This is a genomic window from Bradyrhizobium sp. LeoB3, from assembly GCF_055456055.1.
In genome coordinates, this window is sequence record NZ_JBVBEF010000037.1 from 1 (window position 1) to 57,671 (window position 57,671).

The window sequence follows — 57,671 nt, forward strand, 5'->3', positions numbered from 1 at the left end:
CCAGCATTCACCTCTGAAGAATGCGCGAACTATCTCGAAAATTCAGGTTATCGAACCTAATGCCATCACGCTTTAGCAACTGATACGTTTGGGTGAGGGGTCTCTCTCGACGCACGCCGACGTTCGCGGAGGCAGCCCCTCATCCGGCGCTTCGCGCCACCTTCTCCCACAAGGGGAGAAGGGAAGCGCGAGACGTCGATGCGGTTCGGAAGCTCGCAATGACGGCGTGCGAGACCTTTACCGGATCGGAGGCGCGTATTGGATGCCGCCGGCGTTCCAGAGCTGGTTGAGGCCACGCGGGATCTTCAGCTTCGACTCGCTGCCGACATTGCGGTCGTAGATCTCGCCGTAATTGCCGACGTGGCGGATGATGCGGGCGGCCCAGTCCTTGGTCAGGCCGAGGTCCTCGCCATAGGAGCCTTCGGTGCCGACCAGCCGCATCACCTCGGGCTTCTTCGATTTCAGCGCCTCATCGATGTTCTTCGACGTGATGCCGAGCTCCTCGGCGTTGATCATCGCATACAGCGTCCATTTCACGATCATCATCCAGTCGTCGTCGCGCAGCCGCACCACGGGCGCGAGCGGCTCCTTGGAGATGATGTCGGGCAGGATGATGTGATCGTTCGGCTTGGAGAGGTTGAGCCTGAGCGCATAGAGCTGCGAGGCATCGGCCGTGATGGTGTCGCACTGCCCGCTGTCATAGGCTTTGACGACATCCTCGAGCTTTCCGAACTTCATCTCCGTAAATTTCATATTGTTGAGACGGAAATAGTCGGCGAGGTTGAGCTGCGTCGTGGTCTCCCCCTGCACGCAGACCTTGCTGCCGTTCAAGTCGAGTGCGGAGTCGATGTTGCGCGAGCGCGGCAGCATGAAGCCTTCGCCGTCATAATAGGCGACGGCGGGGAAATAGAGGTCGTAATTGGTCTCGCGCGACATGCTCCAGGTCGAGTTGCGCGAGAGGATGTCCACCTTCCGGCTCTGCAACTCCTTGAAGCGTTCGCTGGCATCGAGCGGGATGAATTTCGCCTTGGACGGATCGTCGAAGATCGCGGCCGCCACCGCGCGGCAGAAATCGACGTCAAAGCCGGTCCAATTGCCCTTCTCGTCGGGGATCGAGAAGCCCGGCAGGCCCTTGTTGACGCCACACAGCACCTCGCCGCGGCGGACGGTGCGCTTCAAAGTCTTGGTGTCGTATCGCTCATAGGTGATGGCCGCGACTGCAACCAGGGCCGCGACCGCGAGCCCGATCAGCAGGCCGCCTCGAAATGTGCGCTTCATTATTTATTTCTCACCAGGTGTAGGTGTCAGGAAGGGAAAAGCGGGCGGGCGGTTACAGTTCGGGCTTCTGCCGGACGATGACCTTGGTGCCGACCGGGACGCGATCATAGAGATCGGCGACGTCGGCGTTGACCAGCCGGAAGCAGCCGGAGGAGATCGCGGTGCCGATGGTGTTGGGCTGGTTGGTGCCGTGGATGCGGTAGACGGTGGTGCCGAGATACATCGCGCGCGCGCCGAGCGGGTTGCCGGGGCCGCCGGCCATGAAGCGCGGCAGGTAGGGTTGGCGTGCGATCATTTCCGGCGGCGGCGTCCAGTCCGGCCATTCCGCTTTACGGGTAATGTTCAGGAGACCCTGCCACTGGAAGCCTTCGCGGCCGACGCCGATACCGTAACGGATCGCGCGGCCGTTGCCCTGAATCAGGTAGAGATGGCGTTCCTTGGTCGAAATGATGATCGTGCCGGGCGCCTCGTTGGTGCGGTAATAAACCACCTGCTTGCGCCATTCCGGATCGAGCTCGACATTATCGTCGGGGACGAGACCCGGCTGATCGCCGACATCGTTGCTTTGGGCCTGGCTCTGTGAGACCGAAAGCATCAGGCCGCCTGCCGCAATGACCATCCAGATCAGGTGACGAAATTTCGTCATACAAAGCTCTCCTGTGGCGCGCGGCCAAATTCACTAGTGCTCCACCCAAATCAGGAACCATCAAATCTCAGTGGCAGCTTGATGGCAAGTTTGAGGCAGAGGAGATCACTGCCTGGAATACCTGCGATTCCCGTCATAGCCTTGTGGCGGAGCTGTCTTATCGCGGTGCGATCCAGAGGCGCAGACCGAACGAAATCAACGCCACGGTGCCGACACCGCCGAGCCAAAGCGCCGCGAACCACATCAGGCGCTTCGCGAGCGGGCGTTGGTCCTCCTGGCGCGACATCAGTGATACCCGCTGCCGGGCCGCACCTTGCCGCGAAACACCCAATACGCCCAACCCGTGTAGGCGAGGATCAGCGGAATCAGGATCGCGACGCCAACCAGCATGAAGATCTGGCTGTTGGCAGGCGAGGCCGCTTCCCAGATCGTGATGCTCTGCGGCACGATATAGGGATACATGCTGATGCCGAGGCCGGCATAGGACAGCAAGAACAACGCCAGCGTCAGGAAGAACGGCTGGTAGTCATATTTGTTCGCAAGGCTGCGCAATAGCAGCGCGGTGACGGCCGCCACCGCGAGCGGCACCGGCGCGGTCAGGATGATGTTCGGCCAGGTGAACCAGCGCTGGGTATATTGCACGCTGAGGAACGGGGTTGCGAGGCTGACGGCGACGATCGCACCGAGCATCGCGAACAGTAACACCCAACTCAATTGATAGGCCTTGTCGCGCAGCGCGCCCTCGGTCTTCATCACCAGCCAGGTCGCGCCCAACAGCGCGTAACCCACCAACACCGATATGCCGGTCAGCACGCTGAACGGCGTCAGCCAGTCCCACCAGCCGCCGGCATATTGGCGGGCCTCGACATGCACACCCTGCAGGATGGCGCCGAGCGCAACGCCCTGGGCCAGCGCCGCGACCAGTGACCCGCCGAAAAAGGCGCTGTCCCAGCGGTTGCGTTCCCTTTGCGTGCGCCAGCGGAATTCGAAGGCGACCCCGCGGAAGATCAAGCCGACCAGCATCGCGATAACGGGCGTATAGAGCGCCGGCATCAGCACGGCATAGGCGAGCGGAAACGCCGCCATCAGCCCGCCGCCGCCGAGCACCAGCCAGGTCTCGTTGCCGTCCCAGACCGGCGCCACGCTGTTCATGATGACGTCGCGATCCGCCTTGTTCGGGAACAGCGGAAACAGGATGCCAAGGCCGAGATCGAAGCCGTCCATGACGATGTAGACGAACACCGCGAAGGCGATGATGAAGGCCCAGACCGTGGCAAGGTCGACCGTGACACTCATGACGCGAGCTCTGTTGCCGCGGCGGCGGCCGGGGTGATGCCGGCGGCGCGGGCGGGAACGTCACGCGGCGGTCCCGCTTCGCCGGGATGCGGCGGCGCCGCCATCAGCCGCAGCAAATAGATCACGCCCGCCGTGAACACCGCGAAATAGACGATGACGAAAGCGAGCAGCGAGGAGCCGACCGCAGGCGCAGCGAGCGGAGAAGCGGAGTCGGCCGTCCGCAGCAGGCCATAGACCGTGAATGGCTGCCGCCCTGTCTCGGTGGTGATCCAGCCCGCCAGCACCGCGATGAAGCCCGCCGGCCCCATCAGCATTGCGAAGCCGTGCAGAAAGCGCGAGGAATAGAGCTGACCGCGCCAGCGCATCCACGCGCTGAGCAGGCCGAGCCCCATCATCAGGAAGCCGAGCCCGACCATGATGCGGAACGACCAGAAGGTGATCGGTACCGGCGGCCAGTTTTCGCGCGGCACGGTGTCGAGCCCGTCCATCGGCGCGGTCGGTGAATGCTTCAGGATCACCGATCCGAGCTTGGGGATTTCGACGGCGAAATCGACCCGGCCGGCCGTCTGGTTGGGCCATCCGAACAGGATCAGCGGCGCTCCGTCCTTGTGGCTCTGGTAGTGGCCTTCCATCGCCATGATCTTCACAGGCTGATGCTCCAGCGTGTTCAGCCCGTGCTGGTCCCCGGCCAGGATCTGGATTGGCGCCACGAAAGTCGCCATCCACATCGCCATCGAGAACATCACGCGTGGGCCGGCGAGATGCTGGTCACGCAGCAGATGATAGGCGCCGACCGCGCCGACCACGAGCGCGGTGGTCAGATAGGCCGCGAGCACCATGTGCACGAGGCGATAGGGAAAGGACGGATTGAAGACCACCTTGAGCCAGTCGGCGGCCACGAACTGGCCGCTCGCATTGATGGCGTAGCCGGTCGGCGTCTGCATCCAGGAATTGGACGAGAGGATCCAGAATGCCGAGATCAGCGTGCCGATCGCGACCATCAAGGTTGCGAGAAAGTGCAGCCTGGGACCGACGCGGTTCAATCCGAACAGCATCACGCCGAGGAAGCCTGCTTCAAGGAAAAACGCGGTCAGCACCTCATAGGCCATCAGCGGTCCGATGACGGGCCCGGTCTTGTCGGAGAAGGCCGACCAGTTGGTGCCGAACTGGTAGGACATCACGATGCCCGACACCACGCCCATGCCGAATGCGACCGCGAAGATCTTCAGCCAGTAGTGAAACAGATTGATGAAGACCTCGCGCCCGGTCCAGAGCCAGAGCGCTTCGAGCACCGCAAGGTAGCTGGCGAGCCCGATCGAGAAAGCCGGGAATATGATGTGAAACGACATCGTGAAAGCAAACTGCGCCCGGGCGAGCGCAACCGCATCCCAGCCTTCGAACATGACACGCTACCCATCGTGAATTACGACGTGAGGTTATCACGCGTCCGATCGTAGTGAAAACATGTCAATATGACCAAGGCAGAGGGAGCGACCCGGCGCGGACCTTGGCGCGCCGGGTTTGACGATAGTACTTTGGTTGTCGCAGAAGCGCTCAACTGTTGGCGTTGAGCAGCCGGGCGACGGTGCGGTCAATCTGCTCGTACTGTCCCTCGCCGTCGTGATGGAATACGATATGTCCATTCTGGTCGATGATGTACTGCGCGGGCCAATACTGGTTGCGGTAGGCATTCCAGGTCTGCGACTCATTGTCCTGCGCCACCGGATAGGTGATGCCGTGCCGTTTCAGCGCGGCCTGGACGTTGGACGCTGAGCGTTCGAACGGAAATTCCGGCGTATGGACGCCAATCACGACGAGACCTCGATTCCTGTACTTGGCGTCGAGCGCAACGACGTGGGGCAGCGTGTTGACGCAGTTCACGCAGCCATAGGTCCAGAAGTCGACCAGCACGACTTTGCCGCGCAGGTCAGCGATGTCGAGCGGCTGCGAATTGAACCATTTGGTGATGCCGGCAAAATTTGGCGCGCTCTGTTGCGCCGCCGTGACCCTCGCCGCGGGCTCCTGCGCACGAGCGATATGGGGAGCGGTGATGCCGGTCAGGCAAACGGTGCCGATCAGCGCGGATATAAGTGAACGCAGGATCATGGTGATTTCCTTTGAGGTCAAAGGCCGATCTGGCCGTTGGGATAGAAGCTGGTCAGCCACGCCACGATCAGCGTGTCGTATTGGAAGTAGGAGAGGGCCGCGAACGCGATGATGACGACGCCAAAGCCCTGCTGCAGTCGCGGCGCGATCCGCGCAATGCTGCGGATGCGGGTCGTGACGGCCTGACCGCCGTAGGCGATGGCGAGCATCGGAAGCGCCGCCCCGACGGCGTAGACGACAAGCTGCAAGCTGGCCCAGCCGGTATCTTTCGACGTCGCGACTATGGTCAGGATCGAGCCCAACACGGGCCCGGCGCAGGGCGTCCATACCAGCCCGAGTGTCGTGCCGAGCACGAAGCCGCCGATCAGGCTTTGCGATGGTGTTGCATTGCCCGGCGAACCGCCCGCGGTGAGCCCGGAAATCCGGATCGCCAGCCATTCGAATGGCGCGGGCCAGATCATCAATAGCCCGAAGCCGAGCAACAGGATCGCGGCGCCGGTTCGCAGCACGTTGGGATCGAAATCGAAGGCGCGGGTGATCGCGCTCAGCAGCAACGCCACCATCGAGAACGACATCACAAAGCCGAGCGCGATCATCGCCGGCCGCGCCTTGCTGGTCTGGCCTATCGATGCCCCAAGCAGGATCGGCAGCATCGGCAGGGTGCAAGGCGCCGCGACGGTGACGACACCTGCGAGCAGCGCCAGAACAAGATTCAACATCACGATCGTCCGTCGCAGTCCGGCCACGCCCAATGCCTGAGCCGGTAGTGTGATGTTGTTCGCGAAGACAAGATCAGACGTTACGTCTGCCTTATTCGGATGTGGTCACGTCTGTGTGAGGCTTCCACGGTGATTGCACGAGCCACAAAGGCAGAGCGACCCGGCTGGGGGGCATCCCGGCCGGGTCGTTGGAGGTCGTCTTGGGAGGTTAGAACTTGAAGATGTAAGAACTCGCTATCTGATCTCGCAGACTTCCGCGGCGCTCTTGGTGCTGCAATCGATAACCTGCTCGCGCACTGGCGTTGCACCGGCATCGCGCTGCGCGCGCGGGGCGACATTCTGGCTCGACAGCGTTGCAAGCGTAGCCACCGCGCCGAGCGGGATGATGAAGAAGCGGAAGGATGGCTTCAGCATGTCTTTCTCCTGTTCGGCGTTGGCGTTGCGTTCGATGGTTAACGTATACAGGCTGAGCTTTTCCAGGTGATGTCGTCGATTGTTTCAATTGTTTCGTGGCCGCCTTCTGGCTCCGAAGACGATCCGTACAATTTCCGGCCTTCCTTACGACCTTCCGGATCGCTCCTTCACGCCGCGAGGCTTTCCACGCCGGCGCACCTCAGCAATTCGGCGAGCTGCTTGCGGGCATAGAACATGCGGGTCTTCACCGTGCTCTGGGGAATGCCGATGATCGCACCGGCCTCTTCCACTGACTTCTCGTGATAATAGACGAGGTTGATGATCTCGCGATGCGCCGGCGACAGCTTCGCGACGCAGGCGCGCAGGATCTCGCTGGTCGAGGCGCGATCGAGCGCGGCTTCCGGTGTATCGGCGTCGTCGACGATCTCGAGCACTTCTTCCTGCTCGATATCCTCGTGCCGGCGCTGGCGCAGCGCGGTCAACGCCTTGAAGCGGGCGATCGACAACAGCCAGGTGGAAACCTGCGAGCGGCCTTCGAACTGGTCGGCGGTGCGCCAGACGTCCAGGAACACCTGGCTCACGAGATCTTCCGCCACCGTGGTGTCGCGGACCATGCGCAGGACAAAACGGTAGACCCGGACGTTGTGGCGGGAATAGAGCACATGCATGGCTGTCCGGTCGCCTATGGCGATCTTGCCGAGCAGCATTTCGTCGGATGTCTGGCGTGCCGCGGCGATATGATCGTTGGCTGCAGCGTTGATGGCGACGACGTTCGACATGACAGGCTCCCAGTTCGCCTTGGCGGCTTTCGTTGGGAGAATTGTTAATGAGCCACGGTTTCGGGATGTCTGCGCGAAAAGCGGAAAATGGTTTCATCCGTAGGAGAATTGTTTCGTCGGAGCGCGGGCGACGAAACATTCGAGGCAAAAATGCTAGTAATTTCAATGCGAGGAAAATTGCAGGGAGGTTGCGGGCAGGGTGAAACCAGGCGGCCTCCTGATACGTTCTCCCGCCCCCAGCATTGGGCGGGCGGCGAAGATCAGGCCTTTTCGCCGCTCGGTGAGAACAGATAGCCGCCGCCGCGGATGGTGCGGATGACTGCGGGCTTGGTCGGATCGATTTCGATCTTGCGGCGGATGCGCATGATCCGGAGGTCGACGGCGCGGTCGAAGGCCTCGGCGTCGCGCGCATTGGCCAGTTCGAGCAGCCGCTCGCGCGACAGCACCCGTTTCGGATTGGCCGCGAACACCTTCAGCAGCCCGAATTCGGATGCCGTCAGCGGATGCTCGTTGCCCTCGTCGTCGCGCAGCGCCTGCGCCTGCAGGTCGAGCCATTTGGTACCGAAGCGGACCAATTGTTCCTTTTCGGTCTTGGCGGCCGCAGCTTCAGGCGCGGCCGCTTTGGCCGGCGTGCTCCGCCGCAGGACCGAGCGGATCCGCGCCATCAATTCGCGCAGCTCGCAGGGTTTTGCCACGTAATCGTCGGCCCCGAGCTCAAGCCCGACCACGCGGTCGATCGGGCTCGCGGTCGCCGTCAGCATGATGACCGGCACATTCATCCGGCTCTTGAGATCGCGGATGATCGACAGCCCGTCTTCCTCGGGCATGTTGAGATCGAGCACCACGAGGTCGGGATGGTTGGTCTCGATCACGCTGCGCAGGCTCTTTCCGCCGTCGCACAGCGTCACGCCAAAGCCGTGCATCTTGAGATAATCACCGACCATTTCGCGGGCCGGTGCCTCGTCATCGACAATGATGATGTGCGGGCTCTGGGTCATGATGTCTCTGCTGTAGCAGGCAATGTAACCGTAAAGATCGAGCCTTGTCCGGGCCCGGGGCTCTGTGCCGTTACATGGCCGCCATGCATGTCGATGATGCGCTTGACGATCGAAAGTCCTAACCCGGTCGAACTCTCCCCTGCTGTCGGCTTGGCTGACAGCCGCTGGAACCTGCCGAACAGGCGACCCAAATCCTCCGGCGAGAGGCCGGCGCCCTCGTCGGCGATCCGGATCACCGTGTTGTCGCCCTCATGGGTGACGATCACCGTGATCTTGCCGCCGATTGGTGAGTATTTGATGGCATTGCTGACCAGATTGTCGATTGCCTCGCGAATGCGGTCGGCATCGCACATGGTCACGAAATTCGGCGGTGCGGAGACCGAGATGCTCTGCTGCTTGTTGACTGCCAGTGGCAGGTTCGCTTCGGCGACCTCGTTGATAAGAGCCGCGACATCGACCGGTTCGCGGCGGATGGTGATGTCGAAGGCGTCGGCCATCGCATCCGAGATCAGATGATCGACCATCGACGTCAGGCGCTTGGTGGCATCCCTGATGTGCTCGACCTGGGTCGCGACCGCCTCCTTTGGCGAGCCGGCGCCGATCAATTCGGTCAGCATCTCGGTGCGGCCGAGGATCACGCCGAGCGGGTTCTTGAGGTCATGGGCAACCGTGCCCAGGATCTCGTTCTTGAAGCCGTTGGCACGCTGCAATCTCAGCCATTGCGCCGAAAGCCGGCGGTTGGCCTGCATCAGCGCGCGGGTGCGCTGGGCGACGCGGTCCTCGAGCTGCGTGTTGGCCTCATGAAGCTGCTGGTACAGGATCACGTTGTCGAACGCGATCGACAGGCGGCTACTGAATATCTCGACCAGCGCACGGTCGGTGTCGGAGAGCTGGCGCTCCGCCTGCAGGAGCACCACGACTTCGCGGCCGCTGCCGGTGCGCAAATAGAGCACGCTGCGGTGGTCGGCGAATTCGTTCTTGCGACGCTGGAAGGCGGCTTCCACCATGTCGCGCAGATCAGGGTCGAGCGACTTCGAGCTGGTGGTGCCGATGAAACGGCTGTAGCATCCGGAGCCTGCCAGCACCGACAATTCGCTGCCGGCGCCGTCATCGCGCAGCACCAGGATGCCGGCGCACTCGACATTGAGCAGCGAGGCGAGCTGGGTCAGCACGCCCTCGGCAAGCCGCTGCATCGATTTGAAGTCGTAGAGCGTGGAGGCGGCGTCGATGATGATCTCGAGCCCGCGCCTCGTCTGCACCATGCGCTCGAGCTGCTGATAGCTGCGCAGCGCCGCCGTCAACGAGGTGAACAGCTTGTCGGCGGTGAGCTCGGTCTTGGCCTTGTAGTCGTTGATGTCGTATTGGACGATCACGCGCCGCTCCGGCGCCTGTCCCGGCTGTCCGGTGCGCAGGATGATGCGGACGGTCTCGTTCTTGATCTCGTTGCGGATATATTCGACGAGCTCGAGCCCTGCGACGTCGGTCTCCATGATGACGTCGAGCAGCACGGCGGCGATGTCCGGATGCTCCCGCATCAGCTTGCGACCTTCCGCCGCAGAATAGGCCGACAGGATTTCCAGGGTGGCCCCGTTCAGGCTGTAGTCGGACAGCGCGAAGCGGGTGCCTTCATGCACTGCAGCATCGTCGTCGATGACTGCCACTTTCCATTTGCGTGCGGACGAATCTTCCGGTGCGACCCCGGTGTCGTCGATCAGGTGGAGGACATCGTCCTGTTCGGCCATTGAGCAGTTCCGTCATTGGCTTGGTCCGCGATCGTGGGCTCGCCCGTAGGCTGCCCCCTGGCGATTCTCGGCATGATAATGCGAAAAGTGGTGCCTTGTCCCACCCTTGACTCCAGCACCATGCGACCGCCAAGCTGCTGGGTGACAAGATTATAGACAATATGCAAGCCCAGCCCGGTGCCGCCTTCGTTGCGCCGCGTGGTGAAGAATGGATCGAACGCCTGGCGCTGCACGTCCGGCGTCATGCCGGCGCCGTTGTCGGCGAAGATGATCTCGATGTCGTCGCTGCCGCGGGCCCGTGCTGAAATCGTGATCGTCCCCGATCGCCGGTCGGCGAACGCATGATTGACGGCGTTAAGGAAAAGATTAGTTAAAATTTGTCCGTAGGAACCGGGATAGCCGTCGATCATCAGGCCTTCCGGCACATCGACAGTGAGGGCGATCGCGGCTTTCTTCAGCACCGGCCGCAGGCTGGCGACAATCTGGTCGGTCGCTTCGCTCAAGGAAAACTGGCGACGCTCGGCATGTGAGCGGTCGACCGCCACCTGCTTGAATGACTGGATCAGTTCGCCCGCACGCTGCAGGTTGGCGACGAGCTGCTGCGCGGCATCGCGCGAGCTTTTCACGAATTCGTCGAGCTTGGAGCGGCGGAGCTGGTCCGATTTCAGCTCGTGCTCGAATATCTCGGTGCGGCGCGCAAAGCTCGAGGCCACCGTCAGGCTGATGCCGATAGGGTTGTTCACCTCATGGGCGACACCGGCGACAAGACCGCCGAGCGCCGCCAGCCGCTCGGCATCGATCAGGTTCTGCTGCGCCGTATTGAGTTCGAGCAGCGCGCTCTCCGCCCGTTCCTTGGCGGCGCGCAATTCGTCCTCGGCCTGGCGCTTGGCGATCGCGTTCTCGCGGAACACTTCCACCGCGCGCGCCATCGCGCCGACCTCGTCCTTGGCATCGGTGCCCAGCACGTGGCGATCGTAACTGCCCGACGTGATGGCGTGCATCGAGGCCATGATCTGCTGCAGCGGCAGGCGGATCGAGAGCGCGATCAGGACGCCCGCGGAAACGATGATGCCGAGGAAGATCACCGCGATCGAGAGCACGCGGCGCGAAATGTCCGACAGCGTCCGGTCGAAAGTCTCCTGCGCCTTCTGCTCGCGCTGGCGCATGTTGATCGAGAGATCGTCGATGACGCCGATGGCGTCGGCCTGGCTGGCGTCGATGGTGTTGCGGAGCAGCTCGGTGCGGCTGGCGAGCTGCTCGGTCAACTTGCCCAATCCCTCGCGCAACGCTTCGGTTCGCTTGTTGAGCCGCGCCAGCGCCAGGCGCTGCAGGTCGTTGTCGGCGAGGTCGATCATGACCGGGATCGTCTTCTCGATCGTCTCGGTGTTGCGGCGGGCCTCTTCGGCGGATGCGCTCGAGAGCGACAGATAATAGGCGTTCGCCGCCACCAGCATCGCGGTGAAGGCCTCGCGGGATTTGCCGAGCGAGGGCCAGATCAGCGCGTCGCGATGGCCGGTGGCGCCTTCGATGATGGAGTAGAGACCGGCCATGTCCTTGGCCGGCCCGAGCACCTGCTCCTCATAGGTCTTGGTGATCTTTGCCTGCACGGCGCGCAATTCGCCGAAGCCGTCCAGGAAGCGGCTGGTGACGCGCTCGAGCTGCTCCACCGACCCCGACAGCATCGGATCGGTGGCGGCGCGCGTGGTCAGCGTGCCGAGCACGGCTTCGCGGAGCAGCAGGATCTCGGCGAAGAGCTCCGGGCTCGGCTGGTTGATGTAGCGGTGGATCAGGTTCTGCAGCCGGCTGGTCTCGGTCTCGAGCTTGGCCAGGATCTTGTCGGACTCCCGGACCTGCCGGACATCCTCCCACGCCGAGCGAAGCACGGTGGCGCCGTTCCAGATCAACGCCGCCAGCACCACCACGACCGCCGAGTTCAACAGCGCGATCGACAGGATGCGCCAGCGGATCGGCACCGCCCGCAGCATCTGGACGATCTGCACGCGGCCGCGCGCGGCGAGGCTCGCCTGCCGTCCCACTGCTCCATCCTGTGCGGGTGTTGCCAAGCTTGCTTCACTCCACCTTGCGGATGCGCGCGATCAATGACGCGATCGCGCCGTCGCGCTGCGCTTTGGCATAAAGCCCTGCCATCGCCGCCTCGAACGGCCCGCGATCGAAATCGCTGACGATCTTCACGCCCGCGGCTTCCGCGCGCTGGCGCGAGCGCTCGTCGAGGTCCTTCCACTTCTCGCGCATGAAGGTGCTGGAGCGCTTCGCGGCTTCGCGGAAAAGCGCCTGGTCTTCGACCGACAGGCTCGCCCACGCCTTTTGCGACATCACCAGCACTTCCGGGCTCATCGTATGTTCTGTCAGCGTATAGAAGCCTGCGAACTTGTAGTGATCGGCGGTGATGAAAGACGGCCAGTTGTTCTCGGCGCCGTCGATCAATCCGGTGGCAAGTCCGGTCTTCACCTGACCGTAGGGCAGTTCGATCGGTTCGGCGCCGAGCGCGCAGATCATGTCCGACATCTGCTGCGACTGCTGGACCCGAATCCGCAGGCCCTTGAAGTCGTCGAGCGAACGGATCGGACGAGCGCTGTTGTAGATCGAGCGCGCGCCTGAATCATAGAAGGCCAAGCCGACGAATCCGTAGGCCTCGAATGAGTTAAGGATCTCGTTGCCGATGGGGCCATCCAGCACCTTCTGCAAATGTTCGACCGAGCGGAACAGGAAGGGCAGCGCCAGCACGTTGGCCGCGGGCACCATGGTGCCGATCAGCGCCACATTGGTGCGGTTGATGTCGATCGCACCCGCCCGCGTCTGCTCCAGCGTTTCTTTTTCCTCGCCAAGCTGCCGCGAATGAAACACCCGCACATGATGACGGCCACCGCTTCGCTCCTCCACCAGGCTGCCCATGTAACGCAGCGCCTGGACGGTCGGATAGTCCTCGCTCTGGGTATCGGACGCCCGAAACTCGCGCGCAGCCGCACCCGTTGCGACCGCCGTCAGCAGCAGCGCGATAACAAGCGTCATGGTCCGCGAAAGGCCGGCGCGGCGGTACACAGGCTACAAATCCCCTTGTGATATGGTCTGTGGCAGGAAGAAAAGGTTCAATACTTTTAGCAGAAGCCTGAAAGATAGCTATCCGACGATCTACGGTTAATCGGCCATTCCGACGCATTGTCGGATTGCAACCGTAACGATGCAGCCTTAATCAGGGGCAAAAGTCATTTTGCTTCTCAAGCGCGAAAGCCTGGATTGGCGCACCGTGACATTGTTTACGAGATTCCTATACCCAGCGGCGCTCGCGACCACTCTCCTCGGATCTCCAGCGCATGCCGCGACCGAGATCATGTGGTGGCACGCGATGTCGGGAGAACTCGGCAAGCAGGTCGAGAAGCTCGCTGCCGATTTCAACGCGTCCCAGTCCGACTACCGGATCGTGCCGAGCTACAAGGGCAACTATACCGAGACGGTCACGGCGGCGATCTTCGCCTTCCGCTCGCGCAGCCAGCCCGCCATCGTCCAGGTCAACGAGATCGCCACCGCCACCATGATGGCGGCCCGCGGCGCGATCTATCCGGTGTTCGAGCTGATGCGCGATCAGTCCGAGCCGTTCCTGCCGTCGGCCTATCTGCCGACCGTGACCAGCTATTACGCCGATCTCAGCGGCAATCTGCTGTCGTTTCCGTTCAACGCCTCGACGCCGATCCTCTATTACAACAAGGATCTGTTTCGCGCCGCCGGCCTCGATCCGGAGGTGGCGCCGAAGACCTGGCCCGAGCTCGGTGCGGCGGCAAAGCGGCTGCGCGCGGCGGGTGCTCCGTGCGGATTCACCACGTCGTGGCCGTCCTGGATCAATGTCGAGAATTTCTTCGCCTTCCACAATGTGCCGATCGCGACCAAATCCAACGGCTTCGGCGGGCTTGATGCGGAGCTCATCTTCAACAATCCGCTGATGGTGAAGCACATCGCCCAGCTCGTGGAATGGCAAGCCACCAAGGTGTTCGACTATAGCGGCCGCGGGCAGTCGGCCGAGCCGCGCTTCCAGAAGGGCGAATGCGGCATTTTCATCGGCTCGTCCGGCACCAGCGCCGATATCAAGGCCAACTCGAAATTCGAGGTCGGTTACGGCATGCTGCCCTATTGGCCAGATGTCGCCGGCGCGCGGCAGAACAGCATCATCGGCGGCGCCACGCTATGGGTGCTGCGCGATCGCCCGCGGACCGAATATGCAGGCGTTGCGAAGTTCTTCGCCTATCTGTCGAAGCCGGAGGTGCAGGCCGCCTGGCACCAGGCGACCGGCTATCTGCCGATTACCCGCGCGGCCTATGAGCTCACCCGCTCGCAGGGTTTCTACGACCACAATCCCGGGGCGGCGATCGGGATCGAGCAATTGACGCTGAAGCCGCCGACCGAGAACTCGAAAGGTATCCGGCTCGGCTCTTTCGTGCTGATCCGCGGTGTCATCGAGGAGGAGCTCGAGCAGGCCTTTTCCGGCAAGCAGTCGCCGCAGACAGCGCTCGATCTGGCCGTCGAACGCGGTAACCGGCTGCTGCGCCAGTTCGAGCGCGCCAATCCGGACAGATAGAAGTGGCGCTCACCATCCTCGTCGTCATTGCGAGCGGAGCGAAGCAATCCATCTCTCCACCCGCGGAAACATGGATTGCTTCGTCGCTTCGCTCCTCGCAATGACGGCGTGGCGCAATTCATGACATGGCCATTACCGACCTTCCCCGATTACGAAGCCTTTCGCGCCTGGCGTGCTGACCCATCGCGCTGGCTGCCGGTCGCGATGGATATCGCCCGCAGTCACGGAATTGCGTCCACGCCGCTTCACGTCTTCACGACCGGCACCAACCTCGTCGTCGGACTCGGTGATGATCTCATCCTGAAGTTATTCCCACCGGTGCTGCGGGCGCAGTTCGTATCCGAGCGCGGATCGCTCGCGCAGCTTCGCGGACGGCTCAAGATTCCGATTCCCGAGCTCGTCGCCGAAGGCGAGCGCGACCGCTGGCCCTATCTCGTCATCACGCGCGTGTCGGGTATCCTGGGTGCGGAGGTGTGGCCCTCGCTGCCCGAAGCGGACAAGGAGCGCGTGCTCGCCGAGATCGGCGAGACCATTGCCGATGTTCAGCGCGTGCCGCCGGGCTCGCTGCTTGAAATCGAGCCGCGCTGGGACGTGTTCATGCAGAGCCAGATAGAAGGCTGTCGTGCCAGGCACGAACGGCTGGGGCTGGCGCGAAAATTCCTCGACGGGCTCGATGATCTCCTGCGCGACGCCGCCGAGTTGATCCCGATGCACGAACCACCGGTCATCCTCACCGGCGAGTACATCCCGCAAAACTTCATGCTGACGCAGCGGGGCGGCCGCTGGCACCTTTACGGATTGATCGATTTCGGCGATGTGCTGGCGGGATGGCGCGACTACGATCTGCTCGGCCCCGGCGCATTCATGGCCGCGGGCCGGCCGCGCCGCGTGCTGAGCCTGCTCGAAGGCTTTGGATATTCCCGCAGCGACATCGATTTCACGCTGAAGCGGCGGCTGATGGCCTTGATGCTGTTGCACCGCGCAAGCGACCTCAACCGCCACATCTGTATCGATGGCTGGCAAGCGAAAGCTGACGATCTCCTGCAACTGCAGGAACTGATTTGGGCCACGTAAAAATGACTCGCCTAACAATCGGGCGTTCAAAAATATCCGCCTAATCAATAGGCAAAAACACTGGTTTGTATGCAACGTGGTGTCTGCCAATTGTAGCGTTTGATCCTGCTTCTCTCGATATTCCTAAGCATTATCAATGCTTTGGGACTGCGCCAACGCTCCGTTGAGGCTTGGCACAAACCTTGCGAACTCCTTCCACGCCATTTCCCAGGGGCGTTGGAGCATCACCCATGAAACGTCGCGATTTCCTCAGATCCGTGTCCGGATTGGCCGCAAGCGCGATGGCGCCTGCGCCGGCGATCTGGTCGCCCGCCAAGGCCGATGCGCGCTCGGAGACGCTTCTGATCGTCTCCGAGGGAGGCCCGAACAATCTCGATATCCATGGCGTCGGCACCAATGTGCCCGGCTATGAAGTGTCGTGGAATTGCTACGATCGCCTGATCACCCACGAGATGAAGAGCGGCCCGGGCGGCGTACCCTATTACGACCGCGACAAGTTCAAGGGCGAACTCGCCGACGACATGAATGTCGGCGACATGTCCGTCACCTTCAAACTGAAGAAGAACGCCAAATTCCACGACGGCACGCCGGTGACGGCAAAGGACGTCAAATGGTCGCTCGATCGCGCGGTCAGCGTCGGCGGCTTCCCGACCTTCCAGATGAGCGCGGGCTCGCTGACCAAGCCCGAGCAGTTCGTCATCGTCGATGACTCCACGGTGCGGGTCGATTTCGCCACCAAGGACCGCCTCACGATTCCAGATCTCGCCGTGATCGTGCCCTGTGTCCTCAATTCGGAACTGGTCAAGAAGAACGCGTCCGAAAAGGACCCCTGGGGCCTCGAATACACCAAGCAGCAGACCGCCGGCTCCGGCGCCTACAAGGTTACGAAGTGGACCGCCGGCACCGAAGTGATCATGGAGCGCAACGACGCCTGGATCGGCGGCCCGATGCCGAAGATCAAGCGCGTGATCTGGCGCATGGTGCCGCAGGCGGGCAATCGCCGTGCGCTGCTCGAGCGCGGCGACGCCGATATCTCCTACGAGCTGCCGTTCAAGGATTTCCAGGAGATGAAGGCGAACGGCAAGCTCGACGTGGTGTCGCTGCCGTTCTCCAACGGCATCCAGTATATCGGCGTGAACGTCACCAAGCCGCCGTTCGATAATCTGAAAGTCCGTCAGGCGGTGGCTTACGCCATTCCCTATCAGAAGATCATCGACGCGGTGCTGTTCGGGCTCGCCAATCCGATGTTCGGCGCGAAGGACAAGCCGACCGATGTCGCCTGGCCGCAGCCGCACAAATATTACACCGATATCGAGAAAGCCAAGGCGCTGATGGCGGAGGCCGGCTATCCGAACGGCTTTGAGACCACGATCTCGTTCGACCTCAATTTCGCAGGCGTCAACGAGCCGCTCTGCGTGCTGGTGCAGGAGAGCCTGGCGCAGGTCGGCATCAAGACCACCATCAACAAGGTGCCCGGCGCCAACTGGCGCACCGAGCTGACCAAGAAGGAAATGCCGCTATTCACCAATGTATTCTCGGGCTGGCTCGATTACCCCGAATACTTCTTCTATTGGTGCTATCACGGCAACAATTCGATCTTCAACACGATGAGCTACAAGTCGCCGGAGATGGACAAGTTCATCGACGGCGCGCGCAAAGCTGCCGCGGTCGGCGACACTGCCGCCTACGATGCCGACGTCAAAAGCTTCGTCGATCTCGCCTTCACCGACATCCCGCGCATTCCGCTGTATCAGCCGTTCGTCAACGTGGCGATGCAGAAGAACATCTCCGGCTATCAGTACTGGTTCCATCGCCGCCTAGACTATCGCGCGATGGCGAAGGGGTGAGTGGGCGAATGGTGAGTGGCGAATAGCGAATAGGGAGTAGCGAATGTGACCAACGGCCGCGAACATCCATTCGCTACTCGCCATTCGCTATTCGCCAGCACGCCATTCGCCAGCTCGGAGCGCTCCCCATGCTGACGATGATTGGCAAGCGGCTGATGTTCGCGATCCCGAGTCTGATCGGGGTCGTCATTGTCACCTTCCTCCTGACGCGCGCGCTGCCGGGCGATCCGGCCGCGTATTTCGCCGGTCCCGCCGCGACCAAGGAGGCGGTCGAGCAGATCCGCAAGAAACTCGGCTTCGACCGGCCGCTGATCGAGCAGTTCTTCCGTTACACCAGCGATCTCGCTCATGGCGATTTCGGCACCTCGCTCACGACCGGCCAGCCGGTCGCGACCGAACTCCGCAATCGCCTGCCGGCGTCCGCTGAATTGACGCTGCTTGGCCTTTTGGTGTCGGTCGCGATCGCGATCCCACTCGGCGTGCTCGCAGCGACGCGCCCTGGTTCCTGGATCGACCATCTCTGTCGCGTCACGACGACGGCAGGCGTGTCGCTTCCGGTGTTCTTCACCGGCCTCGTGTTGGTCTACGTCTTCTATTTCCGGCTTGGCTGGTCGCCGGCGCCGCTGGGGCGGCTCGACGTGTTCTACAGCGCGCCGCCGACCGTGACCGGCTTCTATCTGATCGACACGCTGATCGCCCGCGATTTCGAAGCGTTCCGCTCGGCGCTCAGCCAGCTCGTCCTTCCGGCGACGACGCTTGCGATCTTCTCGCTGGCGCCGATCGCGCGCATGACCCGCGCCTCGATGCTCGCGGTGCTCGCCTCTGACTTCGTGCGCACCGCGCGCGCCAGCGGCCTGTCGCCAGGCACCGTGATCGTCACCTACGCGTTCCGCAACGCGATGCTGCCGGTCATCACCACGCTCAGCATGGTGTTCTCGTTCCTGCTCGGCGCCAACGTGCTGGTCGAAAAAGTGTTCGCCTGGCCCGGCATCGGCTCCTACGCGGTGGAAGCGCTGATATCGTCGGACTTCGCGCCGGTGCAGGGCTTCGTGCTGACCATGGCGGTCATGTATGTGCTGCTCAATCTCGTCATCGACATTCTCTACGGCGTCATCGATCCGCGTGTGCGGCTGGAAGGGTAGGGGTGAAGCATGAGCACCGTTGCGCCTGTCGTTGAGCCCGTCGGTCCGGCGCGGACCTCGGGGCTGTCAGCCATCTTCGAGCACGCGCGCTATGTGCTCAGCGAGAACAAGGTCACCGGCTTTGCCTTTGCGCTGCTGATCTTGATCCTGTTCGCCGCGCTGTTCGGCCCCTATGTCGTGCCTTACGATCCGCTCGCGAGTGATACGTCGGCGGCGCTGAAACCGCCGTCGGCGGCGCACTGGTTCGGCACCGATCAATTGGGTCGCGACATCTTCAGCCGCGTCATCGTGGCAACCAGGCTCGACACCTTCATCGCGGTCGCTTCCGTCGTGCTGGTGTTCCTGATGGGCGGGCTCGCCGGCATCGCGGCCGGTTATTTCGGCGGCTGGACCGATCGCATCGTCGGCCGCATCGCCGACACCATCATGGCATTCCCGCTGTTCGTGCTGGCGATGGGCATCGTCGCGGCGCTCGGCAACACCGTGCAGAACATCATCATCGCCACCGCGATCGTGAATTTCCCGCTCTATGCCCGTGTCGCCCGCGCCGAGGCCAATGTCCGCCGCAACGCCGGCTTCGTTCAGGCGGCGCGGCTCTCCGGCAATGGCGAATACCGCATCCTGCTGGTGCATATCCTGCCCAACATCATGCCGATCATGATCGTGCAGATGTCGCTCACGATGGGCTATGCGATCCTGAACGCCGCCGGTCTTTCCTTTATCGGCCTCGGCGTTCGCCCGCCGACCGCCGAATGGGGTATCATGGTCGCCGAAGGCGCCGGCTTCATGGTGTCAGGCGAATGGTGGATAGCGCTGTTCCCTGGGCTCGCGTTGATGATCGCCGTGTTCTGCTTCAACCTGCTTGGCGACGGCCTGCGCGACATCGTCGATCCGCAGCGGAGGACGTAATGGCCGCGCTCTTTCAGTTGATCGTCATTGCCGGGCTTGACCCGGCAATCCATCGCGCGAAGCGCAGCGTTGACTCTCCGATGGATGCGCGGGTCAAGCCCGCGCATGACGAGCTGAGAATGAGGCGCTCGTCATGAGCGCGCAGCCGCTGCTTGACGTCAAGGACCTCACAGTCGAGTTCACCACGCGGCGTGGCATTGTCAAGGCGGTGCAGCATGTCAGTATCTCCGTGGCGAAAGGCGAGACGGTGGGCATCGTCGGCGAATCCGGCTCCGGCAAGTCGGTGACCTCTTACGCCGTGATGCGCATCCTAGATCGCGCGGGAAAAATCGCCGAGGGCTCGGTGATGTTCTCCGGCATCGACGTCAAGGCCGCGACCGAGACGCAGATGCGCGACCTGCGCGGCCGGGAGGTCTCGATGATCTTCCAGAACCCGCGCGCTGCGCTCAATCCGATCCGCAAAGTCGGCGACCAGATCGAGGACGTGCTGCGTCAGCACGTTCAGCAGTCGACGGTGGCCGATCGCGGCGAGAAGGCGATCGAAGCGCTGGAGCAGGTCAAGATCGCCCGGCCGCGCGAGCGTTATCACGCCTATCCGTTCGAGCTTTCGGGGGGCATGTGCCAGCGCGTCGTGATCGCGCTTGCGCTGGCCTGCAATCCGCAGCTCCTGATCGCGGACGAGCCCACCACCGGTCTCGACGTCACCACGCAGAAGGCGGTGATGGAGCTGATCGTCGAATTGACGAAGCGTCGTTCGATGTCGACGATCCTGATCACGCATGATCTTGGCCTCGCCGCCGCTTATTGCGACCGCGTCGTGGTGATGGAGAAAGGCCGCGTGGTCGAGACCGCCAGGTCGGCCGATATTTTCGCCAAACCCGAGCATCCCTATACCAAGAAGCTGATGCGCGCGACGCCGCGGATCGGCGTGTCGCTGCGCGATCTGCTGCCGGAAGAGGATGCGAAGCCCGTCATGGCCGGGCTTGACCCGGCCATCCATCAGTCTTCGAAAAACTCTTCTCCTGAAAGGATGGACCCCCGGGTCAAGCCTGGGGGTGACGAGAAGACAGAGCCGCTCCTCCTCGTCGAAAAGCTCGTCAAGGAATATCCGCGCCAGGGCGCAGGTGCGGTGCTGTCAAAATTGTTCGGCCGCAAGCCGCCGGTGGAGCAGGAGGTGTTCCGCGCCGTCGACGGCATCAGTTTCCATGTCGGCCATGGCGAGAGCGTCGGCCTGGTCGGCGAATCCGGCTGCGGCAAATCGACCACGTCGATGATGGTGATGCGGCTCCTGGACCAGACCTCCGGCCGCATCGCCTTCGATGGTGAAGAAATCGGCGAGATCAAGCCGCCATCCTTTGCGCGATTGCCGCTGCGCAGCCGGATCCAGATGGTGTTCCAGGATCCGACCGACAGCCTCAATCCCCGCTTCACCGCTGCGCGCGCGATCGCCGATCCGCTTCTGCAACTCGGCGACATCAGGGGACGGGACGCGTTGCGGGCTCGCTGCGAGGAACTCGCCACGCTGGTCGGTCTTCCCGTCAATCTCCTCGACCGCTTCCCGCATCAACTGTCCGGCGGCCAGAAGGCGCGCGTCGGCATCGCGCGGGCGATTGCACTGCATCCAAAGCTTGTCATCCTCGATGAGCCGACGGCCGCGCTCGATGTCTCGGTGCAGGCGGTGGTGCTGAACCTGTTGCAGGATCTCAAGCAGTCGATGGGGATGAGCTATCTTTTCGTATCGCACGATCTCAACGTCGTGCGCCTGTTGTGCGACCGCGTCATCGTGATGCGCAACGGCAAGATCGTCGAACAGGGAAGTTCCGAAAAGGTCTTGGGCGATCCGCAGGAAGCTTATACAAAGGAGCTGCTGACGGCGATCCCGCATCCGCCGTTGCCTGTTCATTGAGCAGCCTCCGGAAAGAAAACAGGCACGCAGGCTTTCCCGGCGCTCGATAAAACAGATGAGGTTGTGATTCGATCCAAGTCATCGGATCGTGGTTGCGTTGAGATCGTCGGGTGGGAGAGTCATGGCTGCCGACAAGCTGGATGACTATATCGACGCCGTGGCAACGGCGATGGGGCTGCCGGTCGAGGACGCCTGGCGGCCGGCGGTTCGTGCCAATCTCGAGGTCTCGCTGAGACTGGCACGGATGGTGGACGAATTCCCGCTGCCTGACGAGACCGAGCCGGCCAGTGTCTACTCGGCCTGATAGCGCAATGACCGATCAATCCTTGTCCGCCGCCGACATCGCGCAGGCCGTCGCCGCGCGAAAGCTCTCCGCGCTGGAAGCAACCGAGGCGGCGCTCGCCCGCATCGCCAAGCACGACTCCGTCCTCAACGCCTTCACCGATATCACCGCCGATCGCGCCCGCGCCAAGGCCAAAGCCCTTGATGCTGCGATTGCGGCCGGCCAGACCGTCGGCCCGCTCGCGGGCGTGCCCTTCGCGGTGAAGAGCCTGTTCGACGTGCAGGGCCTCTCCACGCGTGCCGGATCGAAGATCAATCGCGATCTGCCGCCGGCCGCGCGCGATGCGACGCTGATCGAGCGGATGGAGGCCGCCGGCGCCGTGCTGGTCGGTGCGCTCAACATGGGCGAATACGCCTATGACTTCACCGGCGAGAACGTGCATGACGGTCCGTCGCGCAATCCGCACGATCCGACGCGGATGGCGGGCGGCTCCTCGGGCGGCTCCGGCAGTGCGGTCGGCGGCGCCCTGGTGCCGATCGCGCTCGGCTCCGACACCAATGGCTCTATCCGCGTGCCGTCGTCCTTCTGCGGTATCTTCGGTCTGAAGCCGACCTATGGCCGGCTGTCGCGCGCGCGTTCTTTTCCGTTCGTCGCGAGCTTTGATCATCTCGGGCCGCTGGCGCGAAGCGCAGGTGACCTCGCATTATCCTATGACGCGATGCAAGGACTGGATCCTGACGATGCCGCCTGCAGCCTGCGGCCGGTCGAGCCGGTTGTGCCACAGCTTGCGCGAGGCATCCGTGATCTCCGCATCGCCATTGCCGGCGGCTATTTCCAGCAGAACGTCTTTCCGGAGGCGGTTGAAGCCGTCGGCCGCATCGCCAAGGCGCTCAACGCGACGCGTACGGTCGAAATTCCGGAAGCCGCGCGGGCCCGCTCGGCGGCCTATGTCATCACGACAACGGAAGGTGCTTCGCTGCATCTCGATCGCCTGCGCAAGCGGCCCAATGATTTCGATCCCGCGGTACGCGATCGCCTGATTGCCGGCGCGATGATCCCGGCGCCCTATGTCGACAAGGCGCAAAAGTTCCGCCGCTGGTACCGCGAGAAGGTGCTGGAACTGTTCAGGACAGTCGACGTGATCCTGGCCCCGGCAACGCCCTGCGTGGCGCCGAAGCTTGGGCAGGTGAACTTCACGCTCGATGGTGTCGAACTGCCGGTGCGCGCCAATATCGGCATCCACACCCAGCCGATTTCGTTCATCGGCCTGCCGGTGGTGGCCGTCCCGGTTCCGCTTCTGCCGATGCCGATCGGGGTGCAGATCATCGCCGCGCCCTGGCGCGAGGACATCGCGCTGCGGGTTGCCTACGCTCTGGAGCAAATGGGCGCGGCCGCCGCGCCGTCGCCGCGAGGAATCTAGCGAATGGAAATCGATCTGCCCGACGTGCTTGCCGAAGTGACCGCGCAGTTTGAGCGCTACGAGAAGGCGCTGGTGTCGAACGACGTCGCCGTGCTGGATGAGCTGTTCCGCAACGACAAGCGCACGCTGCGCTACGGCATGGGCGAGAATCTCTATGGCTATGAGGCGATCATGGCGTTCCGCGCCGGGCGCTCGCCGGCCGGGCTCAATCGCCGGACCGACAAGACCGTGATATCGACCTACGGCCGCGACACCGCGGTCGCGTCGACCCTGTTCTATCGCGACTCCGCACCTGGCAAGGTGGGGCGGCAGATGCAGACGTGGATACGCTTCCCCGAGGGCTGGAGAATCGTTGCCGCCCATGTCAGCATCATCGACGAACCGAAGGATCCGAAGACATGAGTCTGGACGACCTTCCGCGTCGCCCTGCCGCCGCCGGACCGGACATGCTGGTTCGTCGCGTCGACCGTCCGTCTCCGCAACAATCCAAGATCACGCGTGCCGAGGAGCTGCGCCTGCAACTCGCCGACGAGATCGTGCGCGGTGCGCTCGGACCGGGCTCGCCGCTCGACGAATCCGATATCGCGCGTCGCTTCAATGTCTCGCGCACGCCGGTGCGCGAGGCGCTGCGCCAGCTTGCGGCGAGCGGCCTGGTCGAAGCGCGCGCCCATCGTGGCGCGGTGGTGGCGCGGCCCTCGGTCGAACGGCTTACCGGCATGTTCGAGGCGATGGCGGAATTGGAAGCGCTGTGCGCGGGGCTCGCCGCGGAGCGGATGACGGCTGCTGACCGGCATGCGCTCGAAGCCGTGCATGAGGAATTGCGCGTGCTCAGCTACACCGGCAATCCCGAGCGCTTTCACGAGGTCAACGAGCGCTTCCACAACACGATCTATGCCGGCTCGCACAACGATTATATCGCCGAGATGACACTGGCGACACGGGTCCGGGTGCAGCCGTTCCGCCGCGCCCAGTTCCGCAATCTCGGACGATTGGCAAAATCGCATGCCGAGCACGACCGCGTCGTGGTCGCAATCCTGCGCGGCGACAAGACCGGCGCCGCCGCCGCCATGCGCGCCCACATCACATTGGTACGCGGCGAATACGAGATCTACGCGGTCTCGGTATAACCACGCGGGCTATCCATCGTTCGTCATTCCGGGGCGCGCGAAGCGCGAGCCCGGAATCCATCCATCCACGTCGTCTGCGGCCGGATGGATTCCGGGCCTGCGCCTTCGGCGCATCCCGGGATGACGGCGTTAGACCGTAGCGCTCTCCGTCACGAACGCGCGCCAGCCGCCGAAGGCGGAGATGTCGCGTGCGCCGTTGATCGCCGCCGGCTCCACGATAAAGCCCTTCACCTCGCGCCCGTCCGCGAGGCGGATGGTGCCGATCGAGAGCGGCGGCGGGATCGCAGCGACGAACTTGCCGAAGGATGCCGGCGAGAGCGCCCAGAGTTCGAGCTTGATCGATGCGCCGCTGCCCGCCTCGACGCGCAGCATCCCGGGTTTCGGCGGCGTGGTGCCGAGCGCATAGAGCTTGTAGTCCGGCGCGGTCGTGGTCTCCTCGAGCAAACGTCCGTCGAGCGCGCGCAACTCGCCGTTCAGCGCCATGCCGGACAGGTGCGCGCCGACCACAGCAATCGGAATGTCCTCGCCGCTTGACGGCGGTAGCGGAGCGAGCAGCGGCTGCGGCAGCGACTTCGCGCCGATCGGCAGCTTTGTATCGGCATGGAAGACGCGGCCGATGCTGGCAAGCAGCGCGTCGCGGCCGGCCGGCGCCAGCAGTGTGATGCCGAACGGCGCGCTGTCTGGCCGCATCGCCGAGGGCAGCGCGAGGCCGCAGAGGTCGAGCAGGTTGACGAAATTGGTATAGGTGCCGAGCCGGCTGTTGAGCTCGATCGGATTGGCCAATACCTGCGCGGTGGAATAGACCGTCGGCGCCGTCGGCAGCACGATCGCGTCCATCGAGGCGAAGGCGCGCTCGGCGACCCGGCGCAGTGCCTGCAGCCGATAGAGCGCGGCAAAGGTTTCGGCGGCGGTGAGCCGCGCGCCGGCCGCGGTGATCTCGCGCGTGACCGGGTGGATCGACTCCGGCGACGAGGCGAGCAGATCGCGGATCACCAGATAGCGCTCGGCAACCCACGGGCCTTCGTAGAGCAGCCGCGCGGTCTCGTAGAACGGCTCGAGGTCGAATTCGACCAGCGTCGCGCCGAGCGCGGCCCAGCGCTCGATCGCCTCGGCATAAAGCTGCTCCGACTGGCGGTCCCCGAAGAAGATCAACTGCCCTTTGCGGGGGACACCGAGCCGAAGCTTGGCCGGCAACTCCGTCATCTCGCCAAGCGGCCGCTCGCGCGAGAAAGGATCGGCGCCATCAGTGCCGGCCATCACCTTCAGCGCGGTCATGGCGTCGTCGACGGTGAGCGAGAACACCGAAATGCAATCGAGCGTACGGCAGGCCGGCACCAGGCCCGCGGTCGAGATCAGTCCGAGGCTTGGCTTCAGCCCGACGATATTGTTGAGCATCGCCGGCACGCGGCCGCTTCCCGCGGTATCCGTGCCCAGCGCCAGCGGCACCAGTCCGGCGGAGACCGCAACCGCCGATCCCGAGCTCGATCCGCCCGGAATGAGGTCGTCGCGGACTGGATTCTTCGGGATCCCGTAGGGCGAGCGCACGCCGACCAGGCCGGTCGCGAACTGGTCGAGATTGGTCTTGCCGATGATGATGGCGCCGGCCGCGCGCAACCGCGCGATGGCAGTCGCGTCATGCGTCGGCCTATAGGAGAAGGCTGGACAAGCCGCCGTGGTCGACATTCCCGCGGCGTCGATATTGTCCTTCACCGCGACTGGCACGCCATAAAGCGGCAGGCGCGCGGCGTCCTTGCCGGCCAGCGCCTCGGCTTCGGCTTGCGCGTCTTTCTCGGCGCGCAGGGTGATGAAGACGGCGGGATCGCCATGGTCGTGGATGCGCTGAAAACTGCGCGCGACCGTTTCCGCAGGCGTCATGGTGCCGGCGCGGTGCGCAGCAAGGATCTCAGCGACGGTTTCAGTCACGTGGTGCCTCGTCCATTTGGTCGGCCGATCTCCGTCACAATCGACGGCGCCCGGCCTGACAAAACCCAAGCCCACCGAAGCAAGCGATGTGCCATTGTGTACATTTGCAGTATTGGGGTGCTTGCGGAAATCGGGCTGTAATCTCCGTGACTTAAGTCCCCCGCGGAGAACTGGCAAAAGCGCGCAACGACGACCGGTTGCGATGCTCTGCCCAATTTTTGGGCGCAGTACCGCAAGCTTTGCGATCCTCTATCCGCGGCGTGCGGCGACATTGCCTGATCGCGGGATAGTCGCGTAGAGCAGAGCCAGCCCCAGCAAAGAGGGCGTGTGAGGAAGCCCCAATGACCTTAGCCGTCGCCCGCCGCGATGATCCCGAAATGCTGTTTGCCGTGCCCGCGATCGTTGCCGATCGGCGGAACGACGGCAGCATCATCTTGAGATCGACCGTGCCCCTGCGCGAAGGCGCGCGCTGCGTCGGCGACTGGCTGGAGCATTGGGCGAGGCTGACGCCGGACCGGGTCTTCCTCGCCGGGCGCGCCGATGTCGAGGCGCCCTGGACCACCATCAGCTATGCCGATGCCCTGCGGCAGGTGCGTTCGCTTGCCTCCTGGATCCTTGCGCAGGGTCTCGGCGTCGAACGTCCGGTGATGATCCTCTCTGATAACAGCATCGATCATGCGCTGCTCGCGCTGGCCGCCCAGCATGTCGGCGTGCCCTCGGCGGCGATCTCGCCGGCCTATTCGCTGATGTCGAAAGATTTCGACAAGCTGAAGCACATGGTCCGGCTGCTCGAGCCCGGCGCGATCTATGTTTCCGCCACCAGGCCGTTCGCGGCCGGCGCTTGCCGCGGTCAAGCCGCTGCATACCGCGAGCATCATCAGCGGTAATGCCGACGACAGCGACGCCATTTCGTTCAGTGCCATCGCGGCTACGCCGGAGACCGCGGACGTGGAAAAAGCCTTCGCTGCGGTGACGCCGGACACCATTGCAAAATTCCTGTTCACCTCGGGGTCGACGGGCGCGCCGAAGGCCGTGATCAACACCCAGCGCATGCTGACCTCGAGCCAGCAGGCAAAGGCCCAGACCTGGACCTTCCTCGATGCTGACAGCGACGATCTCGTGATCCTGGACTGGCTGCCCTGGAGCCATACCTTCGGCGCCAACCACAATTTCAACCTGGTGCTGTGCAACGGCGGCACGCTTTATATCGACGGCGGCAAGCCGGCGCCCGGCCTGTTCGCGACGTCGCTCGCCAATCTGCGCAGCGTGGTGCCGACGGTCTATTTCAACGTGCCGCGCGGTTTCGACATGCTGATCGCGGCGCTTCAGGGCGATGACGCGTTGCGGCGGAAATTCTTCGGCGAGGTGAAGTTCGCCTTCTATGCCGGCGCGGCGCTGCCGCAAAATCTCTGGGACGCGCTGGAAGAATTGTCCATGAAGACGGTCGGCCGTCGGCTTCCGATGGTGTCAGCCTGGGGCTCGACCGAGACGTCGCCGCTCGCGACCGACTGCCATTTCCTGGCGGAGCGTTCCGGCAATATCGGCGTGCCGGTCCCGGGCACCGAATTGAAGCTCGTCGCCTCCGGCGACAAGCTCGAGGTGCGCGTGCGCGGCCCCAATGTCACGCCGGGCTACTGGAAGGCGCCGGAGCTGACCGCGCAGGCGTTCGACGAGGAGGGCTTTTACCGGATCGGCGATGCGGTGAAGTTTGCCGATCCGGAAAAGCCTGAGCGCGGGCTGTTCTTCGACGGCCGCGTTGCCGAGGATTTCAAGCTCAATTCCGGCACCTGGGTCAGCGTCGGCACGCTGCGCGTCGCCGGCATCGCCGCACTGGCGCCGCTCGCGCAGGACATCGTCGTCACCGGTCATGGCGGCGACGAGGTTCACTTCCTGGTCTTCCCCAATATCGCCGCCTGCCGCGCGCGGGCCGGGTTGCCTGACAGCGCCGATGTTTCCGATGTGATCGGCCATGAAATGATCCGCGGCGCGATCGGGCAGGGTCTTGCAAGACTGAAGGCGCAGAGCGGCAACTCCTCCGGCCATGCCACGCGCGCGCTGTTGCTTGCGGAGCCCGCCTCCGTCGACGGCGGCGAGATCACCGACAAGGGCTACATCAACCAGCGCGCGGTGCTGACGCGCCGCGCCGGCGCGGTAGCGGTACTGGACGATGATGCTTCGCGTGAATGGATCGCCTGCGCCGGCTGACGCGGGGCACAGAGGCATATTATAACTCTGACAAAGCAAGCGACCATAGGTGGGGTTCCAACGTCGGAGCAACCCTATGACCGACCTTCTTAAGAACCCGATCTTCCAAGACGAAACCAAAGCCCGCGAGTGGCTTGAAGGTCGCGTCTGGGCGAACGGCCGAGTTTGCCCGCATTGCGGCAACGCGGATCAGGACAAGATCACGAAGCTGGAAGGCAAGGCGCACCGTCCCGGCGTGTACCAGTGCAACGAGCCGGAATGCCGCCAGCAATTCACCGTCACCGTGAATACTGTATTTGAGCGCTCCAGAATCCCACTGACCAAGTGGCTTGCTGCGCTGTTCTTGATGATCGCTTCCAAGAAGGGCATTAGCGCTCATTAGGTTCATCGTATGCTTGGCATCAGCTACAAATCGACGTGGTTTTTGATGCTTCGTTTGCGCGAAGCAATGCGTGTTGGTGGCTTGCTGCCCCGACGGGCGAGAATGGCGGCGCTGTAGAAGCCGACGAAACTTATATTGGTCGCTCGAAAGGCGTGGCCAAGAAACGCGCTGGCGCGGCTCATAAGAACACCGTGCTTTCGCTGCTTGATCGTGAGACCGGGGCAAGTCCGCAGTTTCCATGTTTCGACCCCGACCGTAGATGAGGTCGCGCCTATCGTTCGCGCCAACGTCTCGAAAGAAGCGCACCTGATGACCGATCAGGCGAAGATCTATAAGAAAGCTGGGCGCAGGATTCTCACGCTACGCTACGGTCAACCATCAAGAGGACGAATACGTGCGCCGTGAAGCGGTTATCACCACCAACACCGTCGAAAGCTATTTCAGCGTATTCAAGCGCGGTATGCTCGGCACCTCCCAACATTGCGGCGAGAAGCATTTGCATCGCTATCTGGCTGAATTTGATTTGCGCCACAACAACCGCACCACCTTAGGCATTGACGACAAGGAACGCGCCAACGAACTCAAGGGCATTGTTGGCAAGCGCCTGACCTATCGACGGCCTAACCAAAAAGGACTTCCGGCATAAGGCCGAGCGCTTCCTGCGCAGGAAGCGCAAGCCGCTCAAGCCAAAGCCTCGATTCGTCAAATACTGGCGAACGAAATAGCGCTGTGGTTGTGAATAACCAGTACGAATGCGGAACGGGCGCTACCCAAAAGCGAATCGGTTTATAATGGAACCGATTCGGAGAGAAAGGCCGCCCTTGCCGGGGCGGCCCTCCGAACCCGCACCAACAGCTTAGGGGCTGCTAGCGGGCATTGGCGACACCAATAGCCGGACAATGAGTCCGGATTCGCTGACAGTCAATAGTGGCCCCGCCTTTGAAAGGGGCCAGAATGGCCATCTTCGCCCTAACGTTCCGCATCCATCGTGATAGCGGTTACGACGATCGCTACAACTCAACGGTTGAGGCGATTAAGAGTTGCTGTCACGGCGACGAGTATTGGGACGAGCCAACCTCGTTTTTTCTTTTCGAGAACCCAACCACCTCTGCGAAGATCGCTGACTGGATCGAGGCAAATTCAGATTTTGCACCATCCAAAGACCTATTGACGGTCATCAACCTCAGCCAAAAAGCGTATGCCCCTAAGGGTAACGTTCGCGAGCCGCAGACTCTGAAGCGTTTGATGGATAAACGTTGAAAGAGTGTTGATGAACGTCAACTGGCACCTGAGAAGACGGGCAAAGGCGATCAAAAGCCGCAACCTGATCTTTCGCATTGTGCTCTCGCTATCGAGAATCCCGGCTCACTTGTCGGGCTTCTTCTTCGCTTTCTTCGTAATCGCTCTCTTCTTCGCCACCCGATGCTGCGGCGGGCTTTTCGCTACTACCTTCACGGCGCGCTCAAAGCGCTGCATGGCGTCGGCGTGAAACTCGATTTCCTCTTCAGGGGCTCTAGCCATGTCAACCTATGCAGATATCCCAAAGGGACTGAACTTACCGGAACAGATGCTGATCTGCATCGGGAAACTAGTTGTCGAGTGGGCAAACTGCGAAAGCGTTTTCTATGCGATCTTTTTCTGCCTTGCCGGTCGCCCTAACGGCAATGCTGACATCTTATGGGCGTCCGTACAAAGCACCAGACGAAGAATGGAGATGATAACCCATCTGGTCCGATGGGAACGCCAACTTGATGCAAAACTGGTGGAAGAAATCCAAAAATGCATCGTGGATTTCAGACCAATCACCGCGCACCGCAACTACTACTGTCACTCAGTCTACCACACTGACGACGAAGGCATGATGTCGAGTGTGGAGAACTGGCAAATCCACCCGACCAATGACGATGTGATCCAGGCAAAAGCGAAAGAATTGTCCAAAGACACGATCAACCAAATCTGTGGTCAGATCGATCGCTGCATGGAACTGGGATGCCGTGCGACTACGCTGGTCTATCGCCTGAAAGACGCGCTGCAATTGCAGCATCTACAGCTTCCTCCACTGCCTGATCGAGGCCTATCGTGAGGCTCAAGACGCCATCATCCCAGCAGTGAGCAAGCAGCGCCTTCTTCGCTGCTCGGACCATTTTAGTGGGTACTTCGGGCGCACCATCCCCTTGCGGGGCGCCGGTAGAACAACCCATTAAGAGTCAGGAGCCGGTCTGGCGGGTCACCGCGCTGAGATTGTTGTGCAACCGCCGCAACAGATCGATCAGCACCTCCCGCTCGTCCTTGCGCAGGCAGGACAACAGCCGACGCTCGCGATCGAGCGCGGCAACGATGACCTTGTCATGGATCGCGCGGCCTCTGGCCGTCAGCGTGATCGAATGGCTGCGGCCGTCGTTCGGATTGGCGCGGATCGCGACCAGCCCGCGCTTCTGCAACAGCGCCAGCGTCCGGCTCACCGGTCCCTTGTCGAAGCCGATGATGTGGCAGATGCGGGAGGCGGGGATGCCCGGCTCGATCGCGAGCTGCGACATGATCCGCCACTCCGTGACATTGACGCCGAAATGACGCTGGTAGAGCGTGGTGGCGCTGTTGGAGAGCTTGTTGGCAATGAAGGTGACGAAGCCCGGCACGTAGCGATCGAGGTCGAGTGTCGGGCCGGAATTGACAGAAGCAGCTTGCGCGGCTCTCGGCCGGCGCGGCTTCCTGGGGGAGGTTTGAGTGCTCATATTTCAATCATCGCTGCGGGGTCGCTGCCCGCAATAAGGACGTTCCAGCGGTTCTTTTTGGTTAAAGTTATCGCGCCACCTTGCTGCTGCCTTGCGTGATCAGCCGGGCCGCGCGCTGGTCGCGGGCGTGAATCCAGAGCCAGCTCAGCGCGACGCTGAGGCGGTGTCGGATACCGATCAGGAAGTAGATGTGGGCGATGCCCCAGATCCACCAGGCGATGGCGCCGCGCAGCTTGAGCCAGCCGAAATCGATCACGGCGAGCCGCTTGCCGATCTGGGCGAGGCTGCCCTGGTGCTTGTAGCGGAATGGCGGCAGCGTGCGGCCCTCGAGCCGCGCCCTGATCAGCGATGCGACATAACGCCCTTCCTGCTTCGCGGCCGGCGCGATGCCGGGCACCGGCTTGCCGTCGGGGCCGGCGATCGTGATGGTGTCGCCGATCGCAAAGATGTCGGGATGGCCGGGGACGGTGAGGTCGGGATTGACCTGCAGCCGGTAGGCGCGGTCGGCGGGGGCGTTCAGCCATTCGGCGGCCCGCGAGGCGCGGACGCCGGCGGCCCAGATGATGGTCCGCGCCTCCAGCCTCTTGCCGCCATAAACCACGCCGTCGGCATCGCATTCGGTGACCGGCGCGCCCAGCATCACCTCGACGCCGAGCTTTTCCAGCGAACGCTGTGCGTAGGTCGAGAGATCGTCGGGAAAGCCCGCGAGCACCCGCGGGCCCGCCTCGATCAGCACGACGCGGGTCTTGTGGGTGTCGATGTTGCGGAAGTCGGGCGCCAGCGTGTCGCGTGCGAGGTCGGCGATGGTGCCGGCCATTTCGACGCCGGTCGGTCCGGCGCCGACGATGACGAAGGTGAGTAGCGCCGCGCGCCGCGCCGGATCGGTCTCGCGCTCGGCGCGCTCGAAGGCGACCAGGATGCGGCGCCGGAGCGTGGTGGCATCCTCGAGCGTTTTCAGGCCCGGTGCGAACGGCTCCCATTCGTCGTGACCGAAATAGTCGTGGCGTGCGCCGGTCGCCAGGATCAGCGTGTCATAGGGGACGCTGTCGCCGTCATCGAGCACGACACGCTTGCCTTCGGTGTCGATGCTGTTGACGTTAGCGAACAGCGTCGTCACCTCGCGGCGGTCGCGCAGGAGGTAGCGGATCGGCCAGGCGATTTCGGAGGTCGCCAGCGAAGCGGTTGCGACCTGGTAGAGCAGCGGTTGGAACAGATGATGGTTGCGGCGATCGATCAAGGTAATCTTCACCGGCGCGCCCGCGAGCCCAAAGGTCGCCTCCAGGCCGCCAAATCCGGCGCCGACAATCACCACGTGATGCGGATCTTTCGGCGGCGTCGTCATCGAATATGGCCCCAGGGTTCTCGGTATCTTCCCTCCTATTATGTATTCATCCACCCAGGCGTTCCAAGGCGCTTCTTTCTAATCGCACGATAGCGAAAACGTATGGCTTAGGCTTCCGTGGTGCCGTGGCCGTGATCGGCGACTGCGCTGGAAGCATCAGGCCAACCAATGCGCCGGCCAGCGAGAGCGCTGCCGCCGACATCATCGCCGCTGCAAACCCCTTGTTGAAGTGCACAGCGCTGTCGGCCGCGCCCGCAGCGGAAAAGGTCGTGACCATTGCGGCGATGCCGAACATGCCGCCGAGAAAGCGGCCCATGTTAAAGATACCCGACGCCTTGCCAATCTCGGGCACCGCCACTGAGCCAAGGATCGCGTTCTGGGCGGCCGGCATCGACATCGATACTCCGACGCCGGACAGCACCAGCGGAGCAACGAGGGCGGAATAAGGGAGGCCGGGCGCCGTAACCATGGCGATCCAGCCAAGACCGATCGCTTGCATCAGCAATCCCGCTACCACCAGCGGCCGTTCACCGAATTGGCTGACCATCGCGCCCGCAACCGGTGCCGTCACGAACAATGTTGCTGTCCATGGCAATAGCCGCAGCCCGGTGCCGAACGGGCTGAAGCCGAGCCCGATCTGTAGGAATTGCGGCAGCAGGAACAGCACCCCGTACATAGCGGCGTAGAACAGGAAGCTCGCGCATATGCCCGCGGCGAACGATTTCGACGTGAAGAGCCGCATCGGCACCATCGGTGCAGCCGCGCGCGATTCCCACAGCACGAAAGCGACCGAGAACAAAACGCCGGCGATAAGCGTGCCCGCCACCTCGGGGCTCGTCCAACCGATCGCATTGCCGCGCAACAGCGCCCAGACCAGCGCAAATGCGGCAATGGCGACCAGCAGCAAGCCGGGGATGTCAAGCGCTGCGGCCGGACCGAAGCTTTCGCGCAGCCGCGTCAGCACCAGCGCGATGGCGATCGCACCGATCGGCAGGTTGATCCAGAAGATCCAACGCCATCCGAAACTTTCGGTGATGAAGCCGCCGATCGTGGGCCCAATGATCAGCGCGCAGCCGGTGATGCTGGCGAAGATGCCGAGCGCGCGGGCGCGCTCCTCACGAGCGAACGTGCTGCTGAGTATTGCCATTGCAAGCGGCATGACAAGGGCGGCGCCGGCACCTTGCAGCGCGCGGGCGGCGATCAGTGATACGGGTCCGTTCGACAGAGCGCAGGCGGCGGATGCCAGCACAAAAACGGCGATTCCACTTACAAACATCCGCCGCCGTCCAAAACGGTCGCCGAGCGCGGCCCCGGTAAGCAGCAGTACCCCGAAGGTGAGATTGAAGGCGTTGACTGTCCACTGCAGCGTCTCGACCGGGCTGCCGAAGTCGGCGCGGATGGTCGCAAATCCGGTCGTGATGACCAGGGCGTCGAGCGCCATCATAAAGGATGCCAGTGAGGTGATGCCGAGCACCCAGCGTTGTTCGGCCCGATTGGTGGGGTCATTCATTATCTGTCCTCCATGTGTCGCGCTGCCCCGTGGCGGCGTGTTCCGCGGGCAAGACGAGCCGGGAGGGGCAAAGGATGCGGCCGGAAAAATTCTTCCTGGGATCGTATCCTTTGGCCGTCGTCAAACGTCCTTGGGGTGCGCGATAGCCTCCGCATCGCGGCGCGAACCAGGGAGAGGACGATGACGACCAGGCTGATCAGGTACAAAACGAAGCCCGAAATGGCCGATACGAACGCCGAACTGGTTGCGGAGGTGTTTGCGGAACTGAAGGCGGCAAAGCCCGATGGGGTGCGTTATCTAACGCTGCGGCTGGAGGACGACACGTTCATCCATGTCGTGGAGACCGCATCCGACGACGGCTCCAGCCCGTTGCCGCAATTGGCCGCGTTCAAGGCGTTCCAGAGCGGCATTCGCGACCGCTGCGCCGAGCCGCCGCTGGTTCGCAGCGCCAGGGTGGTCGGGAACTACCGTATGCTGGAGCATGATCCGGACCGAATAGGGAATGAGTCCTGAGCAGGGAGGATGGCGCCAGTGTCCGATGCCTCGGCGGCTGGTCTCGACAATCTCCTGGTCGTGCTGCGGCCCCGGCTGCACCGCTATTGCTCCCGCATGGTCGGTTCGGTGATCGACGGCGAGGACGTGTTGCAGGATGCGCTGATCAAGGCGGTGGAAGCGTTTCCTTCCGTCGGCGAGGTTCAAAACCCGCAAGGCTGGCTGTTCAGGATAGCGCACAACGCCGCGCTCGATTTCCTGCGCCGCCGCCATCGGCAGGACGCGCTCCGATCGGCGGAGGAGGTCGATATGATGGCCGACGAGTTCGACGACATCGCCCGCCGCGAGATCGCAGCCGCCAGCCTGCGCACCTTCATGCGCTTGCCGGTGGCGCAGCGCAGCAGCGTGATCCTGATGGACGTGCTCGGCTATTCGCTGGCGGAAGTCTGCGAGATCATGGACCTGAGCCTGGTCGCGGCAAAGGCCACCTTGCATCGTGGCCGGTCCCGGCTGCGCGAGCTCGCGCAAGAAGGCGACGACGCGCCGCGGCCGAAGCTGACGGACGCCGACCGGGCCCGTCTTTCCGCCTATGTCACCCATTTCAACGCCCGCGATTTCGACGCCATCCGCACCATGATCGCCGACGACATCAAGCTTGATCTCGTCAGCAGGACCCGGCTCAATGGCAAGGCCGAAGTTTCGCGCTATTTCGGCAATTATGCCAAGGCCAGCGACTGGCATCTGGTGCCGGGGCTTGTGGAAGGCCGTCCCGCGATTCTGGTGTTCGACCCCACGGCGCCCGCCGCGACGCGGCCGAAATATTTCGTGCTGCTGGACTGGCAGGCCGACAGGGTCGCGAGCATCCGGGATTTCCGCCACGCGTCCTACGTCATCGAGGACGCGGAATATCTCGTGTAGTGGAGCGCCGCAAAGGCGGCCGGCAACAGCTCCAAAAACTGCGACAATGGTTGCCCGCGCAACCGGCACTATAATTCTTGCCAGCCTCGCATTTTACGAATTATGGTGCAGATCAGGCGCAAGCATGCGCCGAAGGTTCTAAACGCCGCCTTCGGTTCGCGCTTGCTGCCCGGTCAGGATTCCGCGCACAAAATACGTCACCTAAAAAGGGAGTGACGGGGGCACGGACAACGCTGCCGGACGGTTCACCCGCCTGGCGGGTCGGTTGGAATGGTTGAGGAGGAGGGGAGTGAACATGAAAACGTCATTTTGGCTGGCGGGCGTCACCGCGCTGGCGCTGGCGCTGGCGCAGCCCGCATTGGCGGCTGACACCATCAAGATCGGCTTTGTCTCGACTTTCAGCGGTCCGACCGCCGTCATCGGCAACGATATGCGGAACTCGTTCGAGCTGGCGCTCGACCATCTCGGCCGCAAGATGGACGGCAAGCCGGTCGAGGTGATCTACGAGGACGACCAGCAGAAGCCCGACATCGGCAAGCAGAAGACCGAGAAACTGGTGCAGTCCGACAAGGTTGACTTCATCGTCGGCTACATCTGGTCGAACGTGCTCCTAGCCTCGCTGAAGACCGCCGTCGACAGCAAGACCTTCCTGATCTCGGCCAATGCCGGCCCGTCGCAGCTCGCCGGCGAGCTTTGCTCCCCTTACGTCTTCTCGACCTCCTGGCAGAACGACCAGACGCCCGCCGCCATGGGCCTCTACATGAACCAAAAGGGCGTGAAATCGGTGTTCCTGATCGGGCCGAACTATGCCGCCGGCAAGGACATGCTTGCGGGCGTCAAGAGCACCTTCAAGGGCGAAGTGGTCGGCGAGGAATATACGGTGTGGCCGAGCCAGCTCGATTTCTCCGCCGAGCTGACCAAGGCGCGCAACTCGAAGGCCGAGTCGATCTTCGTGTTCTATCCGGGCGCGGCTGGCGTGCAGTTCCTGAACCAGTATGTGCAGGCTGGCATCAAGCAGCAGATCCCGCTCTACACCGCCTTCACCATCGACGAATTGTCGTTGCCGCTGCAAAAGGAGAACGCGCTCGGCATTCCCGGGGCCCAGGAATGGGTGAACGATTTGCCGAATGAAGAGAACAAGCGTTTCGTCGCCGATTACCGCAAGAAATACGCGAACCTGCGCCCAACCTATTACGGCGCGCAGGCCTATGACGCCGCCCAGCTCATCAACAGCGCGGTGGTCGCGGTGAAGAGCGATTTGACCAAAAAGGACGCAATGAAGGCGGAGATGGAGAAGGCGAACTTCAAGTCGCTGCGTGGTCCGTTCAAATACGGCAACAACCACATCCCGATCCAGAATTTCTACCTGCAGGACGTGGTCAAGGACGCGGACGGTCAGCTATCGCTGAAGACCGTCGCAACCATCGTCGAGAACGACCAGGACCGGTTTCACGACAAGTGTCCGATGAAGTAATTGTAAGTCACCTCGCCCCGCTTGCGGGGAGAGGTCGGATCGCTCTTGCGATCCGGGTGAGGGGGCCTCTCCGCGAGCGCGGTGTTCGTGGAGGCAGCCCCTCACGCCAACGCTCTCAGAGCGAGCTTTCACTCGTCTCGACCCCGCAAGGGCGGGGCGAGGGAGAAGGCGGCGGCGCATGCGCGCTGCCGCTGTTTTGTTTGTGAGGCTGACTTAAGCTCCCGATGTTTCTTCTGATCGAACAACTTCTGAACGGATTGCAGTTCGGCCTGCTCTTGTTCCTGCTGGCGGCCGGGCTCACGCTGGTGTTCGGCATCATGGATTTCGTGAACCTGGCGCATGGTTCGCTCTACATGATGGGCGCCTATTTCGCCGCGACCTTTGTCGGCTGGACCGGCAGCTTCGTGCTTGGCGCGATCCTCGCGCTCGCCGCTACGCTTCTGCTCGGCATCGCCCTCGAATTCGTGGCGCTCAGGCATCTCTATGGCCGCGACCATCTCGACCAGGTGCTGGCGACCTTCGGCCTGATCCTGTTCTTCAATGACATGGTGCGGCTGATCTGGGGGCCGGCGGGCCTTGCGCTGCCGCTGCCGACATGGCTGACCACCCCGGTCCAGCTGCTGCCCGGCGTGTACTATCCGGCCTACCGGCTCTCGATCATCATTGTCGCGCTGCTGGTCGCCGCGCTGCTCTATCTCGTGGTGATGCGCACCCGCATCGGCATGCTGATCCGCGCCGGCGCCTCCAACCGCGAGATGGCCGGTGCGCTCGGCATCAACATCAAGCTGCTGTTCACGCTGGTGTTCGGCCTTGGCGCCGCGCTCGCGGGCCTTGCCGGCTTGATGCAGGCGCCGATCCTGACCGTGCAGATCGGCATGGGCGAGAACATCCTGATCCTCGCCTTCGTCATCATCGTGATCGGCGGCATCGGCTCGATCCGCGGCGCCTTCCTCGCCGCGATCTTCGTCGGCCTGATCGACACGCTCGGCCGCGCCTTCCTGCCGGATCTCCTGCGCAAGGTGCTGAGCGGCGCCGCTGCCTCGACCGCCGCACCCGCTTTGTCTTCGATGCTGATCTATTTGTTGATGGCGATCGTGCTAGTGGTGCGGCCGGAGGGGCTGTTTCCGGCCGCCAAGCGATGAAGTTCAAGCTCAACGCCAGCAACGTCCTCGTGGCGGTGGTTTGCGCCGCGCTTGTCCTGCTGCCGATCTATTCGGCTGTTACAGGCAACATTTTCATCCTGACGCTGTTCACGCGCATCATCATCTTTGCGCTGGCGGCTTCGAGCCTGAACCTGATGATGGGTTATGGCGGCATGATGAGTTTCGGCCACGCTGCCTATCTCGGCATCGGCGGCTATGCGGTCGGCATCCTGGCCGCCGAGGGCATCGGCTCCGGCTTCATCCAGTGGCCTGTGGCGCTCGCCGTCTCCGCTTTGTTTGCGCTGGTGATCGGCTCGCTCTCCCTGCGCACCCGCGGCGTCTATTTCATCATGATCACGCTCGCCTTCGCGCAGATGGCCTATTACGTCGCCTCCGCGCTGTCGCGCTATGGCGGTGACGACGGCCTGACCATCTACAAGCGCAGCACCTTCGACGGGCTGATCAACCTCTCGGACCGCACGCAGTTCTACTATCTCTGCCTCGCCTGCTTGTTCGGCGGCATCTACCTGATCTGGCGCATCGTCAATTCGCGGTTCGGCCTGGTGGTGCAGGGCGTGCGCTCCAACGAGCAGCGCATGCAGGCGATCGGCTTCCCGGCCTATCGCTACCGGCTGACCTGCTTCGTCATCGCGGGCACGATCTGTGGCCTTGCCGGCGCACTGCTCGCCAACAATACGGATTTCGTCAGCCCGGCCGTGATGTACTGGACCCGCTCCGGCGAACTCATGGTGATGGTGATCCTCGGCGGCATGGGCTGGCTGTTCGGCCCGTTGATCGGCGCGATCGTCTTCCTCGTGCTGGAAGAATTGCTGTCGCAGTTCACCGAATATTGGGCGCTGATCATGGGCCCGCTATTGGTCTTGATCGTGCTGTTCGCGCGTGGTGGCATCATGGGCCTGCTCGGGAGGGTGCGTCGTGGCTGATCCCCTGCTTCGCGTCGACAATCTGGTGCGCCGTTTCGGCGGCATCCTCGCCACCGACAATCTGTCGCTCGAGGTGCCGCGCGGCGAGTTGCACGCGATCATCGGCCCCAACGGCGCCGGCAAGACCACGCTGATCAGCCAGTTGACCGGGCAATTGATGCCGAATTCCGGCACCATCCATTTTGCCGGTCGCGACGTCACGCGGCTGCCGTCCTATCGGCGCAGCCGGCTCGGGCTGGCGCGCTCGTTCCAGATCACCTCGCTGCTCAAGGATTTCACCGCGATCGACAATGTCGCGCTCGCGGCGCAGGCGCATGACGGCCACTCCTTCCGCTTCTGGGGCAACGCGCGCAAGGAGAGGCACCTGCGCGATACCGCGCGTGCGGCGCTGGAACGCGTCGGCCTCGGATCGCGCGCCGATGTCCTGGTCTCCGAGCTCAGCCATGGCGAGCAGCGTGAGGTCGAACTCGCGGTGGCGCTCGCAACCAAGCCGCAGCTCCTGCTGCTGGATGAGCCGATGGCAGGCCTCGGCGTCACCGAGTCCGCGCGGATGGTCGGACTGCTGAAGGAGCTGCGCAAGGAATTCACCATCGTGCTGGTCGAGCACGACATGGAAGCGGTGTTCGCACTCGCCGACCGCATCACGGTCCTGGTCTATGGCCGCGTTATCGCCTGCGATACGCCGGATGCGATCCGCCGGCACGAAGAGGTGAAGCGGGCCTATCTCGGCGAGCAGCATGCGGTGACCCGTCAGGGAGACCCAATTGGCTGACACGTTGCTTGAAGTGGAGGGGATCGAGACCTGCTACGGCCTCAGCCAGGTGCTGTTCGGCCTGTCGCTGTCGATCAAGAGCGGCGAGATGGTCGCGCTGATGGGCCGCAACGGCATGGGCAAGACCACCACGATCCGCTCCATCATGGGATTGACCCCGGCGCGATCAGGCGCGATCCGCTTCGCCGGGCAACAGGTGCGTGGCCTGCCCTCCTACAAGATTGCGAAACTCGGCATCGGCCTGGTACCCGAGGGCCGGCAGATCTTTCCGAACCTGACGGTGCGCGAAAACCTGGTCGCCGCCTCGGGCAATCGGCAGGGCAGCTCCGATCCCTGGACGCTGGAGAAGATCCACGCGCTGTTTCCGCGGCTCGCCGAACGCGGCAGCAACATGGGCGTCACGCTCTCCGGCGGCGAGCAGCAGATGCTCGCGATCGGCCGTGCCCTGATGACCAATCCGAAACTCCTGATCCTGGACGAGGCCACCGAAGGCCTCGCCCCGCTGATCCGCGACGAGATCTGGAGCTGCCTGTCGATGCTGAAAGGACGCGGCCAGTCCGTGCTGGTGATCGACAAGAACGTCGGAAACCTCGCCCGCATCGCCGACCGCCATTACATCATCGAGCGTGGCCGGACCGTGTGGAGCGGCACATCGGAGCAACTGGTCGCCGAGCCCGATCTGCAGCACCGGTATTTGGGCATTTGAGATACGCTAGGCGCCGCGATGTCGGCTCGAAGAAGGTGTCGCTCCAGACCAGCTGCACCGCGTAGCCTGCTTGTTCGACCCGCCGAAGAATAAAGGTCATCTCGCATGCTATCCATGGAAGCAGGACGAAAATTATGCATGGCAGCCGTATGGTTGCTGCTCGCGTCGTACTTCTCGGTAGTGGTCGGTTTCGGTTTCGGCACAGATTCTCAGCTAGGCTGCGGGCTGGCGGGTTATTCGTCTCATGTGTGGCCTTCACTGAACGACGAGCTAAATGCCGTCAGAAGCTCTCTGCCTCGCTACGAATGCGTTTTCGTTTTCTTGAAGTCGTTCAATCTGCTCCTGTCAGGAGCTGCTGCCTTGGTATTCATGGCGATATTCTTACGCAATTTCCGTATGAGTAATACCCTGTTTCGGAGATCGCCATGGCCGTTTGTAGGTTCGTTACTGTTGGGCGTAGCTTGCTTCGTCCTTGTCCGCTATTACCCAGTCAGCAGTTTTTCCCACCAGTCGCTTCTGAGGTCGATAATGTCGCCCGTTGTTATCTATTTTTTTATGTCAATTGGTCTCTTAGGACCGTTGGTGAAGGACGAGAGTGAGTAAGCAGCAATCGGGAAATCGCATTTGAGACACTGAGGGTCAGGTAGGCCCTCCAAGTTCAGCAGATGCCGGCCGGATGTCCGCTTGGCCGCCAAAGCGGGATGAGGGCGAACGATGACGAAGCTGTGCAGATGATCGACAGCTCGATTTGGTCGATATCAACGCCCACCGGTCTGGATCGCACTGGCAGCCGGTGAGGCCGACCGCCTTGCGCCGGCGCTCGCCGCAAACTCCGCCGTCATTGCGAGCGAAGCGAAGCAATCCATGCCTCTATCTCGGGATTTGAGGCACGGCTTGGCGCGGCGATTGGGCCCGAAGAAGAGCTCCGTCGCCTACGCCGCTTGTGCGATCCACTGAAGTCGATATCCGCTTCGCGCCCAAAGAGACGGAATTGCCGCGCGGCAGTAAATGACGCAACGGGCCAGAATCCGACATGCAGGTCCATGCTGCTGCGTGTACGCAGATGGCGCGGTTCTGCTCAACCAAAAGCGGTTATGTGTCGATCTCCGTTCATGAAGATGAATGGAACTCGATGAGATGTTTCGCATGTTATGGCACAAGTAGCCCTTGCGCGCCGGTTTCGCCGAGCGCAGTCTTCCCGAGCGTTTCACGAGAACTTACGGAGGGTGCGACCATGCCAAGGGTCAAGCAGGCTTCGAAGCAGAAACGCGCAACCAAAGGCGCCACCGTGAAGGTGCTGGGTGCCGTCGGACTGGGTCTTTCGCTGGCGGGTAGTGCATCCGCATCCACGATGCCCGCTGCCGGTGTCCCGCAGCCTTACAATACCTCGCCAAATCAGCGCTTCTTTCTCGGCGAGGAGGAAATGGCCGACGTCAGTCTGGCCACGTTCCATCTCTTCGATAGAGAAAACTTTGGTCGCGGCGTGCAGCTGGCGCGCGGCTGCGGCGGTTGCGGGTGCGGCCATGGTGGCGGCGGTTGCGGCGGCGGCCGAGGTTGCGGTGGTGGCGGGTTTGGCGGTGGCCGAGGTTGCGGTGGTGCCGGATTTGTCGGCGGCGGAGGTTGCGGTGGTGGCGGATTTGTTGGCGGCCGAGGTTGCGGTGGTGGCGGGTTTGTTGGCGTCCGAGGTTGCGGTGGTGGCGGATTTGTTGGCGGCCGAGGTTGCGGTGGTGCCAGGTTTGTTGGCGTCCGAGGTTGCGGTGGCTTCCGTGGTTGCCTTGGCTTCCGTGGTTGCGGTTGCGGCGGCTGCGGGTTCAGCGTCGGATTCTATGACGACATCGGGTTCGATGACGACATCGGGTTCGGTGGCTGGGGGTATGGTGGCTGGGGGGTTGGTGGTTGCGCGGGTTGCTGCGCATCCTGGGGGGCGTGCCGCTTGTGCTAAGTCCCACCAAGGACTCTGCCAAGCCGCGATCAGCCTCTCGCTGGTTGCGAGTTTAAGGTCGCCTTCTGTGAAGGGTTTCGGACGCCGGCCGCCGAATATGCCGCGCCGTCAATCATGCGACCGGCATCCGAAACCCTTCACAAACCCGGAAGTCGCCACGACGCGACTTCCGGGTTCAAATCGGTCGAGCGCTCGGTCTTATTTGTGTCATGGCGACGCCAGAGATCGCGAGCAGCCCACCGACAATCAACTTTGGGGTCATGCGGTCGCCAAGGAATAACACGCTCGAAATCAAGGCGAACACCGGAAGCAGCAGACCGAAGGGTGCGACGCGGCCCATGGAGCAGCGGGCGATCAGCCAGAACCAAAGGCCAAACCCAACAATTCCTCCGATGAAAATTGTGTAGGCGAGTGCCAGCCAACCACGGTGATCCGCTGTGACAAGGCTCGCCAGTTGTCCATACTCAAGGAGCAGCGACATCAACATGACCTGCGGCACCGTGAGCAGCGACGACCACCCCATCAACGCCAGGGGATCAAAAGGGCCGTAGCGTTTCGTCAGGACGTTGGACACCGCGAATGCGAAGGCTGATCCGACCACAAGCAGCAGCGGACGCGCATTTGCCGACAGGCCAGGCTCCGCTGCCAACACGACCACGCCGACGAATGCAAGCACCACTCCGGCGGACGTGGTGAGAGACGGCCTCTCCGCCAGCAGCGGCCAGGCTAACAGCACAGTAAAGGGCGTGGCGAGCTGATATGCGACGGCCGACATGCTTCCCGAGCCGAGCCCAAGGCCAACATAGAAGAGTCCGAAGTTCAGTCCACCAAAGAAAATCGAAATAGCTGCGATCGGGCCGAGCTGTTGCCGCGTGGGCCTCTTGACGAACGGAACCAGCAGCAGCGCGATGGCCAGGAAGCGCAGTGCGAGGAAGAAGAGAGGCGGAAACTCCGTGACGCCCACCTTGATGGCCACGAACTGATAACCCCAGAGCAACGGAACGACCACCGCGCAGACGATCTGGATGGCAGACATGGGCATCTTCCTTTCAAGACCGATCAGTCTAGATATCGGTGCGCCAATAGCGGAGGCGTCCAAGGGGCGATTACCTGACGAAGGGTTGTTTACTTGATGAAGCGGTCGAGAAGAGCGTCAACGGTGGCTTGCGATGTGATCCGTGCCGGTGCCGTTTTGCCGACCACTCGCAGCCCCTCAACGAAACAGACGAGAATTCGGGCGGCACTTGAAGGCTCAACACCATCGGCCAACTTGCCCGCCGCCTTCGCGCGAGAAAGCGTATCCGCCACCCTGGCCTCCATGGCTTTGAAAAAGCTCGCGATGCGACGGCTAACTTCAGAATCCTGGCCAGCCAGCTCCATGGCTGCGGCCACCAGCAGGCATCCGCGCCGACCATTGGCACCGCTGGTGCGGTCAACGTAGCCGGCAAGGTAGGCCCGCAGGCCGTCGACCGGCTCACTGCGGGGGGCGAGTTCGATATCCATCCTTGTCAGAGCATCGGCAATGTAGCGATCAAGCGCCCGCAAGAAGAGCGAGTGCTTGTCACCGAAAGCCGCGTAAAGGCTGCCACGCGAGAGCTTTGTCGCACGAAGAAGGTCAGGGAGCGCCGTGGCGTGATAGCCGCGCGACCAGAACACACCCATCGCGCGTTCGACAGCGGCTTCCATGTCGAAACTTCGGGGGCGGCCACGGGGCAACTGTGCTGGGGTCTGGTGGCTCATTGCCAATATATAGACCAATTGGTCTATAAATCGCAAGTGGCCGCTTTGGGTGATTTTCGACCGAGTAAGCAAACTCTGCCGTCATTCCGGGATGCGTGCGAAGCGCGCGGGCCCGGAATCCATTTGGCCGCAAGCGCCTGTGGTGAAATGGATTCTCGATGCTGTCGCATCGCCCCGGAATGACTGGGGACACATCGCGCAATCCTCTCCTCCGTCATGGCCGGGCTTGACCCGGCCATCCACGTTCTCTCAGGCGCGTGGAAAGACGTGGATGCCCGGGACATCTGCGCGAAGACGCGCCTCGCTTTTGCCCGGGCATGACGGCGTCGTATCGCTCGCGCGATTTTCTTTAAGCCAATCAATATGATTTGCCCGGTCCACCCCTCGCAGGAAAAATATTCCACTTCCGTCGTCGGGCAAATCAGTGATTTAACTCCGCGCGTCTCACGGCGGATGAGGGGCGGCTCGCGATCGTCACGAACGTTGCGGTGAGATGCGGTGGACGCGATGCGTATGACTGACGAGCACGCGCATCACGGACGGCGAAGTCGTGTGGTCCTGGCGCCCCGACGCTGGCGCTAAGCTCGCGAGCAGCAAGAACTGCCGCGGGTGATGGTGGCAAGAAAGCCCGGTCACCAAGGAGAGCACGAAGTAAGCCGTAAACCACTGCGCAGGGAAAGCCGGAATGCTTCGGTTGACCTGTGGTCCTACCCCCGTGCTTTTTGTTGCACGGGACCCACGGGTGCAACCGGCACCCGGCTTTCCCTGCGCCCTCTGATATCGAGGAGGGTGAAACGAGACGCAAAGCTCGGGCGCAAAACGCGCCGCGAGAATGCGGACTCACATCCTTTCGCTGTTTGACATTTGAATCGTGGTCTCTCCCCGCGTCGTCCCGGGCTTGACCCGGGACCCATAACCACAGGTCTTTGTTATGTGCTCCGCTGCAACCGCTTGCTCCCGCCACAACACCTGCCTGTGGTTATGGGTCCCTGCTTTCGCAGGGACGACATCGTAGGATGAGGAGAGCGCCGGCGACTTGTCCGCCGTAGCTCAACGAGCGAAGGCGGAAGCAATCCATTTCTCTGCCTGCTGAGGCATGGATTGCTTCGTGCTAACTCAAACTGCGCGCGGAAGGATCGAGAATGGCAATGCCTGCATAGCGCGCGATCCGCGCGTAGCCAGCGCCGCCGCGCCCGTAATGAACTCGCGTCGCCGCATCAACAGCTTCCCCGCACAATTGCGGGGCCGTCATCAAGAACGCGCGTAGCTTACCCATTGCCATTCCTACGTTTGTAGGCGAATGAAAGAGGCTGCTATACTTCTTCCGCAAATCTACGGACGTAGCCTGTCGTAGTCGTCTATGGTCGATCTGGGAATTTAGCGTTGGCTTGACCGAGCTGGGCTAGAGCATTTGAAACAATGTCTTCAATCGCTTTCTTCAGCGACCTGGATGGTTTTTCGCGCTCTTCTGCGGTCGTCGGTTCCGACGCAGCCCGGAGCGTCTAAGTGATGCAGGTCGATCCTCCCGCCGGATTAAGCCCCAACCGTGCGGGCCGTTCGCCCGGTGACGCTGCCGCGAGAGCGCCGCTGAGGGGGGCAGCGCCGCTGTGGCTGTTCTTGCTGTCCATATGCACCATCATCGCGGTGTGGCGGTGGCTGGCGATGCCGGTCCCGCTCGGACATGCGACTGCCGATGTCGCGAAAAAGCTGGATTGTGTTTCCTATGCGCCATTTCGCGGCCACCAGACGCCGTGGAATTCCTCCGCCGTCATCAGCCCGGACCAGATCGCGGAAGATATCGCCGATCTTGCCAAGATCACCAGCTGCATCCGCATCTACTCGGTGGAGAACGGCCTGGACAAGGTGCCGGAGCTTGCCTCAAAGGTCGGGCTGAAGGTGATCCTCGGCGTCTGGATCGGACGTGATCGTCTGAAGAATGCCAGCCTCATTGAAACCGCGGTGTCGCTGGCCAACCAATTTACCGACGTCGTCACCGCCGTCATCGTCGGCAACGAGGTGCTGCTCCGTGGTGAATTGCCCGAGGCGGGCCTTCGCGAGGCCATCCGCTCCGCCAAGGTTCGCGTCAGCGTTCCCGTGAGCTACGCCGACACCTGGGACTTCTGGCTGCGCTACCCGGAGCTCGGCCATGACGTCGATTTCGTGACGATCCACGTCCTGCCCTATTGGGAAGACGTTCCGCCCCGCGCCGAGGAAGCGCCCCAGCATGTGCTCGACGCGCGCAACAAGGTCGCGCTGGCATTTCCCGGAAAGGAGATCTTCATCGGCGAGGCCGGCTGGCCGAGCCGAGGACGCATGCGCGACGGTGCGCTGCCATCGCGCATCAATCAGGCGCGCTTCACCTTCGAGCTGCTCGACAAGGCCAGTCGGGAGAACGTTCGTATCAATTTGTTCGAAGCGTATGACGAGCCATGGAAGCGCCAGTGGGAAGGGACGGTGGGCGCTCATTGGGGCTGGCTCGATGGAGAAAGCCGCCGGCTGAAATATCCACCCGGAGCTGCCGTCAGCAACTATCCGTTCTGGAAGCTGCAGCTCGGCGCTGGCCTAACTTTCAGCATCGCCATGTTCGTCACGGCGTTGTTGGCGCGCCTGCGCTCGGCTGCGCCAACGGCATTGTTGCGGTGGCTTGCGGTGGCGGCATCCGCCACCGTCGGCGGAATCCTGCTCGGTATCAGCGTCGAGAATGCGCTCCACGAAAGCTACGGCCTTGCCGGATTGATGCGGCAAGGCTCGTTCTTGATCGCAGCAACGGTTCTGCCGCTCCTGTGCATGAACGCCTTGATGTCGGGCCGCGCGCTCCCGGCGTTTGCGGAATTGATCGGACCGCGCGAGATGCGAACACGATCGCTGCCGGCACTGCTTCACGGCGCTGTGCTTCTCCTCACGGTCATGGCCGCGGCGGAAAGCGCACTGGGCTTCATGTTCGACCCGCGGTCGCGCGACTTCCCATTTGCCAGCTTGACCATGGCGGCGGTGCCGATCCTGGTGGTGGCGCTGCTGAACCGTCGAAAGCCGGAGGTGCGCGCAACATCCGAGTCGGTATTCGCTGGCCTGTTCGCGGCGGCCGCGGTCTTCATCCTGCTGAATGAAGGCATTCAAAACTGGCAGTCGCTATGGACCGCGGCCGCGTTTGTCCTGCTTGGCGCCGCGCTGTGGTCGTCGCGCGAGCGGTGAATTTCTGGAGTACGTCGATGTCGCTGGATGGACTTTCACGGCGTCATTTCGCAACGCTCGCCGGAGCGGCAGCGCTCGGATTGTCGGCCGCGCCGGCCTATCCGGCCGATGCCGGCAAGCCGCAGGGGGTCAGAGCCGCCGGTGAAAATTCGCTGGCCGGCTTTCCGGCCGATTTCCGATGGGGCACGGCGACCTCGGCCTATCAGATCGAAGGAGCCGTCAACGAAGACGGCCGCGGGCCGGCGATCTGGGACGGCTTTGCTCACACGCCCGGCACCATCATCGATCACAGCAATGCGGATGTCGCCGATGATCACTATCGCCTGTACCGCGACGACGTCCAGTTGATGAAGGCGCTGGGAGCCACGGCGTATCGGTTCTCGATCGCGTGGCCGCGCGTCTTCCCGGAGGGGGCAGGCACGCCAAATCCGAAGGGCCTCGACTTCTACGACCGGCTGATTGACGAACTCCTGGCTAACGGCATCGAGCCGTTCGCCACGCTCTATCATTGGGATCTGCCCCAGGCATTGCAGGACCGCTTCGGCGGCTGGATGTCGCGCGACACCGCGAAGGCCTTTGCGGATTACGCGGCCTATGTCGCCGAGCGCCTGACCGATCGCGTCAGCCACATCTTCACCATCAACGAATGTTCGAGGCTCGTTCATCTCGGCCACGGCCTTGGGATCGACGCACCTGGTTTGAAACTGCCGCAAGCCGAGTTGAATCAGGTCCGTCACAACGTTGCGCTCGGGCATGGCCTGTCGGTGCAGGCGATCCGCGCGCGTGGGCGGCCGGGGACGAAGGTCGGGCCCGCGGAGAACCTGGTCGTCTGCATACCGGCGATCGACACTCCCGCGCATGTGCGCGTCGCAGAAATCGCGACACGTGAACTCAACGGCGGCTATCTGACCGTGATGCTCGAAGGGCAGTACATCGACGGCTTTCTGGCTCAGGCCGGAAAGGACGCCCCAAAATACACGACCGAAGATCTCCGCATTATCTCGTCGCCGATCGATTTCTTGGGGCTGAACATCTACAAGCCCGACCATTACGTGCTGGCGGCCGACAACGAACGCGGCTTCGCCTTGGCGCCGTTTCCCGCATCGTTCCCGCACATGGATGCGGATTGGCTCCGGTTCGGCCCCGAGGCGATGTACTGGGCCCCGCGTCACGCGGCAAAGCTATGGGGCGTGCGGTCGATCTATATCACCGAGAACGGGACGTCGTCGTCGGACCAACCTGCAGCGGACGGCAACGTCTACGACCTCGATCGGGTGATGTATCTGCGCAACTATTTGCAGCAGCTCCAGCGCGCGACGTCACAGGGAGTGCCCGTGGCCGGGTACTTCCACTGGAGCCTGATCGATAATTTTGAATGGGCGGATGGGTATCAGAAAAGGTTCGGGCTCTACCACGTTGACTTCAAGACGCAACGCCGTACCCCCAAATTGAGCGCTTCATTCTACCGTGAGGTCATCAAGCAAAACGCCGTGGTCTGATACGCCGGACAGGCGCACATAAATGCTTTGATGTCAGCGGCCCAGATGGTGCCGTCCCATTTGCGCAAGACTGGCGCGGCAGGCGAAGCGGTCGATGATGTTGAAGAAATATGCCAACATGATCGAACTCCGCTGTTGATCATGGAGGGGTAGGTTGACCCCTTATTCTTTCAGGAGATTTTCGTGGCTTGGCAAAATGGTTTCGTTGCGGCCATAGTGGATTTCGTCGGGCGACTATGCACGAAACCGATTCACGCGCGTGTGAGGAATATCGCCGTCATTTGGTGAGGTCTACTGTCCTTGTTCGCTGCGTCCGTCCCCTCAGAACATCTCGAAATATTCGCGATGCTCCCAGTCGGACACTTCGGCCTGGAAGCGCTCGATCTCGGCGTTCTTGATGTGCACGTAGTAATCGACGAACTCCGCGCCCAGCGCCTGACGGAAGAACGGATCGTCGCTCAGTGCGAACACCGCCTCACGCAGGCTCTTTGGCAATAGCGCCGCCTTGGTTTCGTACGGAGTGTCGGCCGATGGCCCCGGATCGAGCTTGCGGTCGATGCCGTCCAGCCCCGACAGGATCTGCGAGGCCATGTAGAGATAGGGATTGGCGGCCGGCTCCCCGATCCGGTTCTCCAGCCGCGTCGCGGGATCGCCCGTGCCGCCGAGCACGCGGATCATCACGCCGCGATTGTCACGGCCCCAGATCGCGCGGTCCGGCGCCAATGAGTAGGAGCGGTAGCGCTTGTAGCCGTTGATGGTCGGCGTCGTGAACACGGTGGAGGCGCGGGCATGCTCCAACAGCCCGGCGAGATAGCAGGACCCGAACGGGCTCAAGGCCTGGTCGGGCTCCCTGGCCATGAATGCATTCTCGCCGCTTGTGCGCGACACCAGCGACTGATGCAGGTGCCAGCCCGACGCAAACACGTTCGGCAGCTTCGGGCGGCACATGAAGGTCGCGTGATAGCCATGCCGCCGCGCGATCTGTTTCACCGCGGCGCGGAACAGCACCATGGTGTCGGCAGGCTCGATGCCCGCGGTCGGCTGGAACGTGAATTCGCACTGGCTCGGCCCGAACTCGACCTCGACCGAGCGCAGCGGCAGGCCGAGCGCAAGGACGTCGCGGCGGATGATTTCCAGCGCCGGCTCCATCTGGTCGTAGCGCTGCTCGGTCAGATATTGATAGCCGTGCGAGAGCAGGCTCACCGAGGGCGGCCGGCCCGGCTGACCGGAATCCTCCGGCGCCATATGCGCGTCGTCGAGCTTGAAGAGGTGGAATTCGACCTCGAGGCCGGCAACGAAGTCATAGCCGCGCGCGCCGAGCTGCTCGAGCACCCTGCGATAGAGATTGCGCGTCGCGAACGGCACCGGCCGGCCGTCATTGAAATAGATGTCGCAGAGCAGCCAGCCCGTCGTGGGCGCCCATGGCAGTATCCGGAACGTAGTGGGGTCGGCCACCATCAACACGTCGGCGGCGCCTTCCATCTCCTTCATGCCGAAGCCGCCGCCGGCGGTGAATACGGGAAACACCGTCTTGTGCGAAGTGTCCTTCGCCAGCATGGTCGTGGTGATGGAGCAGCCGCTTTCCAGCGCGCGCACCGCTTCGCTTGCGATCAGCGTCTTGCCGCGCAGGATGCCGTGCTGGTCCGGAAACGACAGCCGGATGACTTCGAGGTTATTTTCTTCGACGATGCGGCGGACGCGCGCCGCCGCCGCCTTTTGCTCATCCGACCACAGGCCGTGACGCTGGACAAAGCTCAAGGCGCTGTTCCCCCTTGCTGATGCCGCCCGCTCACTCGGCCGCCGAGAGATGCCGCACCTTGCCGGCGATCTCGCTCGGCACCGGCGCGGCCCACGGCGCGCCGCGGCGGCGCTTGACGTCGACTTCCATCCAGTAGAGCTCCCAACCCTGGGTCGGCCCAATGCCGTCCATGGTCGCGGGGCCCTGGATGCTGCGGGATGTCGCCTCATCCAGGAACAGCATCGGCTTCTCGCCGCCGGACACCTTTTCGATCTCCTGGCGCAGCAGTCGGCGATACTGCACGATCGCCTTGTCGCTTTGGCCGAGATGCTCCTTGGTGCGATCCTGAATCGGGCCCATCGATTCCACCGCCCATTGGTCGTGGACGTTGATGTCGTTGCCCATGCCGGTATAGGTCGCCGTCATCTGCTCGTGCGGATCGAAGCCGTAATCGTTCGACCTGTTCTTGCGCGAGATGTAGTCAGGCAGCTCATAGAGCTCGAGCCGCTGGTCGCGCATCTTCTTCTTGTCGACCGGCGCCGTGTAGCTGGTGAAGATCGCGTACCAGTAGCAGTTCTCGTCATCGACAGGCACATGCCACTGCGTGATTGTCATCTCCGTGCTCATCGGAATGACAAAGCCGTGCGGGAAGAGCTGGTTGGTCACGCGCACATGGGTGCGCGCTTCATCCAGTTCGCGCAGCGCGATCAGCCGCAGGCCATATTCGGTGTGCTCGACATTGATGATGGGCCGGTCATATTCGCGCAGGATCCTGGTCATCGGCATCTCGGATCCCGCGGACGCGCCGCGGAACTGCTTGCCATATGCGGTCGAGGTGTCCTCGTCCTCGAAGAAGCGGTGCAGGTAGGAGGCGTGCGAGGGATCGATGCCGACTTCGAGCGCCTGCAGCCAGTTGCAATTCATGTGACCCTTGAAGGCGAAGGTGTGGCTGCCGGGCGCCACGAAGCAATCGATCTCCGGAAAGGCCGGCGGGGTACCTTCGCCGAGATAAGCCCAGAGGATGCCGCTCTTCTCGACCACGGGATAGGAGCGCTGCCGGATGCCTTTGCAGAGCTGCGAGTTCTTCGGCTCGGCCGGCGTCTCCAGGCATTGACCGGTGACGTCGAACAGCCAGCCGTGGAAGGCGCAGCGCAGGCCGCCATGTTCGAGCCGGCCGAAGGCGAGGTCGGCGCCGCGATGCGCGCAATGGCGCTCGATCAGGCCGTAGCGGCCCTGCTCGTCACGAAACAGTACGAGATTTTCGCCAAGCAGCCTGACGGGGCGTACCGGCCGCGGTCCCTCGAGTTCGTCCACCAGCGCCGCCGGCTGCCAGTACATCCGCATCAATTTCCCGCACGGATCCTTCGGCCCGGTGCGGGTGATCAGGTCGTTCTGCTCCTGGCTCATCATGGCGGCGTTCCTTCCCGGGTATCTGGATTTGTTCGCCTATTGAACGAATGGGCGAATTATGCCATGGCTCAATACGGCGGCAAGCCCAATTTTTGATCCGCGCCGCCATGGGGCGGGCCTATGCCGAAGCTGAAGCGTGAAGATCGCGAGGAGCGCGCCACCGATTTCGTCGAAAGCCTCGACCGCGGGCTGCGGCTGCTCCAGATCTTCGGCACCATCACCGGCCCTGCGACGCTGAGCGATCTGGCGCGTGCCGCCGACCTGCCGCGCGCCACTGCACGGCGCATCCTGTTCACACTGGAGCGCGGCGGGTTCGTCGCAACGGATGGTAAGCTGTTCACACTCACGACGCATGTGCTGACGCTCGCAGGATCGTACCTGCGCTCGAACCAGGTGATCGCGGTGCTGCAGCCGGTGCTCGATCGTATCGCGAGCGCGGCGCAGGAGATCAGTTCGCTGGCCTTGCTCGATGGCGACGAGGTGGTGTTCGTCGCGCGCGGCAGCCCGGCGCGGATGTTCTCCAGCGGTCTCGATATCGGCTACCGCCTGCCGGCCTTCTGCACCTCGGTCGGCCGCGCCATGCTCGGCCGGCTTCGTGATGAAGAACTGGCAATGCGGTTGAAGGCGATGCGCCGCGAGGCGCTGACGCCGCAGACGGTGACCGACCCGAAGCGGCTGCTCGCCGCCATCATCGCCGATCGGCAAAAGGGCTATTCACTGGTCGACCGCGAAGCCGAGCCGCATTTCCGCTCGATCTCGGTGCCGGTGCGCCGCTACGACGACACTATTGTTGCCGCCATCAACATGGGCGCCCATGTCGACCGCGTGCCGACGGAAGAGTTGATCGAACGCTTCCTGCCGCTGCTGCGCGAGGGAGCGGCGGATGTGAAAGGCAGGTTGCTCTGAAGCGTGTAGCCCGGATTGCGCTTCGCTCTTTCCATTCTACGACTGTCGTCCCCGCGAAGGCGGGGACCCATAACCACAGGGAGAGGTTGTGGCGCGAGCAAGCAGTTGCGGCGGAGCATACAACAAAGGCCTGTGGTTATGGGTCCCGGGTCAAGCCCGGGACGACGGGGGAGTTGCGTGGTTGGCGTAACTACATCGCCACGCTGCGCAAGCCAAAACTGCGCGCCTGGTTCTGCAGCACCGGCGTCACTGCTTCGATCAGCCGCGCGGCTGCGGCATCGACGGAAAGGCCGGCCGTATCGACCACGGCCGATGCGCGGGAATAAAGCGGCTCGCGGCTGAGCAGGATATTGCGCAGCTCGGCCATCGCCGAGCGATCGTCGGCCATCGGCCGCAGATCACCTTGCCGGCGCACCCGCGCCATGTGTTCCTCCGGCTCGGCCTTCAGCCAGATCGTGTAGAACGACGACAGGATCAGATCGAAGGTCAACGGCTCGGAGACGATGCCGCCGCCGGTGGCCAGCACCATCAGTTCGTTCCGCGTCAGCAATTGCTTCAGCGCGGCCTGCTCCATGCGCCGGAAACCTTCCTGGCCGTAAAGCGCGATGATCTCGGCGACGGAGAGGCCGTTCTCGCGCTCGACCTCCTTGTTGAGCTCGACAAAGCTCCAGCCGATTCGTTTCGCCAGCATCCTGCCGAGCGTGGACTTGCCGGCGCCGCGCAGCCCGACCAGGGCGATGCCAGAGAATGAGGAGCGGCGCGGCGTGGATGCGCTGCTGCCGGCGAGGATGTCCTTGGCGTGCGCGATCTGCTCCGGCGTCGCCTTGCGCAGGAGGTCGCGGATCACGGCCCAGTCCGGAGCCGGTTCAGCGGAAGGGATCAGGTCTTGCAGATGCGCGCCCATCGCGTGCGAGACCCGGCGCAGCAGCACGATCGAGACATTGCCCTTGCCGCTTTCGAGCTGCGCGATATAGCGCTCCGAAATTCCCGAAACCTTGGCGAGCACTTTCCGCGACATGCCGCGCAGCGCGCGCATCGTGCGCACGCGCTGGCCGAGCTGTTCTAGGAAATCGGTTTCAGGATCGCCTTGGTCTGTCATGTCCCCCCGCAAAGGAGTCGCAGGAAGGATAGTGCCGACGAGGATTGACAGCAAGCCGCTCCAGTGGCTTTCTATGAATTATAATTCTTAAAATCTGGGGAGAGACGTCGTGGCGCGCGTGGGCGTACGGAGCAGGGCATGAGCGGCACCTCCTACAACGCGGTGACTTGGCTGTTGGACCGCAATGTCGACGAGGGACGCGGCGACAAGCTCGTCTTCGACGACACCGTCTCGCAACTCACCTATGGCGAGCTGCAGCGACAGACGCGTCGCCTTGCCAACCTGCTGCGCCGTCTCGGCGTCCGCCGCGAGGAGCGGGTGGCGATGATCATGCTCGACACGGTCGATTTCCCGATCGTGTTCTTGGGCGCGATCCGCGCCGGTGTGGTGCCGGTGCCGCTGAATACGCTGCTCACCGCGGATCAATATGCCTATGTGCTCGCCGACTGCCGCGCGCGGGTGCTGTTCATCTCCGACGCGCTGCTGCCGATGGTGAAGGACATCGTCGGGCGGATGCCTGACCTCGAGCATGTCGTGGTCTCCGGCAAGGATGCGCACGGCCACAAGACGTTTTCCGACGAGCTGGCGCGCGAGGGCGATGAGTTCACGACCGCCGCGACTCATCCCGACGAGCCCGCATTCTGGCTCTATTCGTCAGGATCGACCGGCATGCCCAAGGGCGTGCGCCACCTGCATTCCAATCTCGCCGCGACGGCCGAGACCTACGCCAGGCAGGTGCTCGGCATCCAGGAGAACGACATCGGGCTCTCGGCGGCAAAGCTGTTCTTTGCTTACGGCCTCGGCAACGCGCTCACCTTCCCGATGTCGGTCGGCGCCACCACCATCCTCAACTCGGAGCGGCCGACGCCTGCGGTGATGTTCGCGCTGATGAACAAATATCACCCGACCATCTTCTACGGCGTGCCGACGCTGTTCGCGTCGATGCTGCACGATGAAGCGTCGAAGACGATGCCCGCAGGGAAGCGGCTGCGCATCTGCACCTCCGCCGGCGAGGCGCTGCCGGAATCCGTTGGCAATGCCTGGAAGGCGCGTTTCGGCGTCGATATCCTTGACGGCGTCGGCTCGACCGAGCTCTTGCACATCTTCCTGTCGAATGCGCCCGGCGACATCAAATACGGCTCGTCCGGCCGTCCCGTCCCCGGCTACAGGGTGCGCCTCGTCAATGAGTCGGGCGCCGACGTGCCGGATGGCGAAGTCGGCGAACTCTTGGTCGATGCGCCCTCTGCCGGCGAAGGCTACTGGAATCAGCGCAGCAAGAGTCGGCAGACCTTCGAAGGCCACTGGACCCGCACCGGCGATAAATACATCCGCGATGCCGAGGGCCGTTACACTTTCTGCGGCCGCAGCGACGACATGTTCAAGGTCTCCGGCATCTGGGTCTCGCCTTTCGAGGTCGAGAGCGCGCTGATCACCCATCCCGCGGTGCTGGAAGCCGCCGTCGTGCCGGAAGCCGATCCGGAAGGATTGCTCAAGCCGAAGGCCTTTGTGGTGCTGCGCGCGGACGCGAACACCGATGGCTTGCACGAGACGCTGAAGGAGTACGTCAAGCAGAAGATCGGCCCGTGGAAATATCCGCGCTGGATCGAGGTGGTCGAGAGCTTGCCCAAGACCGCGACAGGCAAGATCCAGCGCTTCAAGCTGCGGGAACACTAGTCGTCATGGCCGGGCTTGACCCAGCCATCCACGTCTCGCCACTTGGCAAAAGGACGTGGATGCCCGGGACAAGCCCGGGCATGACGAGAGACACAAGAGGAGCAACATGACTCTTTCTCCGTCCGGCTTCCTTCGCATCGGCGCCTCCGATCTCGAATACCGCATGATCGGTCCGGCTCCTGACGCAGCACCAACCATCGTGATGCTGCATGAAGGCCTGGGCTCGGTCGGACTGTGGGGTGACTTTCCCGAGAAGCTGCAGGCAGCGACCGGCGCCGGCGTGTTCGCCTATTCGCGCGCCGGCTATGGCGCCTCGAGCCCGGTGAAGCTGCCGCGGCCGCTCGACTATATGCACACCGAGGCGCAGGAGGTGCTGCCGAAGCTGTTGGATGCCATTGGCTTCCGCCGCGGGCTTCTGGTCGGGCATTCCGATGGTGCGTCGATCGCGGCGATCTACGCCGGCTCGCACCAGGACCATCGCCTGCAGGGCATCGCATTGATCGCGCCGCATTTCATCGTCGAGGACATCTCGGTGAAGTCGATCGCGGAGATCAAGACGATGTACGAGAGTACGAACTTGAAGGAGAAGCTGGCGCGCTGGCACAAGGACGTCGACGACGCCTTCTACGGCTGGAGCGGCGCCTGGCTCGATTCGAAATTCCGGGACTGGGATATTTCCGAATACCTCGCCTATGTCCGCGTACCCATCGCGATCCTGCAGGGCGGGGCCGACCAATACGGGACGCTGCGCCAGGCCGAGATCGCCAAGGAAGAGTGCTACTGCCCGGTCGATGTCACGGTCATTCCGGGCGCGGGACATTCGCCGCACCGCGAGGCGCCGGAGGCAACGCTCAACGCAATCGCGGATTTTGCCGAGGCGGCGTTGCGGACTGACCAGCCGCAAGCGGCCTAGGTCATTGGCCGAGTGCCGGAACATGAAGCAAAGTGCATGTTCTCGCGTTTTTGACTAGACCTATTCCAAAACATGCATTATTGTGCATATCCGGATAACCAATAACGCACAAGGGTGGCTCATGGCCGGTGAGGATCGCGTGCTCGCGAACGGCGCGAAATACATCGATTTTCAGACCGACCCGTCCCGGTACCGGCATTGGAAGCTTGATGTCGACGGCGAGGTCGCAACCCTGACCATGGACGTCGACGAGAATGCCGGCCTGTTCGAAGGCTACCAGCTCAAGCTCAATTCCTACGACCTCGGCGTCGACATCGAACTCGCCGATGCCGTGCAGCGGCTGCGCTTCGAGCATCCCGATGTGAAGGTCGTGGTGATGCGCTCGGGCAAGAACCGCGTGTTCTGCGCCGGCGCCAACATCCGCATGCTCGCGGGCTCGACGCACGCGCACAAGGTCAATTTCTGCAAATTCACCAACGAGACCCGCAACGGGATCGAGGATTCCTCGGAGAATTCCGGCCAGCGCTTCATCACCGTCGTCAACGGCACCGCGGCCGGCGGCGGCTATGAGCTGGCGCTGGCGACCGACCACATCATTCTCGCCGACGACGGCGCGGCCGCCGTGGCGCTGCCGGAAGTGCCGCTGCTCGCGGTGCTGCCGGGCACCGGCGGGCTGACGCGTGTCGTCGACAAGCGCAAGGTGCGCCGCGACCATGCCGACTTCTTCTGCACCATCGAGGAA

49 protein-coding genes and 2 pseudogenes (1 of these 51 running past the window's edge) are annotated in these 57,671 nt (G+C 62.9%); 29 read left to right on the forward strand and 22 right to left on the reverse strand.

What is annotated here, in order from left to right; all coding sequences use genetic code 11:
• Positions 1-237: 237 nt before the first annotated feature.
• The 13 genes from ACZXDY_RS22840 to ACZXDY_RS22900 form a co-directional block, all read right to left on the reverse strand.
• Positions 238-1,278, reverse strand: a complete 1,041-nt coding sequence (locus tag ACZXDY_RS22840; protein WP_464347042.1) for an amino acid ABC transporter substrate-binding protein — start codon at positions 1,276-1,278, stop codon at positions 238-240.
• Between the two features lie 52 nt (positions 1,279-1,330).
• The gene (locus ACZXDY_RS22845) at positions 1,331-1,924 is read right to left on the reverse strand and encodes a L,D-transpeptidase (RefSeq protein WP_464347043.1); all 594 of its coding nucleotides are present in this window, start codon (positions 1,922-1,924) and stop codon (positions 1,331-1,333) included.
• Between the two features lie 157 nt (positions 1,925-2,081).
• The gene (locus ACZXDY_RS22850; protein WP_464347044.1) at positions 2,082-2,210 is read right to left on the reverse strand and encodes a DUF2474 domain-containing protein; all 129 of its coding nucleotides are present in this window, start codon (positions 2,208-2,210) and stop codon (positions 2,082-2,084) included.
• A complete protein-coding gene (cydB, locus tag ACZXDY_RS22855; RefSeq protein WP_464347045.1) occupies positions 2,210-3,220 on the reverse strand; it encodes a cytochrome d ubiquinol oxidase subunit II in 1,011 nt (336 codons plus the stop codon). The genes ACZXDY_RS22850 and cydB overlap by 1 nt, the downstream gene beginning before the upstream one ends.
• The gene (locus ACZXDY_RS22860; RefSeq protein ID WP_464347046.1) at positions 3,217-4,623 is read right to left on the reverse strand and encodes a cytochrome ubiquinol oxidase subunit I; all 1,407 of its coding nucleotides are present in this window, start codon (positions 4,621-4,623) and stop codon (positions 3,217-3,219) included. The genes cydB and ACZXDY_RS22860 overlap by 4 nt, the downstream gene beginning before the upstream one ends.
• Before the next feature lie 151 nt (positions 4,624-4,774).
• Complete coding sequence (locus ACZXDY_RS22865) at positions 4,775-5,332, reverse strand: thioredoxin family protein (protein ID WP_464347083.1); 558 nt, start codon at positions 5,330-5,332, stop codon at positions 4,775-4,777.
• Between the two features lie 11 nt (positions 5,333-5,343).
• The gene (locus ACZXDY_RS22870) at positions 5,344-6,045 is read right to left on the reverse strand and encodes a cytochrome c biogenesis CcdA family protein (RefSeq protein ID WP_028163405.1); all 702 of its coding nucleotides are present in this window, start codon (positions 6,043-6,045) and stop codon (positions 5,344-5,346) included.
• 234 nt (positions 6,046-6,279) lie between these two features.
• Positions 6,280-6,459: a hypothetical protein gene (locus tag ACZXDY_RS22875; RefSeq protein ID WP_130226666.1), complete on the reverse strand. Its 180-nt coding sequence runs from the start codon at positions 6,457-6,459 to the stop codon at positions 6,280-6,282.
• Between the two features lie 167 nt (positions 6,460-6,626).
• Positions 6,627-7,238 carry a sigma-70 family RNA polymerase sigma factor gene (locus ACZXDY_RS22880; protein WP_130226665.1) on the reverse strand — a complete coding sequence of 204 codons (612 nt, stop codon included), beginning with the start codon at positions 7,236-7,238 and terminating at the stop codon, positions 6,627-6,629.
• Positions 7,239-7,498: 260 nt separating this feature from the next.
• Positions 7,499-8,236, reverse strand: coding sequence for a response regulator (locus ACZXDY_RS22885; RefSeq protein WP_028163408.1), 738 nt, complete (start codon positions 8,234-8,236; stop codon positions 7,499-7,501).
• Entirely contained in the window at positions 8,233-9,978 is a 1,746-nt protein-coding gene (locus ACZXDY_RS22890; protein WP_028163409.1) for an ATP-binding response regulator, read from the reverse strand. Before ACZXDY_RS22890 ends, ACZXDY_RS22885 begins: the two co-directional genes overlap by 4 nt.
• Entirely contained in the window at positions 9,948-11,963 is a 2,016-nt protein-coding gene (locus ACZXDY_RS22895; RefSeq protein WP_464347084.1) for a sensor histidine kinase, read from the reverse strand. Before ACZXDY_RS22895 ends, ACZXDY_RS22890 begins: the two co-directional genes overlap by 31 nt.
• A gap of 85 nt (positions 11,964-12,048) precedes the next feature.
• On the reverse strand, positions 12,049-13,008 hold the full coding sequence (locus ACZXDY_RS22900) for a TRAP transporter substrate-binding protein (protein ID WP_464347047.1): 960 nt from the start codon (positions 13,006-13,008) through the stop codon (positions 12,049-12,051).
• 241 nt (positions 13,009-13,249) lie between these two features.
• Between ACZXDY_RS22900 and ugpB the strand changes: the two genes are divergently transcribed.
• From ugpB to ACZXDY_RS22955, 11 genes are all read left to right on the forward strand, one after another.
• Entirely contained in the window at positions 13,250-14,566 is a 1,317-nt protein-coding gene (ugpB, locus tag ACZXDY_RS22905; protein ID WP_464347085.1) for a sn-glycerol-3-phosphate ABC transporter substrate-binding protein UgpB, read from the forward strand.
• 120 nt (positions 14,567-14,686) lie between these two features.
• Positions 14,687-15,640, forward strand: a complete 954-nt coding sequence (locus ACZXDY_RS22910) for an aminoglycoside phosphotransferase family protein (RefSeq protein ID WP_464347048.1) — start codon at positions 14,687-14,689, stop codon at positions 15,638-15,640.
• 230 nt (positions 15,641-15,870) lie between these two features.
• Positions 15,871-17,487: an ABC transporter substrate-binding protein gene (locus ACZXDY_RS22915; RefSeq protein WP_464347049.1), complete on the forward strand. Its 1,617-nt coding sequence runs from the start codon at positions 15,871-15,873 to the stop codon at positions 17,485-17,487.
• A 128-nt stretch (positions 17,488-17,615) separates the two neighbouring features.
• Positions 17,616-18,629 carry an ABC transporter permease gene (locus ACZXDY_RS22920; RefSeq protein WP_028163415.1) on the forward strand — a complete coding sequence of 338 codons (1,014 nt, stop codon included), beginning with the start codon at positions 17,616-17,618 and terminating at the stop codon, positions 18,627-18,629.
• A 9-nt stretch (positions 18,630-18,638) separates the two neighbouring features.
• Entirely contained in the window at positions 18,639-19,538 is a 900-nt protein-coding gene (locus ACZXDY_RS22925) for an ABC transporter permease (RefSeq protein ID WP_463327025.1), read from the forward strand.
• Positions 19,538-19,675 (forward strand): hypothetical protein, encoded by a 138-nt coding sequence (locus ACZXDY_RS22930; protein ID WP_464347050.1) that lies wholly within the window; start codon positions 19,538-19,540, stop codon positions 19,673-19,675. The genes ACZXDY_RS22925 and ACZXDY_RS22930 overlap by 1 nt, the downstream gene beginning before the upstream one ends.
• Positions 19,672-21,444 (forward strand): dipeptide ABC transporter ATP-binding protein, encoded by a 1,773-nt coding sequence (locus tag ACZXDY_RS22935; RefSeq protein WP_464347051.1) that lies wholly within the window; start codon positions 19,672-19,674, stop codon positions 21,442-21,444. The genes ACZXDY_RS22930 and ACZXDY_RS22935 overlap by 4 nt, the downstream gene beginning before the upstream one ends.
• A 121-nt stretch (positions 21,445-21,565) precedes the next feature.
• The gene (locus ACZXDY_RS22940; protein WP_028163418.1) at positions 21,566-21,748 is read left to right on the forward strand and encodes a DUF4089 domain-containing protein; all 183 of its coding nucleotides are present in this window, start codon (positions 21,566-21,568) and stop codon (positions 21,746-21,748) included.
• A gap of 7 nt (positions 21,749-21,755) precedes the next feature.
• Positions 21,756-23,147, forward strand: coding sequence for an AtzE family amidohydrolase (locus ACZXDY_RS22945; protein WP_464347052.1), 1,392 nt, complete (start codon positions 21,756-21,758; stop codon positions 23,145-23,147).
• Positions 23,148-23,150: 3 nt separating this feature from the next.
• A complete protein-coding gene (gene hpxZ, locus ACZXDY_RS22950) occupies positions 23,151-23,549 on the forward strand; it encodes an oxalurate catabolism protein HpxZ (RefSeq protein WP_464347053.1) in 399 nt (132 codons plus the stop codon).
• Positions 23,546-24,274, forward strand: coding sequence for a GntR family transcriptional regulator (locus ACZXDY_RS22955; protein ID WP_464347054.1), 729 nt, complete (start codon positions 23,546-23,548; stop codon positions 24,272-24,274). Before hpxZ ends, ACZXDY_RS22955 begins: the two co-directional genes overlap by 4 nt.
• A gap of 129 nt (positions 24,275-24,403) precedes the next feature.
• Here the strand turns inward: ACZXDY_RS22955 and atzF are convergent, their stop codons facing one another.
• The gene (gene atzF, locus ACZXDY_RS22960; protein WP_464347055.1) at positions 24,404-26,197 is read right to left on the reverse strand and encodes an allophanate hydrolase; all 1,794 of its coding nucleotides are present in this window, start codon (positions 26,195-26,197) and stop codon (positions 24,404-24,406) included.
• Positions 26,198-26,538: 341 nt separating this feature from the next.
• On the opposite strand from atzF, the pseudogene ACZXDY_RS22965 reads away from it, so the two are divergent.
• The 5 genes and pseudogenes from ACZXDY_RS22965 (at position 26,539) to ACZXDY_RS22985 (ending at position 30,867) form a co-directional block, all read left to right on the forward strand.
• A pseudogene (locus ACZXDY_RS22965) lies at positions 26,539-28,402 on the forward strand (feruloyl-CoA synthase).
• 76 nt (positions 28,403-28,478) lie between these two features.
• Positions 28,479-29,430: pseudogene (locus tag ACZXDY_RS22970) on the forward strand (IS1595 family transposase).
• A 308-nt stretch (positions 29,431-29,738) separates the two neighbouring features.
• Positions 29,739-30,044 carry a hypothetical protein gene (locus ACZXDY_RS22975; protein ID WP_464347056.1) on the forward strand — a complete coding sequence of 102 codons (306 nt, stop codon included), beginning with the start codon at positions 29,739-29,741 and terminating at the stop codon, positions 30,042-30,044.
• Between the two features lie 10 nt (positions 30,045-30,054).
• The gene (locus ACZXDY_RS22980) at positions 30,055-30,273 is read left to right on the forward strand and encodes a hypothetical protein (protein WP_464347057.1); all 219 of its coding nucleotides are present in this window, start codon (positions 30,055-30,057) and stop codon (positions 30,271-30,273) included.
• A 30-nt stretch (positions 30,274-30,303) separates the two neighbouring features.
• Positions 30,304-30,867, forward strand: coding sequence for a hypothetical protein (locus ACZXDY_RS22985; RefSeq protein ID WP_464347058.1), 564 nt, complete (start codon positions 30,304-30,306; stop codon positions 30,865-30,867).
• 124 nt (positions 30,868-30,991) lie between these two features.
• Here the strand turns inward: ACZXDY_RS22985 and ACZXDY_RS22990 are convergent, their stop codons facing one another.
• The 3 genes from ACZXDY_RS22990 to ACZXDY_RS23000 form a co-directional block, all read right to left on the reverse strand.
• Complete coding sequence (locus ACZXDY_RS22990; protein ID WP_464347059.1) at positions 30,992-31,516, reverse strand: MarR family winged helix-turn-helix transcriptional regulator; 525 nt, start codon at positions 31,514-31,516, stop codon at positions 30,992-30,994.
• 67 nt (positions 31,517-31,583) lie between these two features.
• Positions 31,584-32,858, reverse strand: a complete 1,275-nt coding sequence (locus ACZXDY_RS22995; RefSeq protein WP_464347060.1) for an NAD(P)/FAD-dependent oxidoreductase — start codon at positions 32,856-32,858, stop codon at positions 31,584-31,586.
• A 46-nt stretch (positions 32,859-32,904) separates the two neighbouring features.
• The gene (locus ACZXDY_RS23000; protein ID WP_464347061.1) at positions 32,905-34,368 is read right to left on the reverse strand and encodes a DHA2 family efflux MFS transporter permease subunit; all 1,464 of its coding nucleotides are present in this window, start codon (positions 34,366-34,368) and stop codon (positions 32,905-32,907) included.
• A 180-nt stretch (positions 34,369-34,548) separates the two neighbouring features.
• On the opposite strand from ACZXDY_RS23000, the gene ACZXDY_RS23005 reads away from it, so the two are divergent.
• From ACZXDY_RS23005 to ACZXDY_RS23035, 7 genes are all read left to right on the forward strand, one after another.
• A complete protein-coding gene (locus ACZXDY_RS23005) occupies positions 34,549-34,881 on the forward strand; it encodes a hypothetical protein (protein WP_464347062.1) in 333 nt (110 codons plus the stop codon).
• Between the two features lie 9 nt (positions 34,882-34,890).
• Positions 34,891-35,778, forward strand: a complete 888-nt coding sequence (locus tag ACZXDY_RS23010) for an RNA polymerase sigma factor (protein WP_464347063.1) — start codon at positions 34,891-34,893, stop codon at positions 35,776-35,778.
• Between the two features lie 295 nt (positions 35,779-36,073).
• On the forward strand, positions 36,074-37,252 hold the full coding sequence (locus ACZXDY_RS23015) for an ABC transporter substrate-binding protein (protein ID WP_464347064.1): 1,179 nt from the start codon (positions 36,074-36,076) through the stop codon (positions 37,250-37,252).
• Between the two features lie 224 nt (positions 37,253-37,476).
• Positions 37,477-38,394: a branched-chain amino acid ABC transporter permease gene (locus ACZXDY_RS23020; protein WP_028163427.1), complete on the forward strand. Its 918-nt coding sequence runs from the start codon at positions 37,477-37,479 to the stop codon at positions 38,392-38,394.
• Complete coding sequence (locus tag ACZXDY_RS23025; protein WP_464347065.1) at positions 38,391-39,338, forward strand: branched-chain amino acid ABC transporter permease; 948 nt, start codon at positions 38,391-38,393, stop codon at positions 39,336-39,338. The genes ACZXDY_RS23020 and ACZXDY_RS23025 overlap by 4 nt, the downstream gene beginning before the upstream one ends.
• Positions 39,331-40,110 carry an ABC transporter ATP-binding protein gene (locus ACZXDY_RS23030; RefSeq protein WP_464347066.1) on the forward strand — a complete coding sequence of 260 codons (780 nt, stop codon included), beginning with the start codon at positions 39,331-39,333 and terminating at the stop codon, positions 40,108-40,110. Before ACZXDY_RS23025 ends, ACZXDY_RS23030 begins: the two co-directional genes overlap by 8 nt.
• Positions 40,103-40,816 carry an ABC transporter ATP-binding protein gene (locus tag ACZXDY_RS23035; RefSeq protein WP_464347067.1) on the forward strand — a complete coding sequence of 238 codons (714 nt, stop codon included), beginning with the start codon at positions 40,103-40,105 and terminating at the stop codon, positions 40,814-40,816. Before ACZXDY_RS23030 ends, ACZXDY_RS23035 begins: the two co-directional genes overlap by 8 nt.
• A gap of 2,117 nt (positions 40,817-42,933) precedes the next feature.
• On the opposite strand, the gene ACZXDY_RS23040 is transcribed toward ACZXDY_RS23035, so the two are convergent.
• Both ACZXDY_RS23040 and ACZXDY_RS23045 read right to left on the reverse strand, forming a co-directional pair.
• The gene (locus ACZXDY_RS23040) at positions 42,934-43,794 is read right to left on the reverse strand and encodes a DMT family transporter (RefSeq protein ID WP_464347068.1); all 861 of its coding nucleotides are present in this window, start codon (positions 43,792-43,794) and stop codon (positions 42,934-42,936) included.
• 89 nt (positions 43,795-43,883) lie between these two features.
• On the reverse strand, positions 43,884-44,498 hold the full coding sequence (locus ACZXDY_RS23045) for a TetR/AcrR family transcriptional regulator (protein ID WP_464347086.1): 615 nt from the start codon (positions 44,496-44,498) through the stop codon (positions 43,884-43,886).
• Positions 44,499-46,007: 1,509 nt separating this feature from the next.
• Here ACZXDY_RS23045 and ACZXDY_RS23050 point away from each other — a divergent pair.
• Both ACZXDY_RS23050 and ACZXDY_RS23055 read left to right on the forward strand, forming a co-directional pair.
• Positions 46,008-47,690 (forward strand): glycoside hydrolase family 17 protein, encoded by a 1,683-nt coding sequence (locus ACZXDY_RS23050; RefSeq protein ID WP_464347069.1) that lies wholly within the window; start codon positions 46,008-46,010, stop codon positions 47,688-47,690.
• Positions 47,691-47,707: 17 nt separating this feature from the next.
• Positions 47,708-49,189: a GH1 family beta-glucosidase gene (locus ACZXDY_RS23055; RefSeq protein WP_464347070.1), complete on the forward strand. Its 1,482-nt coding sequence runs from the start codon at positions 47,708-47,710 to the stop codon at positions 49,187-49,189.
• Positions 49,190-49,510: 321 nt separating this feature from the next.
• Here ACZXDY_RS23055 and ACZXDY_RS23060 read toward each other — a convergent pair whose 3' ends face one another.
• Both ACZXDY_RS23060 and ACZXDY_RS23065 read right to left on the reverse strand, forming a co-directional pair.
• Positions 49,511-50,947, reverse strand: coding sequence for a glutamine synthetase family protein (locus tag ACZXDY_RS23060; protein ID WP_464347071.1), 1,437 nt, complete (start codon positions 50,945-50,947; stop codon positions 49,511-49,513).
• Positions 50,948-50,978: 31 nt separating this feature from the next.
• Positions 50,979-52,337 (reverse strand): aromatic ring-hydroxylating dioxygenase subunit alpha, encoded by a 1,359-nt coding sequence (locus tag ACZXDY_RS23065; RefSeq protein ID WP_464347072.1) that lies wholly within the window; start codon positions 52,335-52,337, stop codon positions 50,979-50,981.
• A 120-nt stretch (positions 52,338-52,457) separates the two neighbouring features.
• Between ACZXDY_RS23065 and ACZXDY_RS23070 the strand changes: the two genes are divergently transcribed.
• Entirely contained in the window at positions 52,458-53,243 is a 786-nt protein-coding gene (locus ACZXDY_RS23070; protein ID WP_464347073.1) for an IclR family transcriptional regulator domain-containing protein, read from the forward strand.
• 190 nt (positions 53,244-53,433) lie between these two features.
• On the opposite strand, the gene ACZXDY_RS23075 is transcribed toward ACZXDY_RS23070, so the two are convergent.
• On the reverse strand, positions 53,434-54,342 hold the full coding sequence (locus ACZXDY_RS23075) for a helix-turn-helix transcriptional regulator (RefSeq protein ID WP_464347074.1): 909 nt from the start codon (positions 54,340-54,342) through the stop codon (positions 53,434-53,436).
• A 138-nt stretch (positions 54,343-54,480) separates the two neighbouring features.
• Between ACZXDY_RS23075 and ACZXDY_RS23080 the strand changes: the two genes are divergently transcribed.
• The 3 genes from ACZXDY_RS23080 to boxC all read left to right on the forward strand — a co-directional run.
• A complete protein-coding gene (locus ACZXDY_RS23080) occupies positions 54,481-56,016 on the forward strand; it encodes a benzoate-CoA ligase family protein (protein WP_464347075.1) in 1,536 nt (511 codons plus the stop codon).
• A 106-nt stretch (positions 56,017-56,122) separates the two neighbouring features.
• The gene (locus tag ACZXDY_RS23085; protein ID WP_464347076.1) at positions 56,123-56,929 is read left to right on the forward strand and encodes an alpha/beta fold hydrolase; all 807 of its coding nucleotides are present in this window, start codon (positions 56,123-56,125) and stop codon (positions 56,927-56,929) included.
• A 121-nt stretch (positions 56,930-57,050) separates the two neighbouring features.
• Positions 57,051-57,671, forward strand: the beginning of a protein-coding gene (gene boxC, locus ACZXDY_RS23090; RefSeq protein ID WP_464347077.1) for a 2,3-epoxybenzoyl-CoA dihydrolase. Its footprint extends 1,068 nt past the window's final position; only the first 621 of its 1,689 coding nucleotides appear in the window; its start codon is at positions 57,051-57,053; the stop codon falls past the right edge of the window.

Coding starts and splice junctions, on each gene's coding strand:
- ACZXDY_RS22840 (WP_464347042.1), bottom strand. CDS start 1,278: ATGAAGCGCACATTTCGAGGCGGCCTGCTGATCGGGCTCGCGGTCGCG.
- ACZXDY_RS22845 (WP_464347043.1), bottom strand. CDS start 1,924: ATGACGAAATTTCGTCACCTGATCTGGATGGTCATTGCGGCAGGCGGC.
- ACZXDY_RS22850 (WP_464347044.1), bottom strand. CDS start 2,210: ATGTCGCGCCAGGAGGACCAACGCCCGCTCGCGAAGCGCCTGATGTGG.
- cydB (WP_464347045.1), bottom strand. CDS start 3,220: ATGAGTGTCACGGTCGACCTTGCCACGGTCTGGGCCTTCATCATCGCC.
- ACZXDY_RS22860 (WP_464347046.1), bottom strand. CDS start 4,623: ATGTTCGAAGGCTGGGATGCGGTTGCGCTCGCCCGGGCGCAGTTTGCT.
- ACZXDY_RS22870 (WP_028163405.1), bottom strand. CDS start 6,045: ATGTTGAATCTTGTTCTGGCGCTGCTCGCAGGTGTCGTCACCGTCGCG.
- ACZXDY_RS22875 (WP_130226666.1), bottom strand. CDS start 6,459: ATGCTGAAGCCATCCTTCCGCTTCTTCATCATCCCGCTCGGCGCGGTG.
- ACZXDY_RS22880 (WP_130226665.1), bottom strand. CDS start 7,238: ATGTCGAACGTCGTCGCCATCAACGCTGCAGCCAACGATCATATCGCC.
- ACZXDY_RS22885 (WP_028163408.1), bottom strand. CDS start 8,236: ATGACCCAGAGCCCGCACATCATCATTGTCGATGACGAGGCACCGGCC.
- ACZXDY_RS22890 (WP_028163409.1), bottom strand. CDS start 9,978: ATGGCCGAACAGGACGATGTCCTCCACCTGATCGACGACACCGGGGTC.
- ACZXDY_RS22895 (WP_464347084.1), bottom strand. CDS start 11,963: ATGCTGCGGGCGGTGCCGATCCGCTGGCGCATCCTGTCGATCGCGCTG.
- ACZXDY_RS22900 (WP_464347047.1), bottom strand. CDS start 13,008: ATGACGCTTGTTATCGCGCTGCTGCTGACGGCGGTCGCAACGGGTGCG.
- ACZXDY_RS22910 (WP_464347048.1), top strand. CDS start 14,687: ATGACATGGCCATTACCGACCTTCCCCGATTACGAAGCCTTTCGCGCC.
- ACZXDY_RS22915 (WP_464347049.1), top strand. CDS start 15,871: ATGAAACGTCGCGATTTCCTCAGATCCGTGTCCGGATTGGCCGCAAGC.
- ACZXDY_RS22920 (WP_028163415.1), top strand. CDS start 17,616: ATGCTGACGATGATTGGCAAGCGGCTGATGTTCGCGATCCCGAGTCTG.
- ACZXDY_RS22925 (WP_463327025.1), top strand. CDS start 18,639: ATGAGCACCGTTGCGCCTGTCGTTGAGCCCGTCGGTCCGGCGCGGACC.
- ACZXDY_RS22930 (WP_464347050.1), top strand. CDS start 19,538: ATGGCCGCGCTCTTTCAGTTGATCGTCATTGCCGGGCTTGACCCGGCA.
- ACZXDY_RS22935 (WP_464347051.1), top strand. CDS start 19,672: ATGAGCGCGCAGCCGCTGCTTGACGTCAAGGACCTCACAGTCGAGTTC.
- ACZXDY_RS22940 (WP_028163418.1), top strand. CDS start 21,566: ATGGCTGCCGACAAGCTGGATGACTATATCGACGCCGTGGCAACGGCG.
- ACZXDY_RS22945 (WP_464347052.1), top strand. CDS start 21,756: ATGACCGATCAATCCTTGTCCGCCGCCGACATCGCGCAGGCCGTCGCC.
- hpxZ (WP_464347053.1), top strand. CDS start 23,151: ATGGAAATCGATCTGCCCGACGTGCTTGCCGAAGTGACCGCGCAGTTT.
- ACZXDY_RS22955 (WP_464347054.1), top strand. CDS start 23,546: ATGAGTCTGGACGACCTTCCGCGTCGCCCTGCCGCCGCCGGACCGGAC.
- ACZXDY_RS22975 (WP_464347056.1), top strand. CDS start 29,739: ATGGCCATCTTCGCCCTAACGTTCCGCATCCATCGTGATAGCGGTTAC.
- ACZXDY_RS22980 (WP_464347057.1), top strand. CDS start 30,055: ATGAACGTCAACTGGCACCTGAGAAGACGGGCAAAGGCGATCAAAAGC.
- ACZXDY_RS22985 (WP_464347058.1), top strand. CDS start 30,304: ATGTCAACCTATGCAGATATCCCAAAGGGACTGAACTTACCGGAACAG.
- ACZXDY_RS22990 (WP_464347059.1), bottom strand. CDS start 31,516: ATGAGCACTCAAACCTCCCCCAGGAAGCCGCGCCGGCCGAGAGCCGCG.
- ACZXDY_RS22995 (WP_464347060.1), bottom strand. CDS start 32,858: ATGACGACGCCGCCGAAAGATCCGCATCACGTGGTGATTGTCGGCGCC.
- ACZXDY_RS23000 (WP_464347061.1), bottom strand. CDS start 34,368: ATGAATGACCCCACCAATCGGGCCGAACAACGCTGGGTGCTCGGCATC.
- ACZXDY_RS23005 (WP_464347062.1), top strand. CDS start 34,549: ATGACGACCAGGCTGATCAGGTACAAAACGAAGCCCGAAATGGCCGAT.
- ACZXDY_RS23010 (WP_464347063.1), top strand. CDS start 34,891: ATGGCGCCAGTGTCCGATGCCTCGGCGGCTGGTCTCGACAATCTCCTG.
- ACZXDY_RS23015 (WP_464347064.1), top strand. CDS start 36,074: ATGAAAACGTCATTTTGGCTGGCGGGCGTCACCGCGCTGGCGCTGGCG.
- ACZXDY_RS23020 (WP_028163427.1), top strand. CDS start 37,477: ATGTTTCTTCTGATCGAACAACTTCTGAACGGATTGCAGTTCGGCCTG.
- ACZXDY_RS23025 (WP_464347065.1), top strand. CDS start 38,391: ATGAAGTTCAAGCTCAACGCCAGCAACGTCCTCGTGGCGGTGGTTTGC.
- ACZXDY_RS23040 (WP_464347068.1), bottom strand. CDS start 43,794: ATGTCTGCCATCCAGATCGTCTGCGCGGTGGTCGTTCCGTTGCTCTGG.
- ACZXDY_RS23045 (WP_464347086.1), bottom strand. CDS start 44,498: ATGAGCCACCAGACCCCAGCACAGTTGCCCCGTGGCCGCCCCCGAAGT.
- ACZXDY_RS23050 (WP_464347069.1), top strand. CDS start 46,008: ATGCAGGTCGATCCTCCCGCCGGATTAAGCCCCAACCGTGCGGGCCGT.
- ACZXDY_RS23055 (WP_464347070.1), top strand. CDS start 47,708: ATGTCGCTGGATGGACTTTCACGGCGTCATTTCGCAACGCTCGCCGGA.
- ACZXDY_RS23065 (WP_464347072.1), bottom strand. CDS start 52,337: ATGATGAGCCAGGAGCAGAACGACCTGATCACCCGCACCGGGCCGAAG.
- ACZXDY_RS23070 (WP_464347073.1), top strand. CDS start 52,458: ATGCCGAAGCTGAAGCGTGAAGATCGCGAGGAGCGCGCCACCGATTTC.
- ACZXDY_RS23075 (WP_464347074.1), bottom strand. CDS start 54,342: ATGACAGACCAAGGCGATCCTGAAACCGATTTCCTAGAACAGCTCGGC.
- ACZXDY_RS23080 (WP_464347075.1), top strand. CDS start 54,481: ATGAGCGGCACCTCCTACAACGCGGTGACTTGGCTGTTGGACCGCAAT.
- ACZXDY_RS23085 (WP_464347076.1), top strand. CDS start 56,123: ATGACTCTTTCTCCGTCCGGCTTCCTTCGCATCGGCGCCTCCGATCTC.